This window comes from Ekhidna lutea (assembly GCF_900188325.1).
GTDB classification, from domain to species: domain Bacteria; phylum Bacteroidota; class Bacteroidia; order Cytophagales; family Cyclobacteriaceae; genus Ekhidna; species Ekhidna lutea.
In genome coordinates this window covers 1-57,671 of sequence record NZ_FZPD01000005.1, presented here as the reverse complement: position 1 = coordinate 57,671, position 57,671 = coordinate 1, and the positions used below count along the sequence as shown (strand labels likewise).

Below are 57,671 nucleotides of genomic sequence, written 5' to 3'. Positions count from 1 at the left end.
GATCTATGCCATTAAACCTTCCATCATCAAGGTAGCTAAACCCTTCTCCAGTTACATCCACTGAATCGATAAGCTGTAATCCAAAAATTTCACGGGCATCTACATTATCCCTGTAGATGTAGTGATATGGGAACTGTTGAACATTGTTCGACCAGGGCACATTCGCCTCCCAGTTTAGTCGAATGCCACCAACCAATGGAGCCGGACTCAACCAAACCGAAGATGCCTGCTGTGAGGTATCGACCGCCTGATTTGTATTGTCATACAACACAATCCGATAGGAATAGGATTTATCCATTGTATTGAGGCCTGTATCGCTAAAAGTGGTATCTGTAGAAGGTCCGCGAACTGAAGTAAAGCTTCCACCAAATCCCTGACCTTCTTTCCTCAAAACCTCATAAGTATATGTCGGCGGAAAAGCAGCCTGGTTTATTTCATACGGAGGTGTCCACCTTACCTCTATTTCTCCGTTGGTCTCACTTGTTTCTTTCACATCTACCGTGGTGATGATAGGCACATCTATCACAAGGCTATCACAAGCCTCTGCAGAGGCAATACTCAACCCTCCGGCAGGATCAGGAAAGGAGGCTACCAATCTGTAACAATACTTGGAGCCCGGAGCTAACCCTAGCGGACTATTTGTATCCAGGTATGAGGTTTCTGAGATATCCAGCGTCTCAATCAGTTCATATCCGGAATTTTCAGGTATGCCCGGATTACACGTTGGGTCAATATCAAACGCCCCTACCCTTCGCCACACCTGCATTGAGTCTGCATTACTACATGAATAGGGATCCCAATTAAGCTCAATCCTTCTTCCTGGCTTGGTATCAGCAACCAAGCCCGTAGGTGGTGGCCCTACCACTGTAATACGCCAGGTTTCAAAGTTTACCTGCCCGGGAGCATTTGGCACGTCAGGAATATTGGGATCATCCGTAGCTTTGAACTGTACCTCGTAGGGTGCCAATCGCACCTGGCCGCATGATGTCTGCCATTCGAAGTTTAAGACAGACGGTGGGCCCTGAAATTGTCCGGGATCCGGATCAACTGTTGGTGAAGGACTTAGCTCGAACGGTCCTCCAAAAGCCTCGATCTTTACAGGATCACCATCGGGATCTGTACCTGTAATTACTCCGGTAACTATTTCTCCGGCAATCACACAGGTATCTTCCGGAACCTCTAGCTCAGGTGGGTCATTTTCGTAGTTCCAAATAATGATCTGCATATCACGCGTTACAAAACCCAGTCGTATCAACTCGCCGTTTACTCTTCGCCATTCTTCAACCACAAAAGCAACATTAAACTCACGGTTCTCCATATCGGGAATGGTAGCTCCTCCTGGTGCATCCCATATAAGTGTGCCTGTTACTGGGTTTATTCTTAATTCAGGAGGGCCATCTCTCATACTATTTCCTTCATTAAAAACATCGTAAAAGGATGGATCAATCAACGACTGATAACCATTGACCTCCAACCCTTCATCTTGCTTTGGAGTAGTAAAAAAATAGGACAGGCTATCACCATCAGGGTCAAAAGCACCGGGATTGTGTTCAAAGATTGCCCCAACAACTCCCTGATCAATCGGTGGTACGGTAAAAAATGGAGTACTATTGACAATAAGTGGGTCGATAACCACTAAAGTTTCTACATAAAATGAGGTGCTAATAGACCCTGCAATGTTTTGAATTTCAGCGTTTCTAAAATCTTCCTTATAACTCACCAGATAGTTAGCTCCTCCCGCGTACGTATGTGTTAAGGTAAACTGCCATTTCTCCACCCCATTTCCTAAATCTTCTATTTGCCCCCAGGGTATCGTTTCACCCGGATCGTCTCCATAGAGTTCTCCATCTCCAAAATCAAATACGCCTTGACCAAAAGGAACACCTTCTACATCCCTGTATCCGATAAAAGTGAACTGGTAGGTTAGCCCCGAAACCCGTTTTGCAATAACCTCACCAGCACGAATGTGTGTTGCCTTTGAAATAAGCGCTAATAAAGTGAAGATCGAAAGAAATAAATACCTTAGATACCGCATAGAGATGTTTGAACTAGTGTAAATCTATAACGCTTTTAAAACACAATAAGTAAATATCGAACAAGAATTGTGCTTTAAAAGTTATTTACTGAACAATGTCAAGAGTTTTAATACCTACATTGAGTAAGAATATTATTTAGAACCATTCAAAATGAAATTTGGAATTGTCTGACAAGCATTCTGAAATTACCTTTGGCGCAAATCCAATAACCTTAAACTAAATGAGCAAGCAACTTTTTTCAGGCAGCATCGGCAGAAAATTTGCCATGGCGCTATCGGCGCTCTTCCTGATCATATTTTTATTGCAGCATTTCACAATAAACTTCACGTCAGTTTTTAGTGAAAAAACATTCAATGAGCTATCCCATTTCATGGGCACAAATCCACTCATTCAGTTTGTCATGCAACCAATTCTTATGTTTGGTGTGGCCTTCCACTTCATCATGGGGTTTGTTTTAGAAATTAAGAATCGCAATGCGCGAGCTGTGAAATATGCCAAGAACAATGGAGCAGCTAATTCATCGTGGATGTCGAGAAATATGATCTGGAGTGGTTTATTCATTCTGTTTTTTTTAGGATTCCACTTTAATGACTTCTGGATTCCGGAAATGAACTACAAGTACATCGAAGTAAAGGCTGAAGACCCGGATCGATACTATGATGAAGTGGTTCACATGTTCGAGAATCCAGTCAGAGTAATCATTTATTGCCTGTCATTCGTATTTCTTGCGCTGCACCTGCTTCACGGATTTCAGTCCGCTTTTCAATCGATGGGTGCACGTCACGATAAATACACGCCGGCAATTGAGAAAATTGGTCGTGCTTACGCGATTTTGATTCCTGTTGGATTCATTTTCATCGCCGTTTTTCATTATGTCAATTCCCTTTAAGAAATAAATAGGTATGTCAACATTAGATTCAAAAGTACCTGAAGGTCCAATAGCTGAGAAGTGGACCAATTATAAGAACAACATTCGGTTGGTTAATCCAGCTAACAAGCGATCCATTGATGTGATTGTGGTTGGGACAGGACTAGCAGGAGGATCTGCTGCCGCATCACTTGCGGAGCTGGGCTACAATGTAAAAGCATTCTGCTATCAGGATTCTCCCCGACGAGCGCACTCCATTGCTGCTCAGGGTGGTATCAATGCCGCAAAAAATTATCAAGGCGATGGTGATTCCACCTATCGACTCTTTTATGATACGGTGAAAGGTGGTGATTACCGATCCAGGGAAGCAAACGTGTATCGTTTGGCAGAAGTATCGGCAAATATCATTGACCAGTGTGTAGCTCAGGGCGTTCCGTTTGCGAGAGATTATGGTGGGTTGCTTGACAACCGATCATTTGGTGGTGTGCAGGTTTCCCGAACTTTTTACGCTAAAGGACAAACCGGTCAGCAATTGCTTCTAGGTGCATATTCTGCTATGTCCCGCCAAATTGGAAAAGGAAAAATCCAAATGTACAACCGTCACGAAATGATGGATGTAGTAGTTGTGGATGGGAAAGCAAGAGGAATTATTGCAAGAAATCTAGTAACAGGAGAACTGGAAAGACATTCAGCACACGCTGTGGTTATAGGTTCAGGTGGATACGGTAATGTATTCTTCCTTTCAACCAATGCGATGGGGTCGAATGTCTCAGCAGCATGGAAAATCCACAAGAAGGGTGCATTCTTCGCTAATCCTTGTTACACTCAGATACACCCTACTTGTATTCCTCAGCATGGCGATCAGCAGTCGAAATTGACATTAATGTCAGAGTCGCTAAGAAATGACGGAAGAATTTGGGTGCCTGCTAAGAAAGAAGATGCGGAAGCCATCAGAGCTGGAAAATTGAAACCAACAGACCTGAAAGAAGAAGATCGGGATTACTACCTGGAAAGAAGGTATCCTTCTTTTGGTAACCTGGTACCTAGAGATGTAGCTTCACGAGCTGCAAAAGAACGATGCGATGCTGGATTCGGCGTGGGCACTAATGAGAGCGGAGAAGCTGTATACCTGGATTTCAGTTCTGCTATCATGCGTTATGGGAAGGAAGAAGCTAATATAAAAGGCATTCACAATGCATCCGAAACTGAGATCAAAGAACTCGGAACGAAAGTGGTTGAAGCCAAGTACGGCAACCTTTTCCAGATGTACGAGAAAATCACAGCGGATAATCCGTATGAAACACCAATGAAAATTTATCCTGCGGTACACTATACCATGGGTGGTGTTTGGGTTGATTATAACTTAATGACGACAATCCCCGGATGTTATGCGATTGGTGAAGCAAACTTCTCTGATCATGGGGCAAACAGACTTGGAGCATCTGCTTTGATGCAAGGTCTGGCCGATGGGTACTTCGTACTTCCTTACACCATTGGTGATTACCTGGCGGATGATATCCGAACCGGAGCAATTCCAACGGATTCAAAGGAATTTGAAGAAGCTGAGAAAAGCGTGCAGGAGCAAATGGATTTCTTCATCAACAATAAGGGAAAACATTCAGTTGACTACTTCCACAAGCGACTCGGAAAAGTGATGTGGAACAAAGTAGGGATGGCCAGGAATGAGAAAGGCCTCAAAGAAGCAATCGAAGAAATCAAAGAAATTCGTGAACAATTCTGGAAAGAAGTGAGTGTTCCGGGTAATGCTAACGGAATTAATCAGGAGCTTGAGAAAGCCGCTCGAGTGGCTGATTTCCTTGAATTAGGAGAGCTTTTCGCCAGGGATGCGCTGGAAAGAAAGGAATCTTGTGGTGGTCACTTCCGAGAAGAGTATAAAACGGAAGAAGGTGAAGCCATGCGTGATGACAAAAACTTTACCTACGTAGCAGCCTGGGAGTATACCGGTGAGCCATCGAAGGCTAAACTGCACAAGGAAGATTTGAAATACGAAAACATAGAACTGAAAACACGTTCTTATAAATAAGATATTATGTCAGCAACAGAAGGATTGAATTTAACACTGAAAGTCTGGAGACAGAAAAGTGACAAAGAAAAAGGTAAGATGGAAACCTATCAGGTTTCAGGCATCTCACCTGACAGCTCTTTTCTGGAGATGATGGACATATTGAATGAACAGCTTATTGCAGAGGACAAAGAGCCGGTGGCTTTTGACCATGATTGTAGAGAAGGTATCTGCGGCAGCTGCTCCATGTTTATAAATGGCGAAGCACATGGTCCCGGTGAGATGATCACCACCTGTCAGCTTCACATGCGTGAGTTTAAAGATGGCGAAACAATCTACATTGAGCCATGGAGAGCTAAGGCTTTCCCAGTGATCAAAGATTTGGTTGTGGACAGAAGTTCTTTTGATAGAATCATGGCCTCTGGTGGTTTTGTGAGTGTAAACACTTCAGGAAACACCCAGGATGCCAACGCCATTCCAATTGACAAACATGATGCGGACAAAGCATTTGATGCTGCAACGTGTATTGGATGTGGCGCGTGCGTTGCTACGTGTAAGAATGCGTCAGCAATGCTATTTGTATCCGCTAAAGTTTCTCAGCTCGCTTTGCTCCCACAGGGAAAAGTGGAAGCGAAAGAGCGTGTACAAAACATGGTGAAGCAAATGGACGAAGAAGGATTTGGAAACTGTACCAACACGGGAGCTTGTGAAGTAGAATGTCCAAAAGGAATCTCTCTCGAGAACATTGCCCGCATGAATCGGGAGTATTTAAAGAGCAGCATTAGCTAAACTCAAATCAACTCATTACAAAGCCGGTTTCAGACCGGCTTTTTTTATGCTTTCTAAATTTTAACGTTTTTTTAACACCCTTCATCCCAACCCGAATCCTTTCGTGTAACCATTTTTGATACAATCGAGTATTGTCGCTAGCTTAATCTGACTCAAAAACTCAAAAGACTATGCTAAAGACATTTATGCTCGTAGCTCTCCGGAGCTTTAAGAAAAACAAACTATCCACCTCAATCAATGCCATTGGGTTGATATTGGGCTTCTCCACTTTCGTAGTGTTAGCCTCATTTGTATACAATGAAATTTCATACGATCGATGGCATGAGAAATCAGCAAGAATCTATCGTTTCACAACCATTGATGAAGCCATTGGGGTTTCCAGCAATGAGGTAGCCATTACCAATCCCCGAATGCCGCAAGCCGCAGAAGAGGAAATTCCAGAAGTTGAGATCGCTTCACGGATGATCTACGCAGGTGAACAACGGATGGAAAAAGGAGATGTCGGGTATTACTCCGAACATGCACTTTACGTTGAAAATGATTTCTTCGAGATTTTTGACTTGCCGGTCCGCGAAAGAGAGGAAACATTGGGAAAATTCAACCAGCCCCATAAGCTTATCTTGACGGAAGCCTACGCTGAAAAGGTATTTGGTGATGAAGGGTCAGTTGGACAGATTTTAACCATCAATGATCAATCATGGGAAGTGGTAGGACTTATGGACAATATCACCCAGAATTCGCATCTGGGATTTGACGCATTAATGTCCCTCTACCCTGCTCAATCCGATTCTTCCCTGGCCCAATACATTAATGGCTGGGGTGGTCTTGGGATGCTGGGGTATGCCGTACTATCGGAAGGAGCAGATGAACTGGAAGTGGAAAAGAAGATGGCAGATATTGCGCTTGCCAATGATGTCAATGATTTCTGGGTTCCGCAATTGCAACCACTTGAGGAAATACATCTTGGCTCTGCAGGCCTTCTGTTTGATTATTACCATCAAAACAAAGGCGATCAGGTGTATGTATATGCACTATCAGGAGTAGCAATCTTCATTTTACTCATTGCAGCTTTCAACTTTGTAAACCTGACCACTGCTCAATCAACTACCCGCGCCAAGGAAGTTGGGATACGGAAAGTAGTAGGTAGCTCAAAAGCATTGCTGATCGGTCAGCATATGATTGAATCTATTCTGCTTGCAACCATGGCAATGGTTATTTCTCTATTTCTGGTTTCCATGCTCACCAACAGCAACAGCCTGAACTTAAACTTCGATTTACTTACCCTGATGGGGAACTCACCAATCCTACTTCCGGCATTCCTCCTTCTTGGTATTCTCATTGGCACGCTGGCAGGTATTTACCCATCATTCATACTTTCCAGCATCAAATCGGTTAATATCCTGAGAGGTAAATTCCAGACCAGCTCAAAAGGAATATGGCTCAGAAAAACGCTGGTAGTTCTGCAGTTTGTTGCTGCGATAGGCATGATATGCACCACATTGATTGTCTCTAAACAAATTGATTACATCAAGAACAAACACCTCGGATTTGAAAAGGATCAGGTGATCAACATAAATGTTGGAAATCCCGGGCTTGCCAGTGGGATGGAAAACTTTAAAGAAAGTCTGGACAACTATTCCAATGTTATCAGTACCGGCTATTCCAACAACATGCCGGGAAACACCTTTGGACGAGGGGGTGTGAATGTAGAGGGTGGCAATGAGGATGAGCCATGGATTGTAAGTGTCATGTCGATGGATGAAAACTACCTGGATGCGATGGGTATGGAGCTGGCTGCCGGTCGGAATTATGACCCAAGCTTCGGCGCGGATCAGCAAGAGTCGATTATTATCAATGAAGCCATGATGGAATCACTGGGCTGGGATGAAGCTGTAGGTAAAAATCTGGTTTTCGGAAATAACACCACGCGAAAAGTGGTTGGCGTGATTAAGGATTTTCATTTTTCCAGCATGCGGCATAAGATTGAGCCGTTGATGATCTATTACAACCCCGGTCCTAACAATAATCTCGTTCTTAAGGTCAGCCCTACGAACGTACGTGAGACCTTGGATTTCCTGGAAGCGGAATGGAATGCAACCTTTCCCAATTATCCATTTGATTACCAATTCTTTGATCAGGAGTTCAATCAGATCTTCGCTTCTGATGAATTGTTTGCCCGACTGGTGAATACATTCACTTTGCTTTCCATTGTGCTCTCAGCTCTTGGCTTATTTGGGCTTTCCTTTTTTATGGTGGAGCAACGCAAAAAAGAAATAGGCGTACGGAAGGTATTGGGATCTACCGTACGGCAGATTGTGCAGCTACTAATGAAAGAATTTGTTATCCTGATAATTCTGGCTAATGTCATCGCTTGGCCAATAGCTTTCTACTTCCTGAAAGGATGGATCAGTGATTTCCAGTACCGCATCGATTTATGGGGTATTGATAACCTGGCAATCTACCTTTTTGCCGGTATAGGGGCCCTTCTTGTGGCGATGATAGCAGTAAGTTACAAATCTATCCGCGCTGCGCTATCCAACCCGGTAAATTCGCTGAGGGATGAATAATTACAATTAAAAAGAGTTTCATCAAAGTCCTCCTCTGGAGGGCTTTGATGTTTATTGGTTTTGATTAACCGTATTATTATACATTTAAAAACGTTTATATACGTTTATTAATACGCTTAATTGCCCTAAGAACGAATCGAATTGACACGTAATAATGCTCAGTTATGTCTTATAGCGGGCACATCCGCTATATTTGAAAGGTAAATAAACGCCACATGGCGTTTATGTTATTGTTAGGGATCATTTGTAGATTTCCAGAAATTATTTCTCAATTTTAACTGGAACATGGGTGTTAAACTTGAGAACGCATACCAACTTATTGACGGACAACAGAAACTTGTTAACATTCTGGATGTTCCGAATGGCTTAGCTTGTAACTGTACTTGTCCAGCCTGCAATGCCCAATTAATCGCCAAGAACAATCCAAAAAACAAAGTAAGAGCCCACTTCCAGCACTATAAATCTCTAGAATGTGAACATGCGGTTGAAACCTCTGTACACTTGTTAGCTAAGGAGGTATTTTCCGAACTAGATCATTATGTCCTCCCTCCTATTTATCATAGATTCTATGAAAAAGACGAGAAGTATAGAGGCTGGGGGCCAATTATCGACCGATTTGACGAGATTGTAAAACCTCAGAAGATTAGAATTAAAAAATGTCTTATTGAACAGCAAGTTGGTCGCTTTAGACCTGATTTGATTTTGATTTGTGATGACAGACAAGTTCATATTGAAATCTATGTAACACATGAAGTTGAGCAAGCAAAAATTGATTTTCTAAAACAAAATGAAATCGACGCAATCGAGATCTACCTAAAAAATACTGATCGCTCAATAACTAAAGAATCACTCAAAGAATTGTTGCTTAATGATCCTATCACGGAATGGATAAATAACGAACAGGCAAATCTAAGAATCACCGACATTGAAAAGGTGGTTAACAAAGAGATTGAGCAAGAAAAAGAAAGACGAGATAAAGAATTCAAAATCATTGATCACAAAAGGAAAAAAAAGAAACACTTTGAGAGGTATATGAACAAAGGACGTGATTGGATTAGAAATAAAACGGATTTTCAAATTCGAGATTTAGAAAACAAACACAACTACTCAATTTTCAAGAAACTTCAAGATGGGAAGGTTATCGATTGTCCAATATCTTCTAACAATAGCAGTCATTTCTGTACTAACAGATGTCGGTTTAACGCTCAACTCTGGAAGAAAACTGCATTTAAAGGTTCCCCAGACTGGTATTATGGATATACAAAGTGTCTATATGATCTTATGAATGAACGCTTCTACGGCCAAGGATTGGATGAAGAATGGGAAAATAATCTTGATAACTAAGAACAATCCCATTGCTGGCGAGCTTGTAGCTCGTGTCCATTATATATTTTTGCTTTGTGAGCAGGAAATATAAATTCTACAATAAAGAAGGACTCTATTTCATCAGTTTTGCTACAGTTAATTGGATAGATGTATTTGTTAGAGATGAGTATTTCAATACTGTCATAGAGAGCCTGAATTATTGTAGAAAAGAGAAAGGAATGGAAATTTATGCTTACTGCATTATGACTAGTCATATTCATTTAATTTTTCGAGCTAAAGATGAAAATCCAGGGGACATACTAAGAGATTTTAAAACATACACTTCTAAAAAGTTACAGAAACAAGTACAAGAAAATAATAAGGAAAGCAGAAAGGAATGGGTATTATGGATGATGGAGCGGGCGGGCAAATCAAATAGTAATGTTTCAAATAGACAATTTTGGCAGCAGCATAATAAACCGATTGAACTTTGGAGTCCAGAAGTAATTGATCAGAAAGTAGACTACATTCATAAAAATCCCGTGGAAGCAGGTTTTGTATCAGAACCAGAGCATTGGAAGTATAGCAGTGCTATTGACTATGCAGGAGGCAAAGGAATGCTTGAGATTGATTTTGTTTGATGTAAGAGGTACGAGCTACAAGCTCGCACCAGCAGAAGGATAACCTGGCGATCTATCTTTTTGCCGGTATAGGGGCCCTTCTTGTGGCGATGATAGCAGTAAGTTACAAGTCTATCCGCGCTGCGCTATCCAACCCAGTAAATTCGCTGAGGGATGAATAGCTAAAACTCCGAAAAGTTAATTTAGAGTCCACATTTTGTGGACTCTTTTCATTCTCACTGTTTCAAATCAGCATCTAATTAATATGAGAGTGACAATTATTCAAACTTTCCAATAGCCATAAGAGTTATTATCGTATATAAAATACGTTTCTTAAAGGAAGGTATTATGAAAACGATTCAACTTATTGCATTAGTTACCGTGATTTCATTTTCATGCGAGGATAATCTTGATTTGAATGGTGCACAATCACTTCCTGAACCAGAAAGTGTTTTCAGTCCTCCCTCCTGGCTGATTGGGAATTGGATAGATGATTCTAATACAACCAATTTTAGATTCGAGATAGACAACATTAGGCTTGCAATGGAAGATACAGTTATAAACTTCTCAAAAGCCTACCCGGATGCACACGAAGACTTTAAAACAGCAGATTTGTACCAGTTTTCGACAATAATTGAGGATCAGATACGAATCAGGTTCTATTTTGAAAGGAAAATGTCTAATAAACTGGATTATACTTTAAGGATAATGGGGTCCGGACCGACGATTGAATTGACAAAGCGATAATCATTTCATTTTCCTTCAAACTTTCTCAATTGATACTCAAAGTGAGAAGTGTCATCATATAGTTCACGTGCAAGCTCCAAAGCTCTTTTTTCCAGATCTATAGCCTTCTTTTTATTTCCAAGCTTAAACTGCAGCGAAGCATACGTATCTATGATCGAAGGTTCAGGCATTTTCGTAACTGCCTCTTGCGCCCAGGAGGAAGCTATTTCCAGTTGGTTTTTATTGTCAACAAAAAGATAAAACTTCCAGGCAAGCTCATTCAACTCTTCCGGGTCTTCCACTCCGGTCATTCCTACCAGTTCAACGGCGTATTCCGCATATTCAGGCCAATTTTCAGTAAACTCTGCATAATGCAAGTTCATCATTACTTTGAGCGTATCTGAACCTGTAAACGTTACTTCTTTAATCGAGTGAAGAAGTGCCCGCATCCCATAATCGTGTAGTTCTTCTGCTTCATATACTTCCTGGTATTGGGACAAATACGTATCGTAAAGTTTTGCGTTCACCATTCGCGCTCCTACTTCCTCATCAAATAGAGCTTTGTTTTTCAGCACATATTGAAACTCTCTGCTATATATATCCCACTGGTACGCAGCAAATACCTCCCAGGGTGTTTCTTTAGTCAAATCACTCAACACCACACCTTTTAAATATCCTGCAGCAAATCGCTCAGCATCCAGACAGGCATCTTCCAGCATTTCCAAATAATCCAGCATAAAATCAGCGGTTCGATCGCCATCGTCATATCGCTTTTCCATCGCCAGGAGTGTGACACTATCCGTCAGGGCTTCTTCTCCTAACATTAGAAACTGGCCGGCATCCATTGCTCCACATCCTCTGTGTACAACTTCTCCATTTCCGTTAATGAAAAGAAATGATGGGAACACTCCGACAGCATATTCCTCTGCAAGCTCAACACCGGGATAGTCTTCCATATCGAGGTGAAGATTGATGAAATTCATATTGTAGTAATTAGCTACTTCAAGATCTGTGAAGGTATATTCCTCCATTTCCTTACATGGCTCACACCACTCCGCATAGGCATCCATGAATATGAGCTTTCCTGTCATTCTCGACTTAGAGACGGCCTCATCCCATGAATTTTCAAACTTTATTTGGGCACTCAAACCGAGTGGGATGATCAGAAATATCAGCATCAGTTTCTTCATGCTGGAAATTTCCCTAAAAACGCTCATTTGCACAACAGTATGTTCGTATTCTATCAATTTATGTTCGTAACCGAACATTATGACAAAACTAATTTTATCATAATTCACTGATTTACTGACACTTAATATTCATGGCATGAGAATAGTATCTACTTTGTCGAGAGGTCAAAAACTCAAAATGTAATTGGACCATAGCGCCCAATCGCTAACTTACTCTACTATGTGAGCCCCGACGATTTGTTGGGGTTCTTTTTTATTCCTGAAATCTTCCACCCATGTTCTTTAATTTCGAGTGAATAAAAAAGAATTTCATGGCTAAGAAGAATGTTTTCGGTCAGTCGATTTGGTTCAAAAAGAAAATTTTTCAGACAGTAGGAAGGCTAGTCCGATGGTATCTACTCAGACCCAATAAAGTTGTGGTTTCCGGGAGTAAGATTTTGACTGAGATTCCTGACATGAATGTACTATTTGTTGCTAATCATCAGACCATTTTTACTGATGTAATTGCAATGTTCCATGCCATGTTTGCCGCTCTCAATGGCCAAGTTGATTCCATCGAGGACTGGAGCTACCTGAAAAACCCAAAGGTTAACGTTTACTATGTAGCTGCACGAGAAACAATGGAAAAAGGCTTTTTAGCTAAAATACTTGCATTAGCTGGTGCAGTCACTGTAGATAGAACATGGCGAAAGGGAGATGAGATGATCAAAAGAGAAGTAAATCCTGATGATACCAAATCAATCGGGATGGCAATTAAAGATGGTTGGGTAGTAACGTTTCCACAAGGAACCACGCGGAAAGGTGCGCCTGTGCGTAAAGGAACAGCTCATATTATCAAGCAACATAAACCGGTTGTAATTCCTGTGCGTGTGGATGGCTTTAGAGAAGCGTTTGACAAAACCGGAATCAAGCGGATTAAGAAAGGAGTAACCCTTTCCATAAAATTCGGTGACCCATTAGATATTGATTACGAAAATGATTCGGTAGAAGAGTTGGTGAAAAAGATTGGTGTTGCTATTGGAGAAGATCATTCAACCACAGCTTCGTAATAACGAGATAAATTATTTTTCTGATTTACTGGCTTTAAAAGAGCTGAAATGTAAGAAAACTTCACTTAGGCATAGTTAGTGATCAGGAAGTAGAGTATTTGAAAAGTGAAAAGAATCAGGATAATTGCGACTGTACGGTTCATTCGTCTAACAAACTTGACCGTAACCAAATGCTTTAGTCGATGAGCAATGAAAGCTTTTGTGATGTCCATTGTAAGAATGGTTATAAGCATTCCTCCAAAAAATTGAAGCTGTTCATTGAAACTATACTCAAAGTTGATTGCGATTGCACTGACCCATGTTGCCCATGATACGATTATAAAAGGATTTAGGCCGTTGAGAAATAATCCTTTTGCGAATTGGCGTGCAAGACTGGACTCTTTCATCATCGTGTCATCGTTGTGCACTTTAGGCACTTTAAACCAGGAATAGACGGCATATGCCCCCAACATCACAACCCCGAAAATTCCCATCCAAATCTTAAAGTCATCCGTTTCCAGCGCTTTAGCCATACCCAACAAAACCAAAACAACATAGAAAACATCACTGGTTGAAATACCAATAGCCATGAATATGGCTTTTTTGAACCCTTGCTGTATGCTGGTTTGAATGAGTGCAAAAAATGCCGGCCCCAGAGCAAATAGAAAAATGAGGCCAAAAATGAGTCCGTTTATAATTGGAGGCATTCTAGCTGGTTTGGATGTTTTGTTCAGTTAGGAAATTAGTCCAAAGTTGTGCCTTTTCTTTTTTAAGCACACGAGGAAATTTATTTTGGCTTCCCACTTTTCCCTGTGCTTCCATCCATTGATAAAAAACACTTGAAGGTAATACGCTAACCCTCAATTCTTTCAGCGCTGAGCCTCGCTCTACTTTATAGTCGTCGTTTAGATTCATTAAATGGAAATCAATTCGATCTCTTAGTTCATTTTCGTTCACTGTATCATCCGTTCCGATGTACCAATGATGTGCAAACATACTTCCAGATCGCTCGCCCAGCAGGGTAAACTCACGAATGTCTATCTTCAACTCATCTTCTACCAGCTCTATGGCTTTATTCATGTTATCAAGGCTGAGGTGCTCACCACATAAACTCATGAATAATTTAGTTCGGCCTGTTATCACTATTTCATTTTCCTCAATGGATGTGAATTTGACCACATCGCCTATCATGTAACGCCAGGCACCTGCATTGGTTGAAATCAGCAGAGCATATTCTTTATCTTCTTTAACCTGATCTATCTTTAGTGTTTCAACCCCTTTTTTCAACTTCCCATCCTCGTCAAAGTTGGTCTCAGTAAAAGGCACAAACTCGTAAAAGATCCCATTATTGAGTACCAGCCTCATAGACTTACGGTTAGGGTAAGCCTGGAAAGCAATAAATCCTTCAGAGGCCAGATAGGTCTCCATGTAGTATAAGGGACGACTCAATAATTTTTCAAAACCACGTTTATAAGGCTCAAAAGAAACACCTCCGTGAACGAAAATCTGAAGGTTAGGCCAAATGTCATGAATGGTTTCCACCTTATACTTTTCAATCACCTTCTCAATCAACATCTGCAACCAGGCCGGCACTCCTACAATAATACCAATATCCCATTCTGGTGCCTTCTTTACAATCTCGTCCAGCTTCTCATTCCAATTTTTTGTTTTGGCAATTTTCTTTCCGGGCTTGTAAAAGTGTTGAAACCAAAACGGAATTTGCGCGGCAGTGATTCCCGAGAGGTCACCTTCAAAATAATGCCCGCTCTTTTTCAGGTCTGTACTTCCTCCCAACATCAAAATTCCCTTGGAAAAAAGTGATGCAGGTAGGTCGTATTTACTCATGGTCAGAATCTGTCGCATTGATGTTTTGCGAATAGATTTCACCATTTCACGTGTGATAGGAATGTATTTGGATGAGGCACCTGATGTGCCGGAACTCAATGCAAAGTATTTGATTTTACCTGGCCAGCAAACATCTCTTTGCCCATCTTTAGCCTTATGCCACCATTCTTCAAAGATTTTATCATAATCATAGATAGGTATGCTTGACTTGAAAGAATCGTAGTATTCGTCTTTCGGTCCCTTAAAAGATGTAAGTATTTGGTTGAAAGAATGTGCATGCCCAAACTTGGTTTCCTGGCAATGGATCAGCAAGTTTCTAAGCTCTTGTTTCTGCAAATCAGCCGGAGAAGTGTAAAGTTGCTCCAAACTTTCTCTCAACATGATACCCTTCTTGAGTAATGTCCCTAAAATTGCCATTCAATCCGATTGAAACTTATTATTGAGTTTTCAAATTTAAGGGATGTAAAAGAGACAATAATGAGCGAAATATCAAGCCAACTTAAAGATTTAAAAGAAAGCCTTCCTGAATTGTGCACTTTAGTTGCGGTAAGTAAGACTAAGCCGGTCGAAGATATTTTATCAGCATATAATACAGGACATAGAGATTTTGGAGAAAATAAGGTGCAGGAGCTCACACGAAAAGCTGAAGAACTCCCTAAAGACATCAAATGGCACATGATAGGCCACTTACAGCGAAATAAAGTAAAATACATTGCCCCATTTGTTCACCTTATTCACGGAGTGGATTCTTTCAAACTTCTGAAAGAAATTAATAAACAAGGAAGAAAATCGGACAGGGTTATTGATTGTCTCTTACAAGTTCATATTGCCGAAGAGGATACGAAGTTTGGTTTTGACAAAATTGAGCTTGAAGAAATATTATCCGGAAAGGACTTGAAAGACCTAGCTCATGTTTGCATCAAAGGCTTAATGGGTATGGCAACCTTTACTGAAGACACAAATCAAATTCGAAGAGAATTCAGGTTGCTAAAGTCAATTTATGAAGAAACAAAAAATTCTGACCATACCAATGTTCAGATGAACACCCTCTCCATGGGTATGAGCGGCGATTATAAAATTGCCCTCGAAGAAGGAAGTAATATGGTCAGAATCGGTAGCGCCATTTTTGGCGCCAGAAATTATTAATCTACTTATTATCCGGAGGCATCACATTCGTTACGATTTTTACTCGCTCAGGGTTATTCACCGCATTTGACATTACAGTGATCACTTTATTCTGCATGCCCATTTTTCCTGCGCTGTTAAAAACCACTTTCAGTTTTGCTTTTGAACCAGGAGCGATTGGCTCTCTTGGCCATTCTGGTGCCGTGCACCCACATGTGGTACGTACATCTGAAAGAACAAGTGGTTCCGTACCGATGTTTTCAAATTCAAAAACATGCTCTACTTTCTCTCCTTGAGTGATTTCTCCAAAATCAAAAGATTTTTCTGTGAATGAAATCTTAGGGCCTGTCATAGGCTCTTCTTCCTGTGCTGTTGCAGCAAATGCAAATCCTATCAACAGTAGTGTCGCTAGATACTTCATGTGTATAAGTGTTTATTTAATATTAAAGTCTGCTTCAAAGTTAACGAACATCTTTTTGATATGTTAGACCAAAATCATACCAACAACCCATTTGAAAACAAGGTGCGTGTTAGAGTCTGCGGCCTTTTGAAAGAAAATGAGGAAATCCTCCTTCTAAAACATGACCAAATCGGTCCAGCAGGTTATTTATGGTCTCCACCTGGTGGCGGAGTATCATTTGGCGCTAGTGTTGAAGAAACGCTAAAACAAGAGTTTTTAGAAGAAACCAACTTAGAAGTAGCTGTGGGTGATTATCTATTTACCAATGAATTTATCAGCGAAAAGCATCATGCAATAGAGTTATTTTTTACGGTAGAGCGTATTTCGGGGAATTTGCAGCTAGGGAAAGACCCTGAATTGGCTGACGATGAGCAGATTCTTTCTGAAATTAGGTTTTTCTCACCGGAAGAATTGAATAACTTACCTGAACTCACCATTCATAATGCATTTCTTGCCGCTGGTGCAAGAGATAAAATTACCGATCTTAGGGGTTTGATTACTTTTAAGCATTAATAGTATTCGGTGCTTCAAGAATCACCATTAAATATTTATAATTGCAAAAACCTAGCGAAAAAGAAATTTAGCAATGAGTAAAACGAAAATTGTTTCTGTGGTCATGCTCGTGGTATGGGTGTCATTGGCCGTATTTTTAGTATACAGTATCAAATCATCCATAGATGAAGCTAAGCGAATTGAGCGAGCAGAAGCTCGAATCATTGAGCAACTGAAGATGATCCGTGAAGCTGAGATCGCTTATATGTCTGTAAATGGGCAATATACAAGCGATTGGGACAAACTATTAGCGTTTGTTGATACAGGTAAATTTTATCTGACCGAAAAAAGCGAAACCATTATCACACTACCTTATGGAAAAGACAGTGTAGTTGTAGATATTGACACGTTGGGGACTGTTCCTGTAATGGATTCACTATTTAAAGCAAGTAAATGGCCAAGATTTAATCTGGCAACCCTTCCTTACGTTCCTGGCACTGAGCCGCCGGTTAAGTTTGATGTGTGGGCTGACAAGATTTCTAAAGCTGGTCTTTTTGTTAACGCTATAGAAGTGAAGAACCCAAGACCTGTTGACCCAAGCAGAGACGAGGATAGTGAATACAACACCAAAAAACCTCTTAGATTTGGCTCACGAACCAGTGTAACAACTGCGGGTAACTGGGAATAATATATTTTGATTGCACAAGACACATCGACATATAAGCTGATTAAGCGAGTAAAGGATACCAAGTTTACAATTGATGAACTTGACCATTACTCGCTTATCATGCAGGTTGGCATCTACGACCTGCAATTTGCCGTTGTAGACTCACAGGATAATGTGGTCATGGGTCTTGAAGACTATCGGTTAGAGGGTATAAAGACCGTAAACGGTCGCCTTAGGCTGATTAAAGAAATACTTGATAACCATGAGTACCTGACCGCAGGCTTTTGGAAAGATGTCAAGCTGTGTCTCAAATCTCACAAATTTTCACTCGTGCCTGCAAGTATGTTCGTGCAGGAATCTGCTGCCGATTACCTGGCAATCAACAGTGAGATCAAAACAGCTTTTGAGGAAGTAAACTATTACAAGCAAATAGCTGTAGACTCAGTTAATGTCTTTGCCGCTGAAACTAAACTTTGCAGATGGATTGAATCGATCTACAAAAAGAAAAAAGTACATGTTATTCATCAGGGAAGTGCACTAATTGAAGGGTTTCTCAAACATGCAGACCACATAGAAGAAAAAAGCATGTACTGCTATGTAGACAGGGGAATTCTCCATATTGTGGCAACAGAGGGCAAAAAGCTACTTTACTACAACCAGTTTGCAGCTCGTAAGAAAGAAGACTACCTAAAATACATCATGCTCGTGTTTAATGAGCTTGGTATGAGTGGCAAGGAAAGTCATGTATTCTTGTGGGGATTCATTAAACCAAGCTCGGAAGAGATGTCGCTACTTAAGCGTTACATCCGAAACATCTCTTTTGGCTCCAAGCCGTCTTTCCTTAGATTTAGCTATCTGTACGATGAAGTTGAGGATCACCAGTACTTTGATGTGCTGAGTGGGTATCTTTGTGTATAAGCCTGGAGGCTCTATCAATAATTAAAGCGCTATCAAACTGACCATTTTACAGACTTTGAAAGTATGAAAACTGCCATTTTTCCCGGATCTTTTGATCCCTTTACTAAAGGACATTTTGATATTGTAATGAGAAGTCTGGATCTTTTTGATCGAGTCATTATTGCCATCGGACACAACACCAAAAAGAATAAACGCTACTTTGAACTGGAATGGATGGTGGATAAAATCAATGAAGCTTTTGCAAATGAAAGTCGAGTAGATATTGAAGTCTATGATGAACTAACTGCTTCACTGGCTAAAAAATACGATGCTCAATTCATGGTACGTGGTTTAAGAAATACCACTGACTTTGAGTATGAGAATAGTATATCCCAGATCAATCGCTATTTAAATGAAGACCTGGAGACGATCTTTTTAATTACTTCACCCGAACTAGCCCCAATAAGCTCAAGCATCATCAGAGAAGTTCACAGATATGGCGGTGATGTAAATCCATTTTTACCTTATGAAGTATAGATCTTTGTAGGCAAATTAAAGAAAGGAGTTCTGTATTTGACTAAGCTTCCGGGATCATCTTAGTGTACTCCTGCATCACATATCGGATAGATCTGTAAGAGTCATGTAGTGCCTTTCTGACCTGATCCAAATCCATCCATTCAACTTTTTTGATACCTTCATCTTTTTGTGGTGCCATTTGCGAATCATCAACACATTGCATTGCAAACCAGTGTGTTTTTTTAAGAACATACTTCTTCTTGGTCACATAAGTATGCCACACCGCATCAATTTTATGATCAATTTTTGCTTTTACCCCTGTCTCTTCCTCCACTTCTCGTATGGCGCATTCTTCAATAGATTCCCCATTATCAAGCTTCCCTTTAGGTATATCCCATACCTTACGGCGGTAGATCATCAATAGCTTTCCTTCCTTCTCTACTATTCCTCCTCCCGCTTCAATCACCTTGAATTTGCTTTTGATATAGTCAATCAAATCACGCTTCTTCCTGGAAGAGATGAATATCGAGTGAACTTTTTTCACTTTTTTATCCGTCATCAATTTTAGTAAGCCATCAATCTGATCAAAAGAAGCATTCATGATGAGCACATCATCAACCAGCACTTCCGGGACGATATCTTCAAACTCGCGCACCACTAGTCCGTAAGCTCGCTTCATGTTTATTTTTTTCTCTGAGAGAATGTAAACGGGAATGTCGTTGATGAAAATTTTCATTCTGCAAAATCAACCGGCAATTAAATGATAAAATAAAAACCAAACAAACATTACAGATTATGGATCGGTAATTATGGAGTTTTATTTTTGCACCCGCATGAGCATTAAAATTTACAACCCTAAGCTTGCAGCAGAAATCGCTGCAGATCTATTGAAAATTGGAGCTATTAAACTCAGTCCAGATAAACCCTTTACTTGGGCTTCCGGTTGGAAATCTCCAATTTATTGTGACAATCGTTTGAGCTTATCCTACCCGGATGTACGATCAAAGATCAAAACAGCATTGGCATTAGCCATATCAAATACCTTCGATGGTATAGATGTGATAGCCGGAGTGGCTACAGCCGGTATTCCTCAAGGTGCTCTTGTAGCTGAGGAGCTTGGGCTCCCATTTATTTACGTTCGCTCCAAGTCTAAAGGACATGGATTGCAAAATATGATTGAAGGGAAAATAGAAAATGGTCAACGAGTTCTTTTGGTGGAAGACCTTGTCTCTACTGGAGGTAGTTCTCTGGCCGCTGCTGATGCGCTTAAAGAAGCAGGCGCTGAAGTTGTGGGTATGATTGCCATTTTTACCTATGGATTTAAGATATCGGAAGACAACTTCAAAGAAAAAGGTGTAGATCTGATAGTGCTTAGTGACTATCATCACCTGTTAGATCATGCACAAGATGAGCGCATGTTTGAAAATGAGGTGCTTAAAACACTAAAAGAATGGAGGGAAAACCCGGGGAATTGGAAATGATTATGACTGATGAATCAATCTTTTAACTCGAATATTGATTTGCGCAGCAAATCAAGAAAAATGTTGTAATAGTTAATTATTCTTAGCTTATAACTGAATGAATGAAAATATTCTAACTAGAAGTTTAAATAAAATTGAAGGCATTTTAAGGTTTCCTAATTTGAAGTCCGGGGAAATTGGCATTCAGGTTGGATTTGATCTTTCGCAGAAAAACCTTACTTCAGATCTATTTAGAATGAGCAGTAGAGTATCCCCTACTGGAATGGTCATAGCGATTGACCCTGACCCTGCAAATCATGAGCGGCTTAAGGAGGTCATGGAGCGTAAAAAATTAAATTTTACATTGATTCAGAAAGCGACCTATTCTAAAAAAACAAGTAACAAGCTCATTTTAGGTACACGATCATCATACAACAAGTTGGATATTGTTCAAAGTGATAGCTCACCAAGCTATACAAATGATTCTATTGAAGTTGAGATGGATACCTTGGATAATATGGTTGAAGCCTTGAATATAGATTACTCACTAATTAAACATATCTGCATAACAAATAATGGAGCTGAGTATGAAACACTTTTGGGAATGGAAACCATTTTTGAAAAATGTGAGAATCTCAACCTAACTATAGCTTCAGGTAGAACAAGTAAAATGGGTGAAATAAATGGTAGAAGGGATCACATTGTTATATCTGAATTTTTGGCTAATAAAGGTTTTACTTCGAAACTTATCAGATTGAATAAATCATTCTGGAGTGGATTTGTCATTCACTTAATCGCTAAAAGAAAATGGGTATTCAATAAGAAAAGATTCGGATTTATAATTGCTGCAAGAGGTGATAGAAAATTAAAATTTTATCAATCACTTTACTAACTGCTTTACAAATGATAAAAATCATTTATCATGGCAGAAAACAATCAAGCCCCGACCTTGGCCGGGGCTCATTCTTGGCAGAATATGACTAACACCTACTGTTAACCATGTCTTTAAAGTCAGTCTGAGTCGTTCAACTGTCTATCCTTCGACAAGCTCAGGATGACACTCGGGTTAAAGCTCAGACATTGTTATATTCCACTAGGCGATAGCCTAGTCCACGTTATCGTGCAAGAATTTATTGTTCCCTAAAATTTGATTTTCCTCGTTCAGGTTGAACTTAGAGATGTTTCGCTCTGCTGAGTGAGGTACGTTCTGAAGCTTGATCTTCTTACGCTCGTAGGCAGGAACATCCAGTCGCTCTTTGAACTCCTCCGTTGGCATGTCAAACTTCTTGTCGTTGAACATCGCCTCACGCTCCGCTCGCTCCTGAGCTAATCGCACTTGCTTTGAACTTGGAGAAGCTTCAAAAGCATCGGAGATATTCACCTCATCTTCATTCACTTCTTCGTCCTCATCATTGTCAAAACCATTGGTGAAGTCAAACTCGAAAGAAGATTGCTTAGCAGGTCGCTTGCTGCGCTGATCTTCCTCTTCAACTTCTCGCTTGATCTCATCCTTCAGCGAACTGAATTCATAGTCCCAATCCTCAACACCATCTTTGTCCGTATCATCTTCCAATTCAAACATGAAATCAGAAGTATTTCCTTTTTTCTTTGACTCATCAATCTCTTTTTGAGATAACAGATCAAATCGCTTCGCTTCCTCTTCTTTGGAGATGTACTCTCCATCTTCATCTACTTTGCCAAAACCTGTTGCAATAACAGTTACACTGATATTCTCGCCTAAAGAACTATCCACACCGTGACCGAAGATCACCTCTGCATTATCTCCTGCATATTCCTGGATGTAATCCGTGATATCGGTCAACTCATCCATTTGAAGTTCTGCTTCGTCACCAGAGATAATGGAAAGTAAGATCTTCTCAGCGCCATAGATATCCTGCTGATTCAATAGCGGCGAGTTAAGCGCCTCTTCTGCGGCTCTTCTTGCTCTATTGTCTCCTATGGTTTTCGCTGAACCCATTACTGCAGGTCCGGCTCCTTTCATTACGGTCTTCACATCTTCAAAATCGACGTTCACATAACCAGGAACGGTAATGATCTCGGCGATTCCTTTTGCTGCGGTTGTCAATACATTGTCAGCCTGACCAAATGCTTCGCTGATGGAAAGGTTTCCATAAATCTCCCGAAGCTTATCATTCATGATGACCAAAACGGTATCACAATACTTCTTCAGTTCTTTGATACCGTCTTCAGCGGCTTTCATTTTTTTCTTTCCTTCAAAAGCAAACGGAGCGGTCACAATCCCAACAGTGAGAATGTCCAACTCACTCGCTACCTGAGCGATGACCGGAGCAGCACCTGTACCGGTACCACCACCCATTCCTGCCGTAATAAAGACCATTTTCGTGTCTTGCGAGAGTAGGTCACGAATCTCTTCTTTACTTTCGATAGCGGCATTTTTGCCTCGTTCAGGATTTGCTCCTGCACCCAAACCGCTTGTCAGATTGGTTCCAATCTGAAGCCTGTTTGGTACTGCGCTACTTTCGAGCGCCTGGTGATCTGTGTTACAAACCACGAACTCTACATCCCGGATCCCCAGGCTGTACATGTGATTAACAGCGTTGCTGCCTCCGCCACCAACACCCACCACCTTAATGATGGATTTATGATGTGACGGTAAGTCGAATTGATACATATTTTCTGCCATAATTGTATTATTTAAAGTCCACAGTTACTTAGTCGACAGTCGACTGAATGGCTGTTGACTGTTAATTAATCTTATCATCAAAATCATCGATCAGAAGGCCCTTCGTTTTCTCCAAAATGTTGGAAAAGAACTTATTGCCCTGCTTTAATTTTTTCTTTCCATCTCCCTTGTATGAAGGAGCTTCCGAATACCTTGCCTGACGGATGTCCAGCGCTTTAAAGCCTGAAAGTACCAGTCCGACAGTGGTCGCAAACATTGGGCTCTTTGCTGCATCTACCTTGCTTCTACCCAGATGCTCGTTCGGATAGCCAATGCGTGTATCCAGTCCGGTCATGTATTCAAACAGTTGACTCAAATTAGTAAGCATTGATCCACCACCGGTCACCACAATACCTGCCGCAAGCTTCTTATTGAAACCTGAGCTGATGATCTCAGTGTGCACCAACTCAATGATTTCTTCCATTCTTGCTTCGATAATGTGCGCAAGGTTTTTGATCGAAATCTCCTTAGGAGGACGGTTTCTTAAACCAGGAATGGAAACGATCTCGTTCGGACTTGCTTCTTCAGAGATAGCCTTGCCAAACTTTGTTTTCAGCAACTCAGCCTGATGTTCCATCACCATACAACCCTGCTTAATATCAGAGGTGATGATGTTGCCACCAAATGGAATGACTGCCGTGTGTCGGATGATGTTCTCATAGAATACCGCCACATCTGTGGTGCCGCCTCCAATATCCACCAGGCAAACACCTGCTTCTTTCTCTTCGTCAGAAAGAACAGATAAGCTGGACGCGAGTGGTTCCAAAATGAGATTCTCAATCTGGAGCCCAGCTTTTTTCACACACTTGTTTATGTTGTTGATCGCGTTGGTCTGTGCAGTGATGATGTGGAAGTCAGCCTCCAGCTTCACTCCTGTCATCCCTACCGGATCCATGATGCCGTCTTCATAATCTACGATATAGTCTTGCGGCATCACGTGAATGATTTCGCTACCCGGAGGAGTGACAATGCGATGCATGTCGCTGTTGAGTCGAGCTAAATCCTCAATGGTGATCTCACCATCTTTATTTTCACGGGTAATGCCACCATGATGAACAGCACTTTTGATGTGTTGCCCGGCAATGCCGACATTCACCACCCCGATATCGATTCCTGACTGTTCACTTGCTTCCGCAATGGCCTTTTCAATGGCACGAACAGTCTTGTCGATATTGGTGACGATTCCACGGATCACACCATCAGATACTGCCTTGCCCATGCCGAGTATCTCGAGCTTTCCGTATTCATTTTTCTTACCTACAATGGCACAAATCTTTGTAGTGCCAATGTCTAGTCCAACGATGATTTTATCCTCCATAATTTCTTTATTTCTCGGTGATTATTCGCAAATAATTTGATTCTCAAATTTCAGATTTACCCGGTCATAGGTATTCCAACCTTTCTTAGGTAAAATCTCTTTGTAGAAAGTCATCAGTTTTGAAAACTTTCCTTCCAAATCCTCAGGTCTCCCAAACTCAATAACCTGCTTCGTTACCTGTGGATACATGTCTATCTCTCCATCCTTCCGAATGAAGATATGTGCAATCTGAGCTCTCCAGAATTCGTCTTTCTCAATAAAGGTCAGCAGGTCAAAAACCTGCTTTCCATACTTGCTTTCCTTTAAATTCTTCTCCCACATAAACTCAAACTCAGTCTCCATCAATGGGACTCTGGCCGTATGCTTCGCATTGACTGGCAATACCCTTCCATCTGAATCTATGTAGCGGTCTTTTTGACCGTCAATAAATAACCGTGCAATGGGTTTGCTCTGCTCTACTTTCACTTTCAAGTTGCCTTTCAGATCGCGGTATACCTGCGCATCTTTTACAAATGGATTTGCTTCCACTCGCTCTTCCAGCACCTTCGGATCCAGGTCTCCCATTTCCACACCGATGACATAATCGGTGCTTTTATCGGTCATAAGGTCTACCACTTCCAGGTGATCGGTGAAGAAATTTCCCTCCTGATCAAGGATTTCTACTTTCACTTCTTCGACCTCCCTCCCATTGTTTTTAATACCCGCAAAAGTGATCAGCGTAATCAACAATAATCCGCTGAAAGAGTAGATCAGGATATTTTTCTTTTCTTCCTTACTCATCTTCAGTTGATTTAGGGTTGAACTTATTTTTCATGTACTCAGCAATCTTTGGAACCTCCCGATCAATATCGCCTGCGCCAATGGTCACTACAATATCCAGGTTGTGATTTTCTAATTCATCCAGCAAGTATTCTTTAGCAACCATCACTTTCTTCTCATTCTCCATCAAATCAAAAATAGATTTTGATGATACCCCCTCAATTGGCTCCTCTCTTGCAGGATAGATATCCAACAAAATAATCTCATCAGCTTTATCTAATGCTTCTGCAAAACCTTTCTTGAAGTCATTTGTACGCGAATAGAGATGCGGCTGGAAAATAACCGTGATCTTACGCTTACCGGCCAGTGATCTTACTGACTTCAGGAACGCATTAATTTCTTCCGGATGATGTGCATAATCATCAATTAGTGTGGCGTGTGGACTTCTGAAGACATATTCGAAGCGGCGCTTCACACCTTTGTATGACCTCATTAGCTTCCTGATCTCGCGTCCATCCATTCCCATATCTACAGCGACTGTGATTGCAGCCAGGGCATTTTCGACATTATGATACCCAGGAAATTCCAGATGAACATCAGAGATTTTCTCCATACCATACCGATAGGTAAAGACAAACGCACCATTTACAATTCTCAAGGCATCTGCCACGGCATCTCCATTTCGGATCGCATAAGAGATGTATTTGTTGCCCGGGTTGATTTTAAAACCAGCGTCTGAATGCATGAGTACTTTACCTTCCTTTGGGGTTTTCTTCACGAATTCCTCATAGGTATCCAGCATGGCAGTCTCATCACCGTAGATATCCAAATGATCCGGGTCGAGCGAGGTAATAATCGTATAGTTTGGGTTGAGTCGCATGAAGGAACGATCGTATTCATCGGCTTCCACGACAACCGGAGCATTCTCATCACCAATAATCAGATTGGTGCCTGTGTTGGCCATGATGCCTCCTACAAATGCTGAACATCCTTTTCTGGAATGGCTCAACAAATGTGCGATCATTGAAGTTGTTGTGGTTTTTCCGTGCGTTCCGGCCACAGCGATGGTGAAGTGATTTTCAGTGATCATACCAAGAACCTCTGATCGCTTCATTACGGTAAAGCCATTGTCACGGAAATAGTTTAGTTCTATATGCTCAGCGGGAATAGCTGGCGTATAGACAACCAGTGTACCCTCTTTTGCTAAAAACTTGTCATCGATCAAATCGAGCTGATCTTCATAATGCACGTCGATCCCTTCTTCGACCAACTTCTTCGTCAGATCGGATTCAGTTTTGTCGTACCCGGCAACCGGAATCTGCTTCGCATGAAACCATCGAGCCAATGCACTCATGCCGATACCTCCGATACCGATGAAATAGACGCTATTTACTTCGGCTAGTTTCATGATTGATGATTGGTTTTAAACATCCCCCTACCTAGACGCATAGCCTCCTCACCCCCCTTCAAAGGGGGAATAGCTACCGAATGAAATTTGGCAATATGAGGAACGATATTTCTTTCCATTTTTATCATTCTACCAGTTTCATTACTTCGTTTGCGATATCAATGGCGGCATTTTCATGTGCCATGGCTCCAATATTCTCAGACAGTTTTTCCTGTCGCTCTTTATTTTTCAGCAAAGTCATCGCTTCATCGATCAGCTTATCCATTGCCTCACTATCCTTTACCATCTCAGCAGCGTCATTGTCGACTAAGGCCAAGGCATTAATCGTCTGGTGATCTTCAGCCACATTAGGAGAAGGAACTAAGATGGATGGTTTTGCTGTGAGCATTAATTCAGCAATGGAAAGCGCTCCTGCTCTTGAAATCACAACATCCGCACATGCATATGCAAAGTCCATTTGAAGGATGAAGTCCTTCAAAACCACTTTACCTCCTTTGCCTTCTGCTCGTTTCTCCATCTCATCCTTATAAAATCCACCACATTGCCAGATTAATTGAACGCCTTCTTTTTCCAGCTTCTCTAAGCCGGATAGTACGCTTTCATTCAATGTACGTGCGCCTAAACTTCCACCAATAACTAAAAGGGTGGCTTGCTTCTCATCGAGTTCAAAATGTTTGAATGCTTCAGCTTTACGGTTAGGATTTAGCTTGATCGTTTTTCTTACAGGATTCCCCGTAACTACTATTTTGTTAGCTGGGAAGTATTTCTCCATGCCTTCATGCGCTACACAGATCGTGTTAGCTGATTTTGAAAGCCATTTATTGGTCAATCCGGCATAGGAGTTTTGTTCCTGAATAAGTGTGGGGATTCCTTTTCTACCAGCCACATAAAGCAAAGGGCCACTAGCGTATCCCCCAACACCAACAACCGCATCCGGCTTAAATTTCTTAATAAGCTTTGAAGCCTGTCGAATACTTGATAACAGTTTGAATGGGAACATCAGGTTATCGGTCGATAGCTTACGCTGGATCCCACTAATCCACAAGCCTTCAATCTCAAAACCAGCCTCCGGGACTTTCTTCATTTCCATTTTTCCTTTTGCTCCTACAAAAAGAATTTCAACGGATTGAAGCATATCTTTCAAGGCCTGCGCAATGGAAATAGCCGGATAGATGTGACCGCCCGTGCCGCCACCGCTAATCATGATGCGATATGTTCGTTCCTTTTCGATTACGCTGCTTCTTTATATTGATTCCCTATTGCTCCACCAAAATTATCAATCTCACCTCTGCTCACACTCAGAATAATTCCCAATGCCACCCCGGCAAAAAGCTGTGATGTACCTCCCATACTGATGAAAGGAAGTGTCAGTCCGGTCACCGGCCCGAGCCCTACAGCTACTCCCATATTCACCAATGCCTGTACCACAAGAGCAAAACTCAATCCAGCTGAAAGTAAACCTCCATATGCCCGATCATTTTGCTCAGCGGCTTTCATTCCTCGATAAAGAAGTGCGAGATACAAAAACAGGATAAGCACACCCCCAATCATTCCGTATTCTTCCAAAATGATTGCGTAGATGAAATCTGAATATGGATGAGGTAAAAAATTTCTTTGATCACTTTGTCCCGGACCCTTGCCAATCACTCCACCAGAGGCAATTGCGATGTATGCTTGCTTGGCCTGGTACGGGGTATCATTGTTGATATAGTCCTCCACTCTGGAAATGGCCGTTCCGCCTCTTTGCCCCACCATGAAGGCCACAGAACCAAAGGAGGCACAAATCACGACAAGCATGCCGAGGTATTTCATTGGAACCCGGCCAATGAAAAGTACCAGCATGCAAGTCAGAAATAAAAGGATTGCTGACGAAAAATTGGTCAATGCGATTAGGCCACATATCAGACCGATCCAAAACAACATCGGAACAATTGCTTTTTGAAAATCATCAATGGATTGCTGACGTTTGGAAAGCATACTGGCTAATGTTACCAGCAAGGCCAGTTTAGCCAAATCCGAAGGCTGAAATGCCTGATTGATCACAGGAATTGTTAACCAACGTGATGCCTCATTGATATTGGTACCAAACATCCAGGTAAACAATAGCAACGGCACACATAGCCAAAGTACAAGGCGTGAAATTTTTGAGTAGTATCGGTAATCGATTCGGTGTGCAAGCCAGATTGCTCCTAAACTCACTATCACGAGAACCGAGTGCTTAATGAGATAATACTCGGTGTTACCATCCATCATTTTGTAGGCCAGACTGCCTGTGGCGCTGTACACCACCAAAATGCTGAATAGTGAAAGGATCAGCACGATGAACCAGATCACCGGGTCTCCTTTCAGATTTCGATATGCCCAATTTTTCACTTCGTTCATAGTACAAATTGTTTTGGATAAAACATCCCCCTGCTATCGCACACACCTTCGCACCCCCCTTCGAAGGGGGACTTCTCCTCTAAACCGAGTTTAGAGTGAATAGCCGATGACAATATTTCAAATACTGAGAATATCATGCTTCTTTGGCTTTTAATGTCTTGGCAAGCTTGTTCACTGCACGCTTGAATTTATCTCCACGATCTTCGTAGTTGCTGAACAAGTCAAAGCTTGCACAAGCTGGGGATAGCAATACCACATCACCCTCTTCGGCCCATTCATGTGCCTGATCTATGGCCTTTTTAACAGAATCTACTTCAGCGATCTTATTCAGTTTTGAACCGAAATAACTTGTCAAAGCCCGATTATCCTTACCCATGCAGATCAGCCCCTTCACCTTCTTCTTCACCAACTTTTCGATCTGTGTGTAGTCGTTTCCTTTGTCAATGCCACCCGCAATCCAAATGATATCGCCCTTCACTCCGTCTAAAGCATAGTAGACAGAATCTACATTCGTCGCTTTAGAGTCATTGATGTATGCCGCACCATCGATCTCCTTCACAAATTCCAATCGATGTGGCGCGTTTTTGAAATTCTTAAGTCCTTTCAGGACCATTTCCATTGGCACTTCCATGCAAAGTGCACTCAATACGGCCGCCATGCTATTGACCATGTTGTGCTTTCCAATCAATGAAATCTCAGAGACCGGAATCTGGAATTCAGCAGCATCGTGCTTGTACTGAAAGTTGAAAATCAGGTGCTCATCCTTCAGGTAAGCGCTTAGCTTATTGTTGTTCGAAGCTGACATGGCAAACATGCTGGCTTCTATTTTTCTTCTACTTATTTCCTCCGTCACCGGGGCAGAATCCGCACAGTAAATAAAAACCTGCTCGTTGGTCAGGTTTTCTATGATCCTGAATTTGGAGGTGACATATTTGTCGAAGTTGTACTCATACCGATCCAGATGATCCGGAGTGATATTCAGCAAGACCGCCACATCCGGTCGGAAATTATCAATCCCATCCAGTTGGAAGCTGCTGACCTCTACAACATAATAATGATAGCCACCTTCAGCCACGAGCCTCGCAAGGCTCCTACCGACATTACCACCTAATGCCACTTTATACCCTGCTGTTTTAAGCAGATGATGCGCAAGTAAGGAGGTAGTGGTTTTTCCATTGGTACCTGTGATAGCAATAACTTTTGCTTTATCGATAAATCGGTATGCAAACTCTATTTCAGAAATGACAGGAATGTTATTGCCAACCAGTTTTTGAACCAGCGGAGCTGAATCCGGGATGCCCGGGCTTTTCACCACCAAAGACGCATTCAGAAGTAGTTCTTCAGAATGTCCACCCTCTTCAAAATCAATTTTCTGACTTTTCAACGTTCTTCTGCGATCAGAAGCCAGGTTTCCTCCGTCAGAAAGGAATACCTCATAGCCCTTTTGACGAGCAAGCATGGCGGCACCAACGCCGCTCTCACCTCCACCCAATATGACTATGCGTTCGTTCATTATTCTTCTTCTTTTACTTTTTTACCAATAATCAAGTCGAAGCATCTTGAGTAGATGGCCATCAAATCATATCCCTCCTTCACGAAATCATCAATCAGGCTGATCTTCTGCTTTTTGTTCGCCAACTCCAACTGATCAAGGATGAAAAGAATCTCATCCGTCTCATCTTCCAATTGACCCATTATCTGATTGAAGACCGAATGGGATGGTGCTTTCAAAAGCTTTAAAAACTGGTTGTCAATCTTTCTTGCACTTCTTATCAGCATAGAAGTGGCTTGCACCAAAGTGCCTGTTGGGATCAATTCTGAAAGCTGCACCGCACCCTTTTGGAACTTCTCGTTTAATTCATGGATTTCTGTTACTGTCATTATCTGATTTTTAGAGTTGCTAATGTGAAAATGGCTAAGAGTATCCCTACCGTCCAGAAGCGGGCTACAATCTTGGCCTCATGAAGCCCTTTCTTTTGGTAGTGATGGTGAAGCGGCGACATTAAAAAGATGCGTCTTCCTTCTCCGTATTTCTTTTTGGTGTATTTGAAATAAGACACCTGAATAATCACCGATAAATTTTCGATGACCAGAATTCCGCATAGTATCGGAATCAATAATTCTTTTCGAATGACAAAAGCCAACACAGCTATAATACCTCCTAGTGAAAGGCTGCCAGTATCCCCCATAAAAACCTGAGCCGGGTATGCATTGTACCACAAGAAGCCAATACAAGCTCCAACAAAGGCTGTACAAAAAATCACCAGTTCTCCTGAGTTTGGAATGAACATGATGTTGAGGTAATCTGCGAAAATGGCGTTACCGGATAGGTAGGCGAGCACAGCAAGTGTCAAACCAATTATCGCACACGTTCCTGCGGCCAAACCATCCAACCCATCGGTGATATTGGTACCGTTGGAAACAGCAGTAACAATAAAGATGACGACCAATACATAGAGTGCCCATGAATAATCCACTAAGAATTCCGGCAATAGCCAATCGTATTGGAACTCATTGTTTGCCACAAATGGGATGGTTGTTAACAGTGAGTTTTCATCTTTAAACGCCTCTCCGGAGAAATCTCTTACAACAATATCATCATGGAACACCATGACAAGTCCAACCAACAAACCAAGCCCGATCTGCCCGATCACTTTGAATTTGCCACGTAGACCTTCTTTGTTTTTCTTTTTTACTTTCAGATAATCGTCCAGGAAGCCGATACTGCCCATCCAAAGAGCGGAGATGATCAACAGAATGATGTAGATGTTGCTGAGATCAGCAAAGAGTAGCGTTGGGATTACTATGCCAGAAATGATGATGATGCCGCCCATGGTAGGCGTTCCTTTCTTTTCCATCTGACCTTCCAATCCCAGGTCACGAATTGATTCCCCTAATTGGTATCTTCTCAGCATCTCGATTAGATACTTACCAAAAGTGATCGTGATCAAAAGCGATAGCAATGCTGCCATTCCCGCTCGGAATGAGATATACTGGAACAGTCCCGCTCCGGGGAAGTCTATTTGATTGAGATATTCAAATAAGTAGTTCAGCATCTTTCGATTTTAGATTTATAAGATTTTAGATTGAGAATTAACCCACCCCTAACCCCTCCAAGGAGGGGAATTAACTGTGCATTATATTTTCTCTTAATCCTCATCAATTCAATTGCTCTTTCAATATTTCTCTGTCGTCGAAGTGATTCCTCACTCCATTAATTTCCTGATAGGTCTCATGCCCTTTTCCGGCGACCAAAATGATGTCCTGATCGCTAACCAGATTACAGGCCGTTCTGATCGCTTCTTTTCTGTCCGAAATGATCATCACGTTCCGCTCCTTTGATTTTGGAATTCCCACTTTCATGTCTTCCAAAATCTGCTGCGGATCTTCTGTCCGTGGATTGTCAGACGTGAGAATGATCTTATCGCTAAAGCGTGCAGCGATCTCAGCCATCTTTGGACGCTTCGTTTTGTCTCGATCCCCACCACAGCCTACCACAGTGACCAACATCTCATTCTTGGTGCGTAGATCGTCTATTGTTTTCAGCACGTTCTCCAATGCATCCGGCGTATGGGCATAATCCACGATGGCCATGACATTGGAGGTGTTTTCTACTATCTCGAAGCGACCACTTGCACCCGATGTAGTGCTCAGCCCGCTTAGCACATCTTCCTTCTCCTCTTCCAATAGGATTGCCACTGCATAAGCTGTTAACAGATTGTAGGCATTGAATTCGCCTATGAGTTTGAACCACACATCCACCCCATCGAAATTCAATTCCAAGCCCTGAAGTGTATTGTGAATGATTCGTACTTTAAAATCTGCCATGGAGCGAATGCCCAATCTGTGCTTATCTGCTTTGGTATTCTGCAGCATCACCATGCCCCGCTTGTCATCCACATTTACCAATGCAAAAGATTCAGATGAAAGGCCATCAAACAATAGCTTCTTCGCAGCGATGTACTCATCGAATGTCTTGTGGTAATCCAGGTGATCGTGGGAGATATTCGTAAATACTCCTCCGGTAAAATGAATCCCGGCAACACGATTTTGTACCAAGGCGTGGGAGCTTACCTCCATAAAACAATGCGTACAACCACCTTCGACCATATCGGCCAAAAGCTGGTTAAGTTGCATCGCATCGGGTGTGGTAAAGCTGGTGTCTAAGACCTTATGGTTAATCTTATTCTCTACTGTTGAAAGTAAGCCCACCGAGTAGCCCAGGTTTTGGAAAAGCTCGAACAGTAACGTAGCACAAGTGGTCTTGCCATTCGTGCCCGTGATACCTACAAGCTTAATGTTTTCTGATGGTCGTCCGTAAAAATTCGAAGCGATGATGCCCAAGGCTTTCGCTGAATTGTCTGTCTGAACAATCGTAATTCCTTTTGGTAAATTTTTAGGTGCTTTTTCGCAAACGATGATCTTCGCTCCTTTATCTATCGTGGATTCAATGAAGTCATGACCATCTACAGTCAATCCTTTCACCGCCACAAACAGGAACCCAGATTCCACCTTTCGTGAATCAAAAGCTACACCATGAACTTCCTCTTCCCTATTTCCGGTGATCGACTGGAGCGAAACGCCAAACAATATGTCTTTCAACGTCTGCATCAGCTCATCTGAAGTTTAATGGTTGAACCTTTGGCTATTCGTCCACCCGGAGCGAGCGACTGAGTGGCTACACGCCCTCTTCCGTTCACTTTTACTTTCAGGCCTAAATTTTCCAATACATAAATTGCATCGCGAAGTGTCATGCCACGTACATCAGGAATTACTTCGTATTTCACCGTATTCCCTTTCCAGTACACTGCATCATTGATGACATCAGTTTTCACCCATTCAGCTTCTGTTTTTGCATGGTTGGAGATACCAAGCTCATTGCAGATCATCGTCAGCTCATCTCTTTTGCCAGCTTTGATATGTGGGAACACACCAGTTACATAAGTCCGCTCCTGTGTACCAACTTCATGCATATCCAGCTCCAGCGAGTAGATTTTATCTGCTATTTCTTTGAATACCGGGGCAGATACATCGCTACCATAGATCTGATATCCTTTCGGATTGTCGATCACTACGATGCAGCTATACCGAGGTGCTTCAGCCGGAAAATATCCGGCGAATGAAGTATAATATTCGCGCACATATCGTCCGTTCTTCACCTTCTTAGCTGTACCTGTTTTACCAGCGATTTTGTAGTGCGAATGATTGATGTTTTGGGCAGTACCTCGCTCCACAACTCCCTCCATCATCATCTTTACTTTTCTTAACGTCTCTTTGGATGCGATGCGATCGTTGATCACTTCCGTTTCAAATTCTTCTACCATTCGATCGGCTTTCATCACGCCTTTCACAATCATCGGCTTCACCATTTTTCCATTGTTGGCTACCGCATTGTAAAGCGTGAGCATTTGAAGAGGTGTCATTTTCAACTCATATCCGTGAGACATCCATGGAAGTGAAACCCCACTCCAGGTGCTATCTGATGGATCTTTGATGTATGGCTTACCCTCTCCTACCATTTGAAAATCAAGTGGTTGGTGCAGGTTCATTCTTTTTAGATAGTTGATGAATTTCTCTGGCTCATTTCCGAAATGTTGAGAAATCAACTTCGCCACACCAATGTTGGATGACTTTTCAAAAACTTCCTGTACCGTGAGTGTGCCAAAGCCCCCCGGCTTATGATCCCGCATGGTCTTGTCAAAAAACTCGAGGCTTCCGTCACCAGTGTTGATCGTATCCGTCAACTTAATATCGACCTCCTCCAGCAAGGCGATCATGCTGGCCAGTTTGAACGTAGAACCCGGTTCCCTCGAACCCTGGTTTCCTACCGCATAGTTGTATCTTTCATAGTAATCTCCGTCGGTATTCCTGCTCAGATTAGAAATCGCTTTGATTTCCCCGGTTTTCACTTCCATCACGATTGCCACGCCATAGTCTGCATTGTGCTTTTGAAGCTCATCCAACAAAGCTGATTCTGTCACATCCTGGAGATCTACATTAATAGTTGTTTGGATATCATACCCATCGACCGGACGTTTCTCGGTACCGTCATAGATGGGCTTCCAGCCTCCACCGGCCATTTTTTGATAGAGCCCTTTACCGTTTACACCGGCCAGCTGTTTGTTGAAGCTGTATTCCAGCCCAACCGTACCCCGATCGTTTGCATTTACACTTCCAATGGTTCGGATGCCTAAATGCGAAAAGGGTAGAAATCGTTTTTCCACCTTTTCGAACAGCACCCCTCCTTTTAACCTACCTTCCCTGAAGAGCGGCCAGTTTTCCATGTGTTTCTTATCCTGATAGCCAATTTCCTGACGATTGAGGGTCAGGTAACGGCGACCATCCTTTCGTGCGCGATCTATTTTTCGCTTGTATTGGGTTGGTGTCAAATCGCCGTAGTAGCGAGAAAGCAGATAACACAATGAGTCAATATTGTTTTTGTAAAGTCCGTTGGTAGGTAGATATGGATCAATCGCTAACCGGTAAAATGGTAATGATGTCGCCAGTAAGCTTCCATCATCTGCATAGATGTTACCACGTGTTGCTTTTACATTCATTACCTGCATGCCCAGGGTTTCGCCCAGACTTCTCCACTCCTCTCCTTCAATGAACTGGATCTTGGCAATACGAAACACGACTGCTCCCGCCACCAAAAAGGTGAGGATGAATGCGATACGCACGCGTAGTACTATGTCTCGTTTTATGCTCATTTTTTTAGGTCAACAGCCATCCGTCGACAGTCGACTGATAGACTGTGGACTGACCGTTGGTCAATTTCAAAAAATGTTATTTTGTTACCTGTAATCACTTTGTTTCAACTTGCTTGATTAATACGGGTAACTCTTTACTCTCTTTTAATCCGAGCTCTGCCGCTCGTTTTGCCACCTCCGATTGCTTGCTTTCATACATGAAATCTGCTTTCAGGGTAGTATAATCTGCTCGTAAATCCTCCACCTCGTTTTCGAGATGGTTGATATCACGAACCTTCTTTTCCGCGTAATGGCGGTTGCCGATGTACAGCAGACATAAGAATGCCAGAAATAGAATTTGGGGAAGAAAACGCACGTGTATCACCTCGCTCATGGAGCTGTCCATGCGTAGAAAGCGATTGATGAGACGGAATAAGCCTCCTCGCTCTTCTCTTTGGGGTAATTTGTAGGTGTTCTTCATTTCTTAAAAGTTTGAAGTTTGAAGCTGGGAGTTTGAAGCTGGAATCACTTCCATCTTCTAGCTTCCTACTTCACACTTCTTTTCTTGCCAATACGCAGCTTAGCGCTTCTCGCTCTGCTGTTTTCTTTAATTTCTGCCGCTGTGGGGATGATGGGCTTTCGGTTCACCGGGTCTAACACCCTGATTGGATTCCCATAAAAGTCTTTTTCATCGACCCCTTTAATGTTTCCTTTATTGATGAAGTTTTTGACCGGTCTGTCTTCCAGTGAATGATAACTCATCACCACCAGCCTGCCTTCTGCCTTTAGCACTTCGCCAGCCTGCACCAAAAACTCCCTGAGTGCGTCCATTTCATCATTTACCTCTATACGTATGGCCTGAAAGACCTGTGCGAGGTATTTGAGATCCCGACCTTTTGGAGCGTTCTTCATCGCAATTGCTTTCAGCTGCTCGTTGGTCTCAATGGGTTGGTTCATCCGGAAACTCACAATCTCTCTCGCGAGGGTTCGCGCATTTCTGATTTCGCCGTATGCACTCAAAATATGTATCAGATCCTTTTCTTCGTACTCGTTTACTACCTCCCTGGCGCTTTTAGCAGCGGCCTGATCCATGCGCATATCCAGCTCACCTTCTGCCCTAATGGTGAATCCGCGCTCTGGCTCATCAAACTGATGGGAGCTAACTCCCAAATCGGCCAGGATGCCATCAACTTCTGTGATGCCGTGTAGTCTGAGATACTTTTTCAGGTATCTGAAATTCGACTCAATAAATGTAAAAGAACGTTTCGCTTGCCCCTCATCCCCGACCCTTCTCCCCGAGGAGAAGGGAGGTTCACCCTTTTCGAGTAATTCAGCAAGCTTTGTTGCATTTTGCTCAGCGTCTTTGTCCTGATCAAAAGCAATGAGGTGTCCGGTTGTCAACTTGTCGAGTATCGCTTTGCTGTGTCCGCCACCTCCGAAGGTCACATCCACGTATACTCCATCTGGTTTTATGTCCAGCCCGTCCAGGCATTCCTGCAACATGACCGGGTTGTGGTATTCGCTCATCTCTCTCCTCCTTCCCTGCACCCTTCGATGAACTCAGGATGACAACCCGCTGTGTCAGTCTGAGCCTGTCGAAGACTAACTTCAACTACACTCATTCGTCAAGGAACTTCTGTGCCAGCTCTGAGTATTCGCTATCGTCACTGATCATGTGCTTATCAAATACTTCAGGATTCCACATTTCTATATAGTTGCCCGTGCCGATGAGGAGTGCCTCCTTGTCTATCTGTGCATGAGCGAGCATCTGTTTCGGGATCAGGATGCGGTTTGCATTATCCAGCTCCACCTGCGCGATGCTCCTGAAAAATGTCCGTTTCAACTTCCGTTGCTCCGGATCGAATTCACTCAATGATGAGATCTTGTGGTGTATCTTTTTATACTCCACCATTGGGTAGAGGATTAGGTTCGGCTCGAATCCCTTCCGAATTATCAGTTCTGCAGTGGAGACCTCCGGAAGGTTGACCTTGATCTTTGCAGGCAAGACCAACCTTCCTTTAGTATCCAACTTACACTCATATTCGCTTGTAAAAAACGTCATACTGAGCCTTGAAAAATATAAACCACCGAGACAAATGTAATCAACTTTTCCTATTTTCCCCCACTCTCCCCCACTTTCATACACAAAATATTAAAAAATGCTTATTTGTGCATTAAATCGATGATTTTAAGCTTTAAATGAATGTTCTGTGAATGAGTGAGTTATGAAAATGAGGCGGTTAGACTACTTTTTTGAATAAATTTTGTGATTTGGAACTTGAAAATTGGAATTTGAGGTATTTGGTGGGAGATGGTGGGGAGGATTGAAGAATGTGGGAGTTGGTGGGGAAGATTTGTCAGGGGTAATTAAATTAGGTTTAGGAATCCTCGTTACAAACGAGGACTAGATAGAGTATTTGGTGGGAGGTGGTGGGGGAAAGTTGAATTCTGAATTAGTGAATTAATAATTTTGGGATTGGACAAAGAAAATGATGAGGAATACGTGCCAGTTAATTAGCGATGATATGATAACATAGGTCCGAAGGAAACGAATTGAGGCGATAGATTTTTGTACATTTAAAGTGGTATACGCTACTATCCATGCTTGATTTTTATCATTTTGTAAAAGACAATCCTCAATTCAGGCAATTCAAAGTAGATGAATTTTTGTTTACTGCTTACGACTGTCCTCTGGAGGAATCACCATTAGCCTACTGGGTTGATAAAAATTACTTCTGTTTTATTATTAAAGGAGGAGCCAAGTGGAAAACATGAAAAGAAGAGTTTCTTTTTAAGGTTGGTGACGCTGTTTTTCTAAAAAAAGGTGCGCACCGGGTGTTAAAAATTCAAGAAGGTGAATTCTGTGCATTGCTCATCTTTATGCCTGATGAGTTCATAAGCACAGTTATAAAAACGGATGTTGATGTGAAGGACAAATCACTCCAAAATCAGGCCATCGAATCAATTATCCCCATTTCTCTTGACCAAAGTCTGCTCGATTATTTTCATTCCGTATTGAATTACTTTTCACAATCCACTACGCCTTCCAAGAGTCTGCTTAAAGTCAAATTGAGAGAATTAGTGGTAAATATTGCTACAGGTAAAACCAATCCTGCATTGGCAGAGTGTTTCTCAAAAATCGCATACTGCACCAAAATTGACCTGAAAGCTGTCATGGAGGAGAACTTCACCTTTAACCTCAACTTGACTGACTTTGCCCGGTTAAGCGGTAGAAGTCTTGCAACCTTTCATCGTGATTTTGCCAAAACATTTCAAACTTCTCCTGGTCAATGGCTAAAACAAAAGAGACTTGAATACGCGAAACATTTGTTGGAAACCACAGATTTGAGTGTCAACGAAATCACCATGGAGATTGGCCTGGAGAACACCTCACACTTTATTAAAATTTTCAAGGAATGTTATAATGATTCGCCATTAAAATACAGAAAATCAGCTTTCGCCTGACATCCTTGTTTGATATTCATAGCATATTTTTTGAGTCAGATTCCAAATTCATTTTACTTCGGTCAAGGTACCTTAGATCGCTAAAATTCTTGTAATGAAAGCGAACCTACTACCAACAACATGGCTAATTGTCCTTTTGGCACCTCTACTATGTAGCTGCAAATCCGAATCCGGTTCACCAAATGATTATGACTCAACACCTCTTATTGCCTGGAATCAAAAAGTAATGGAAATGGCCATGTCAGAGGATGGCCTTCTCACACTCAAGGGAGTAAGAACTGAGGCCATGATGCATATCGCCATAAATGATGCACTCAACAGCATAGAATCTGTTTACACACCTTATGTGTTCGCTGAATCTTCTCCTGAAGCTAACCCACTAGCTGCTGTAGCTCAGTCGGCTTATGAAGTAGCTGCTAATCAATTCCCTGACAACACGGAGGAACTGAAAAACGAACTGAATCGATGGCTTGCAATAATAGATGACGGCAAATCGAAAGCGGAGGGCATAAGAATTGGAAAAGCATCCGCAATGGAAATACTCCGCATGCGATCCGAAGATGATTTCGCAGGTGAAGCAAGCTATGAGTGGCATCCCATGGCACCCGGCGTGTATGCAGAGTTTAACGAACATAGCGGTACGCCCGAGGGATTTATCTTCGGAGCTGGATGGGCTAAGGCCAAACCTTTTATGCTGAAATCACAGGATCAATTCAGATCACCACCTCCGCCTGACATCACAAGCGATGAATACACAAATGCTTTCAATGAAGTAAAAGCGTACGGGAAATTTGAAAGTGACATACGGTCTGAAGATCAAACGCATTTAGCGATGTGGTGGAAAGATTTTGTGGAAAATTCTCACAACAGACTGGCACGAAAACTAGTCATTAAAGAAAACCTTAATCTATGGGAATCCGCAAGGCTTTTTGCCTTGCTTAATATGACTATATACGATGCTTATGTGAATGTATTTGATAACAAGTTCCATTATAATCATTGGAGACCCTATACAGCCATTCGCTGGGCGGCTCATGATCAGAATAGTGACACAGAACCTGATACTGCCTGGAACAATTTGCATAAACATACCTATGCATTTCCCTCTTATCCTTCCGCACATGGCACTGCCAGTACTGCTGCCATGACTGTGCTTGCTAACACCTTAGGAACAGGAGACAAATATGCATTCACAATGACAACAGAGGAAGTGGATAAAGCAGGGCCCTTTTCAGGAAAAATCAAAATGGATCCGCCTACTCGTTCATTCGATAGCTTTTCTACTGCAGGACTGGAAGCATCTATGTCCAGGGTCTACCTTGGCATTCACTTCAGGTACGACTCTGAAGAAGGACACCAACTGGGAGCTAAAATTGGTGAATATGCGAGTAGGGAGTTTATCAGACCTGTGCAATAGTGTATATGAATTGAAATCATGCACTATCAAACCATTAATTAATCTTTCGATTTGTGGGGACACGAACCGAGGCGAGTGGCTGCTTATCGCTTTTTCGGATTTGGAGATATTCGGCCCCCACTCCTTCAGCTTCGTTTGTTTTCTTCACATTAACGATGTTGTAATTCCATTTGGGGTTATTTCGCTGGTCGCTAACGAATGCAAAAACTTCCGATAGAGGTTTTTTGATCGATATGGAATTGGTGATACTCAGCATGTATTGGTGTTAAGCTGGGGAAGATTTGGCAAGTACCTTTCTAATTAAGAACGTTCCCATAGGAAAATGCTTGACACAGTAGATGTAGGCATCTCGTTCTGAACCAAAGGACTCAGCCACTTTTTCATCATGAATAACTATGAATTGACCCTTGTATTTCTCAACAAGCTTCTGCTCATGCTGAAGATAAAACCTGTGCTGTTTATCAAGGAGTTCTCCCATTTAACCAAGGTACCCAATAAAACTTACAGTCATTACATTTTTTGAATTTGTGAGTTGTTTGCTTGAATGCTATTCCTTTTGTTGGATAAAAATGAAATCGCCTCCTTCATCCCCCGTCCCCATGATCACGCCATCCTGAGGAACAGTTAAGCTATTACTCAAAACTGCCCTGCGAACCTTTGTAAATAGATCGCTGGAAGAAAGGAACTGGTCTGTATTTTCATCCAGATACTTAATCAGGTATTTAAAAAAAACAGAATTATCTGAAACTGAAGACATATTCCCTGAACTCATTGCGCGCCTGCTGGGAAGTCTGTAAAGCAATTGAATATCTCTTGATGCGCTTCTGATTTCATTGCCTCGTGCCCTAAAAATACCACCGCTAAAACACGCATCAGAAATGAGTAATGTATGTGCACTTCTTATGGCTCTTATTTGCTCCTTGAGATCACTATTCGATAACCAGTTGGAAGGATTGGCAGGATCAGTGTCTACAGGCCACCAATATCCTTGCTCCACTTTGTCATCCCAGTAACCATGACCGGCATAAAATATTAATAGGTTATCAGTTACACTGATCTCCTTTCTAAGCCTATATAAAACCTCCAGAACTTCGTCTCTGGTAGCGTTTTTTAATGTGATAATGTTTTCCGTATTAAATGAGTATTTATTAGTCAGAATTTGTTTCAGCTCATCCACATCATCTGTTGGATTCACCAAATCCAGCTTATCCATTTGATAATCAGAGTTACCTATCAAAACAGCATGGTATTTACCTCCTGGCTTAACCATTTGATTGATGTTTTGAGCTTTTTCATTCTGGGAAATCGCAATTTCATTGTTTCTTTTTGGAGTTTTTAGTTCAGCCTTTAACAGAGGTGGAGTTGGGTGTAGATAAAGTGTAGAATTTTCAAAATTGGAATAGATCATCCACTCCGGAAACGCGGTAGTTGCTAGTCCAAAAAAGTACATTTTGAGGCTGCTAATTTGGACCGGAGCTGTCCATGAATTGTCCGCGGTTTCCTTAATCAAATACCAAACATATTCTTTCTGCTTTTTTTTAGCAGCAAAAAGCAATAATGACTTTTCACCAATTGAAATTACCTGAATAATCTCTTTCAACTTAGGCACTTTGATCTTTTCAATTATTTCTGAATAGTTCTTTCCTCCCCATACTTCGATTACGGACCAATCATTCCTTCCTTCGATCGTTGTAAATAGTTTTGAGTTGTCAAATGAATAAGAAGGTACTGAATTGGTTTTTCTGTTATTGTCAATCAAAACTTCTTGGGGAAGTCCCCATATTCCCTCCTCATTTTTGCTAAGCTCATAAAAATGTTGACCTGAGTCTTCATGGACTAATACAAAGAGTCTAGTAAAATCATGCGAGAAGCGAAAGTGAATGTGACCATCGGTGAGTGTAGCATTAATAATATCTACTAGCTTGTTCGATTCTTCAATCCACTGATTATCCTTAAAAACATACCTGGTGGTCTTATTAACACCAACCATATTGTATTGAGTGATAATCATTGAAGAATCCGGCATAAGAGCCGCTGAGCCATCACACCTCATATGCATGGGTAGGGGGATCGATTTTGGATCTTGCCCAAAGGAGCAATAAAAAGAAAAAATGATCCAAATTACAATCAGAGATCTCATGACGCTTTCAACAACTGGCCTTATCAAATTTAATGAATAACTGAGTAAGACCTCAAAATGGCCTATAAATTGAAAGTATCTTAATTATCAGATTACCGAATTAAACTCAAACTACCCGCATCAACTATCCAATGTCTTCCAGCGAGCACCCATAATGAGCACCCATAACATCCAGATCACTTCACCAAAAGTGAGATAATCCAGCACGTCCATCAATGATCCTTTGATACCCAGGAAGTAGGCGAATGCCGATATGGTATATCCTGCACCGGCCAGAATCATAAACCAGCCAATAATGCGCGGAAATAAGGGTGAGCGAATGATCATATAACCTTGAGGCAGTAACCATAAGCCCCAGAAAATTGTAGCGATGATGGTGCCTCTTGAGCTTTGCTTAAGTAAAGAAACCACTTGATCAGGCTGATCCAGAACCTCTAGCACCATTAGCTGATCAGCGGTACTGAGCATAGCTATCGGAATTCCCAGAAAAGCGAAAATGGCCATGAGAATGGTAGCATCCCTATATGTGGAATAAAACAGCTTGTATAGAAACCAAACCGCTGCAACACTAAATAATTGGGTTATTAAACTGCCAGCTATACCAAGCCTAAAAAGCATTTCATTCGCCATGATGTTCGAAGCTGTGAGCTCCGGATCGCTCAAAACGATTAATTGGGACGGGACATACAAGAGACTGAACATTCCCAGAACTGCCCAAAGTGGGTAAATGATTCTCAGCCAGGTTACGGCATTTTTTTGTTCTTGAAGTGTGTGCATGGGTTAGGTAGTTTTTGTTTCGAACATGATGCAGCCCACCGTCACTTGGTTGCTTTAGTATTAGAAAACTTACTATAAATAATATAGAATAGTGTGGGTCGAATGAATTGCATTAATAGTGTTTTCTGCACTGTGCGATGTAAAGCCTGTCTTTCTCTACCCTATAGACAAGTCGATGTTCCTGATCAATCCGTCTGGACCACCATCCAGATAAATCATTCTTTAACGCTTCCGGTTTTCCTATTCCTACGAATGGGGTTCTCACACATTGTTTAATCAATTCATTCACCCTCTTAAGCATTTTCTTATTGTGCTTCTGCCAAAAGAGGTAGTCTTCCCAGGCATGGGTGAGAAATACAATTTGCATTAATCAATAAGCTCTTTCGTTTCTCCCCCACCTCTTTCAAACTCTTCGATGCTTTCTTTTAATCGTTGGGCATTTTTGGGACTGCTTAATAAGTGTAAGGTGTCCTGTATTCCATCATATTCCTCTTTAGACAAAACAACAGCATCTTCCCCATTGGCTCTCGTTACAAACAAAGGAGCTCTCGATTTTACCACCTTATCCATAAAGGATTTTAAGTTTTGCCTGAAATTTGAATACGTCGTAATATCCATAGGACAAACATACGAAAAATTGTACAATTAGTTGTACAATGTCAGGCAAGCCATTCATCAAACCTTTTTGGTTTGTGGAGACATGAGGTGAGGCGTATGAAGATGCCGGATCAAGTCCGGCATGACAAAAGCAGCGGAATTAATTTAAGACTTCAGCAAAGGCTTCAAATCCGGATGCATTTGCGAGGTGAGGAATTCAGTGATTGTAAATTCCGCCAGCTTATGGATAAAAAATGGGTCTTCTGAAATAATCTGCTCAACCTCCTCCTGTGAGTCAGCGAGCGCCAGAATAATCCCACCTGTTCGCGGTACTTTCCGACCGGATGCTACGAACTTGTTCTGTTTGTAGTATTTATGAAGATACTTCACATGTTCGGTCATGTGGGCATCCAATTCTTCCAGTGGAACGATGTAGTTTAAGTCTATGATGTACATGATTATTATGGGTGGTTTTGAAATTGTATTCGTAGATCAACTAATTTCAATATAAAACCAAAAAACTGGTATAGATTCGGTGTTTCGTCATAGGCATGTATTAGGCTATTTCGGAAAAGACTTCATGATGGATGACTTTTTCTTCAAATTCTAAAAGAAATTCCTCATCCTCAAGATAGTACTTTGCTTTTTCAAAATCCTCCCCCGCAAAATTCTTTATGACATCCAGGTTTTTCCAATATGTGATTAACGTAAAGTGAGCTTCCTTTCCTTCCAATCTTCTTAGAAAACTCAGCTTGATAAAGCCTGGTGTGTTTTGATAATCAGGAACAGCTCTTTCCTTCATGAACTTTGTGTAGTCCTCAAAATCATTAGCACTTGTCCTTCCATGCCATATTCGCGCGATCATAATGTTGTGTTTTGCTTTGCAAGGATTGCATAGTTAAAAATAGCATATTGCAATGAGACCATGCAGCCATTAACTCTTCATTATCCATCTAAGGTGCATCAGCCAAACCTCCACTGTCTTCATGGTTGGGCTTCTTTAGATAAATGTAGATGGTCGTGCCTTCTCCCTCCTTACTGGCGATTTCAACTTTACCTCCCATTCCCTCTATTTGGTTTTTGGAAATAAACATACCCAACCCATCTCCTTCTGATATTTCCGGGTGAAATCGAGACCCGAGGCTAAATAATTTTTTTCCAAAACGATTTAAATCAATTCCAACCCCATGATCCTGGATCTTTACCATTACCTCATCATCAAGACTTTCTGCTGATAAGGTTATCTCTTTGGAGTCTTCGGTTATGCCGAACTTTAGCGCATTCGAAATCAGGTTATTCAGTGCGCTTTCGAAGTAGGTCGGCACTCCATTTACTGAAATGTCTGCTGGGATCTCTGTTATAACTTTTGCGCCATGTTTCCGGATTTCTTCTTCATTCGATTTCAATACACGATCGATCGATTCTTTTACATTACATGAAACTTTATTGAGGCTTTCCCTATCATTCTCAAAGTTCAGAAGTTCGTTGATATGCCTGATTGTTCCATTTAACCGATCAGATGAATTTTTAAGCATTTTTATGAAGTCCTGATTTCCGGGATCTGATTCGAGCGCTGTGATTAATCCTCGAATATTGGAAACAGATGATCTGGTATTATGCGAAGTAATGAATGAAAACTCTTTTAACCGTTTGTTTTGACTTTCCGTTATCGAGATCAATCGTTGTTTCTCTTTCAGTCTTATGTTTAGTCGATCCGTTCGCCATTTTATGAATCCGTAAACCAGCCCAAAACCACACAGTAAAAAAAGCAAAATAGCCCACCAGGTTTCCCACCATGCTCGCTTGATTCTAATATTGACGCTGCTAATATTTTCACCCCAGTGGTTCGGATTGTCTGATTGTCTTACATGAAATGTGTATGTTCCCGCACCTAGATTATTGTACGTAACCTGGCCATTTTTTGTGATTGGAGACCAATTTTCTTCAAGACCTTCAAGCTTATATTGATAAAGGTTAGCAGCAGGGTTTCTGAGATTTATGGCAATATATTCGAATGTTAAATTATTAAGATCATGTGTGAATTCAATATTTTTAGGAACCCTGCTTCCACTGACTGAATCTGAAGAATACTGCCAGAGATCAAGGACATCATATCCAACTTTCACGTCAGAAATTATTGGTTCGATAATTTTAGATTCAAATAACTCATCCGGAGTGCTTAAAAAGGTTACCCCATTTCTGTTTCCAATCCATATGTTGTGATCCTGATCCGTAAAAATTGAATTGTGAATGAATTCGGCAACTACCAATCCATCCTTCTTTTGAATCGTTGATACCGCATCAGTAAATTCATCTACTCTGCTCAAACCAGTCCTATGTGTAGCCCAAACATGGTTACTTTTATCACTGATTACGGCTGAGCAAAAGTCATTTAGGAGTCCTTCTTTAGTAGAAAATCGAATAAACTCCTCATCCTTGTATTCATAGATTCCATCTCCATGTGTGCCAATCCATAAATTTCCATACTCATCTTCTGATATATCGTTTACATCATGAGAGGGGAACAATCCATCTTTTGTCAAATACAAAATTGTTCCATTTGATCGCATCACGGCTAACCCGGCACCATGAGAGGCAAACCAGGTATTTCCTTTTCTATCAAAGTGAATGTGATAGATTTCATTGTGATAAAAGCCTGTGCTCGTTGAATAATTGTTTAGCAGTTTGCCTTTTGGATCTAATTCAAAGACACCTTTTTGGGTTAAAGAGAGCCACAAATTTCCATCCGGGCTTTTAATGATTTGACGGATCATTAACTTCCCTCCGCCATAATCAAAATTGATTTGCTCAATATTGGATAAATCTGAATCCGCGGTGAATAGACCAACATCTTCAACGCAGTAGTATATCCGATCATCCTTGTCAACGTATATGGCAGTGATATTGCCCCTGCTTTTCTTATCTTTAATTAATTCAAAATTGATGCTATCTACTGTACCTGTGTAATACCCTTTTATAAGTCCCACATCTGTTCCAAAAAAGAATTCGTGATGTGAGTTTCCACTGATACTATTGACAGACCTGGTTCTAAAGTCTTCAAAACTGTAATATATAAGTCCTTTTTTTGCAACCTGGACCAAACCATCTCCGATAGTACCTACCCATATACTTTCATCTTCATCCATGTTGATGGTGCTGATAAAATCGCCTGGGAAATTATGTTTTTTGTTTAAAAAGGTGAATTGGATAGACTTGGTATTATCCCGATTAAAATTAATTTTAACAAGTCCATTGTACTTTGTACCTACCCACAGATCCAAATTTCCAGTTTCTCTTAATGCACTTATAGATTCCTTTTCAAGAAATCCAGCCTTCTCTACTGTGCCTGAAATACCAGCGCCTTCGATATCCATATCCAAATGATACAACCCATAATCTGTACCAACCCAAAAGGAATTCTCTTTTGCCTTATTTCTTTCAAGCGACTGAATAGACATAAAGTTTAAGCCCGAAATACTTCCGGCATATACCAATCTGTTAGAATCATTAAACTTATAAGCGAGGAGACCTTCATTCGTCCCAACCAGGATCAGTTCTTTGAAAGGTTTGGCAAAATTTACTTTCTTATACTTCAATTCTGCTGGTTCATAAACCTCAAGTGTATCATCAAGAATCCGAAAAAGGCCATTATTTTGACTTACGGCTATTAAATGATTCTGACTTTTAAAAATTGAAGTTATTGGACTCTGTTCGTACAACTCCTCACGTATGACATTGAATCCTTTTCCATCAAAGACCTTTATTGTTCCATTGAAATAGCCAAAATATATTTTCCCATTATGCGTAAATGCAGAAGAAGCAAAATTCTTTTTGGTTGAATCGTTGGCATCCATCAATTCAAACTTCAATCCATCAAATCGCGTGAGGCCATAGTCTGTCCCAACCCACTTATACCCATTAGGTCCCTGTATTGTAGTATAAATGTAGGTTCCATTTAGGCCTGCCTCCGGATTGAAGTGTCTGATGTCATACTGCTGGACAGTGGCTCCAGCCAGGCAGTAGGAAAATAGTGCTAGAATTACAACCTTAATTCTTATCATCCTGATAATATTTCAGATTCACGACGTACTTGTATCTTGGTGGGCCACCAATAGGAATACTGAAGAATCTAACAGCCTCTTCATATTGATTTCGAATATAGAATACCATGTTGTTGTTTGGTTTTCCTTGCTTTATGATCTGAATTTCTATGGTCGAGTTCTGTTCTTCAGGGGTTATTTCATGCATAGAGCTCGCCCACTTCAGGTCGGCAGATTTTTTTACTTTATGCCTGTTTTTAGCGGCACTATAAATTACAATCTCTCCGTCATAATCAAAATCAAAATTATGTTGGGTAATAGAAACCACATTCTTATCAAGAAACGGATAAATATGGCTGATTTCTCCGCTTGCCACCGGCAATCGAAATGAATATTCATAGGTAAAGGCATTGGATCCCTCTACCTCTTCATTCACATCCGGGTTTGCACTGAGAAAATATTGATAAAGATTACCATCATCCCCTTGCAACCCTTCCATTATCACTTTGAATATTCTACCATTTGGTATTTCCGGATCGACTTCTCCTTCAACTGGATTGAATGGACCAAATGTGAACCACTTTCCATCAAATTCCGGATTGTTTCGAAATACCTTTGAAGCGAGAAGATTTCCACTCTTGAACTCCCCCACCGGATCGACTTTCCTTGAGTCTTTGTGCGAATGAGCACCCTTTCCTCCAAAAATGGAAATACGATGTACTGAATTCCATTCGCCTTTGATCTCATCAATATCACCACCAACATCCGGATCAAAAACACGCAAATACACGGGCTCTGTAAACTCATCAGGAACTAAAAAGAAGAAAATTTGAATGTGATCATCATCTCCCCAAGATGCAGGTGCATTTCCACCAAATGTCACCAGATAATCGATGTTCTCAATTTCATTGGGAATGCGTTGACAATAACTTGAAATGGTTATCGATAAGCAAAATAATGTTAGTATTTTTCTTGCTGTCTTCATAGGCTTACCTTCCCATTTTAAATTTAAAATCTGCACGTCTGTTGAGCAATTCGTCTACGTAATCACAATTGGATCCGGTAAGACAACTATTTATTAAGGACCTGGCTGTCTGGGGACTGCTTACTTTTATTCTGTCAGCCTTCACGCCTTCATCTACCATGTATTGCTTAATTAACTGCGCACGCTTGATTGAAAGTGCAACCCCCTTATTGTATGAGCCTCCTGATGTGGTATAAACGCCTACTTCAACATCCATCATTGGAAGGTTTTGCAGTAATTCAACGTTATCATCCAAGATCTTTTTAATTTTTCGGGATAGCTCATTTTGATCTAATTCAAAGAACATCGCTTGCAAACTAGAAGGACTTCCCTCTGCCAGTTGCATTGTCTTTTCACTTATTACCGTCTGTACTGCTTTAAGGTCTGCGCCATCAGGTACAATGACGTCTTCTGAATCATAAATAAGATTACCTCGGTAGGTAATGATCCTGTAAGTTGCATTTCCGGTTAGCTCATCTTGTCCTTCCACCTCTTTGTATGTATCACCCGTTTTCTTCATGAGAAAGTAGGTAGGCTTGTCCTCTAAAAATCGTGAATCGATCTCTATTTGAGCAATCGCATCTGTAAGCAATCCGGCTGTAGGGTCAGCCAATTTAACAGTAACACTGTCGCTGGCGCATAACAACACCTGATCAATGGATGATTCCAGTCTGACCAATAATGATCGATAATAAGTGCCCGTTTTCGAATAGCTATAGTTTGGACTTCCTTCGCATGAGAAGTTTCCATCTCCAAAATCCCAATACGTGTATTTGATTTGATACGCTGAATCCGGATAGTCCAAAGTAAACGATGCGTTTTCCTCAATATCCGTTCGCACATCTTCTAATGGATTCATTGTCAACCCAAAAGAGCCTTTTATGACTACATCTATTTCAGCTTCCTCCTGAATTACAGCTTTTGTTATTGGGTCTTCAAGGCTTAGTTTGGCCACATACAAGCCAGGATTATTGTAGCAGTGGTTGATGTTTAATCCCTCAAGGATCGTCCCATCGCCCATATCCCACTTGAAAACGAATTCCTTTCCTTCAAAATCATATGAATCCGTAATGTCGAGGTTTACACAATTATTGGAAGCGATCCTACTGATACACTTGGCATCAAAGCTCAGGAATCTTGCTTTAGCAGCTTCGCACCCAACCTCCTGCCCATAACTATGGGAGGCTAATATTGGCCACAATAAGACTATACTAATCCACTTGTTCTTCATTGGTGTAAAGTTTCCTCATTACTAACTCTAATTCTGCCCTTCTGTTTACTGCATGAAATCTTTCTTCACATTCAGTGTTATCATCGCAGTGATTCAAGATCCCCTGCTCGCCATAGCTATCCAAAATCAATCTACTTCCGGGAACATCATTTTCAATAAGATATCTAGCAATCTTTTGAGATCGCTTAAACGCCAACTCGTCATTATATTTCATACTTCCCCTACTGTCCGCATAGGAGTTGATTGAAAACGCGATCTTCTGATCTACCGTCATAATCTTTACCACCTTATTTAATTCCTCCTTGCCTTGCTCGGTCAATTCGTTGCTGTCAAGATCAAAATATATATTCTTAAGCGAGTACATTTCCTGCATATTCAAACCTTTTTCCTCCACTGCTTGTTTGGCGCGCTCTTCAACTGTCTGGCCATCGTCAGCAGGTGTGTTTGAAAGTAGGATTTTTTCGTCCGCATTGACGATGAATCGGCTGTTTCCTACCTCCCTGTATTCAAATACCCGTCCATTTACTTGGACCATGGCTTTTCTTCTATTATATAACTCCTGTAACTCTACATCCGGGTCAACTCTTTCCGGTCTGGCAACAGGTTCTTTTTCTAATGTGATGGTTGAGGTCATTGCCATTCCCGCAAATAATTCATTCGAAGCAATCACATCACTTTGTGAAACATAACCTTCCTTGCTGACCTCCAGTTTAATCTCTTCCCCGGGTAGCGCCAAAAAATCTGTCGTTCCGTTTGCATCCGTAAAACGAGAATCTCTGACCACCCCTCCCACAATAAAGTTAACTTTTGCATTGCTTAAAGTTTCTCCTGAAACAGTACTAACCACACACTGAACGCGAGACCATTTGGCGGTAAAGCGATAAATATCATCATCAAATCCTCCATTTTCTCGATTGGAAGTAAAGAATCCGGTTCTTCCGAGGGAATCGGAGATAAATCCGAAATCAGCATATGAAGAATTAAATGGATAGCCTAGATTTTCCACCTCATCATGGCCGGATGCATTTAGTGGGGCTCTAAAAAGATCCAGGTCTCCCAATCCGCCATGCCCATCAGAAGAGAAAATCAACTCATTCTCATTGATTAAAAATGGAAACATGTCATCTCCTGCAGAATTGATAAACTCCCCTAGATTTTCAGGTTCGCTCCATTCACCATCCTGAAGTTTTGATACATACAGATCCGTACCACCATAGCCAACAGGTATATTGGATGAAAAAACGATTGTTTTACCATCTTTTGATATAGCTGGCTGACCAACAGAATAATTTGGATCATTGAAGGGTAAAGGCTTCATATTTACCCATTGATCTTTTCTGGAATCATATTCTGCATAATAAAGCTCCAGGTGACTCTCGGCATTATTTTTATTGGGAATACCCGCACGGGTGAAAATGATCTTATTTCCATCGTAAAATACCAGTGGACCTTCATGGTACTCAGAATTTAATCCCCGATGAAACACCTCAGGGTCTCTCATTCGACCACTTTCTAATTCCTCGGTATAAAAAACTGTGGTGTACTCTTCGGCACTCCATCCCATTACATTGGTCACATCATTACTGTGGTGGTCTGATAAGTACACAATTCCAAATCCATAATAAAATGGGCTAAACTCTGCATATTTTGTATTGATGCTTAATGGCTCAATTTCGATGGAGGCTGAATCCCGAAAATGTTTATGAATATTTTCTATTGATGAGAGTTTTTTCGATGCGATAAGATGTGATCCCTCAACGGATTTATATTTTTTTAACCAAACCTCGGCTTCCTCATATTTTTGATTGGCCATTAGCACCTGGGCAAAGTCCAACATGTTTTGGGCCGTTGGCAGTTCATTATTTTGAATTCCTATTCGAAACCAGTTTTCTGCAGTTTTGAACTGATCGATGTGATGATAGCTTTCGGCTATTTTTAAAGCAAGTGCTGAGTTAGTTGTATCCTTTTTAAAGGCCCGTTCATAAAAAATTGCTGCTTCTTGATACGCTCCATTTTTATACGATCTATTACCACGTTCCTCAAGTGGATCCATGCTATGCAATATCTTGATCGATTGGCCGTATCCAAACATGCAAAAAATTGAAACATACAATATGTAATGAACTAGCCTCATCTAAATCTTCTCGGGTGATTGACTCTTGGATGTTGTTTCCTAAAGCGGTAGTTAAGTACTATTTCGTGAGAGCCAGAAGTGGATTGACCCAACTCGGACGTTACTAATCCATAAGAATATCCAAAGCGCAGGTTATCTGTAAACTGAACTTCAAGAATGAAATCGATTGAATTTTCAACCCGATAGGTAACGCCAAACCAAATGACATCTCTGAAAAGAAAGCTGGTAGTAATATCAATGTCTGAAATACCATTTGCATACCTGATCAAAAAACTTGGCTTATACTTCAAATCATGATTTATTGGTAAAATAGCTCCACCTGTCAGGTAATAATGCCTCACCTGTTTGCTTAAATCTTGTTCACTTTGATTTAGTCTGTTATTTAACAGAAAAGGGACTGAAAGGCCTGCATATATCTTAGGCCCATTGTAGAATATGCCAGTGCCAAAGTTGGCCATAACCGAATTATAATCATTGTTTAAAACAGGATCATCCGCATCAATCAAATCATCTTGAGTGAGATCTACATTGAATATAGATAAACCCCCTTGCAGTCCCATTGAAAGGTGATGCCTTCCTCTATCAAAATTCATTCGGTAAGCGTAAACGCCATATAAATTATTTAATGAAATGGCTCCAAATTGATCATTGGATAAAATCATTCCGGCAGAAGATTCGTTATTACGAGTAATTGATCCATGGGCTGTGAATGTTTGAGTGGAAGGTGCCCCCGGAATCCCGCTCCACTGGTGCCTCGACATGGCTGTGAAGCTCCACGATTCATGCGTACCAGCGTATGCAGGGTTTAATACCAAGCCATTAAACATGTATTGCGTCATCACAAATTGTTGCTGACCATTTAAATGTCCGGCAACAGAAAGTATCAATATTGTAAATAGAAACTTGCGAGACATTATATCACTAACAGCAATTGAATGCTTTTCTTGAACATTGAATAACTAAAAAAGTAAAGTGATAGACTAATGTCCTTCAACCAATCGGTAATTCTTCTCCTCACTCATTTTACACAAATTAACACACAAAAAAGCACCCTGATTGGATGTTTTCTATCAATAGTCAAGCACATTGGATGAACAGACCGAAACAGAAGATACTTAACTTTTAATACTACCGAGGCTAGTTTCTTGTAGTATTCATTTTAAAAAAACTCTCTAATAAGGTATATACTCGAGCAGTACATTGACAGAGGGTATATTTCGTCTTTTCACTTAAAACCTTATTGATCTGAAGGCTTATTTACTAATCAATATATTCCCGGCGATTGGCTTGGAGCCATCCTTTAAATCAATGATAAAGTAGTAGGTTGAGTAAGGTGCATTTTTATCCGATCCAATATTTGTGTTAATCTCTCCTCGCCACACCCTACTGTTATTATCATAGCCGTCAATCTCAAATATTTTATTCCCCCATCGATTAAAGATTGTTACTTTATTTTCCGGATAGCTTTCAATTCCCTGAATGATCCACTCGTCATTCTTGCCATCTCCATTCGGCGAGAACGCATCAGCTATCTTCATTTTACATGGATCGTCATTATCGATATAGTTAAGTATGCCATCTCTATCACAGTCTTCGACTCCTTCTTCACTGTCTAATTTTCCATCTCCGTCACTATCCGTATCCAGGAAATCTGGTGTCCCATCCTGATCGGTATCCACAGGGTTTTCAGGATCAGCTCCCGCCTCTTGTGAATCACTTATTCCATCATTGTCAGAATCCAAATCTCTATATTCCGGCTCACCATCATCATCCACATCATCAAATTGTATTTCATACGAATCCGGGATTCCATCACCATCAAAATCTCCACCTTCAATAATCAATGTAAAAGTAGACTGTGCACACTCTGACGGATCTCCATCATCACAGACTACATAATCCATTTCAATTGTGCCAATTTCAGTATCGCCATTATAAATAAAACTGCCATCAGTATTGAAGCTAAGGCCAGCTGGTAATGGACTAATATCTGTTAAAAGCAACCCATCATTTTCAATATCACTATCATTGGTTAACAGATTTCCTTCCAATGTATTTCCGAATTGAACAGTGAGCACATCCGCTACCAAAATCGGTTTATCATTGACCGGCCTAATATCCACTTCATATTCGTATACATTGGATTCATTGACACCATCGCTTACCTTGAGATTTACTTTTAATGCTCCGTTGTAATCTGCCTTTGGAACAATAGTAGAACCACTGATATCGTAATCACTGCCTGTCAATAGGATCAAAGTATGGTCAGAAGGATAGTTATTATCAGGATCTGAAACGGTCAGATCTGTAAACGAGATGGTAAAGTCCGTATCTTCATCAATGGTAGGAATACCCACCTGGCCTGTTATTACCGGAGTACCATCAATGCTGTCGTCATCCTCATTAATTACATCAATATCTGCCGGATCAATGCCATTGTAATTAGCGTCAGAAGATGAAGCTGCAGATATGATAATCGTATATGTTACATCTCCATCAACATCATTGTCATCCACACCTGTGACTGTCACTGTCTGTACCACATTCCAGTTGGTGGAAGTAAACGTCACGCTAGCAGGACTTACAGTTCCTTCCGCTGTATTGTCTGAACTTAAACCAATGGTGACATCTGCTGTTGGTTCTGAATCCAGGACGATCGTGAAGGTAGCTGTGGTGCCATCTTCCCTGGTGTTGCCACTGATAGCGCTGACACTAATACCCACTCCGTCATTGTCTTCATTCGTTACTGTCACATCTGCCGGATCAAGCCCATTATAGTTCGTATCCGATGAAGTAGCTGCAGCAGTCACAATGGTATAAACCACATCCCCGTCATCAATGGCATCATCCACGCCGGTTACTGTTACCGTTTGTGCGATATTCCAGTTGGCAGTTGTAAATGTTACGCTTGAAGGACTCACGGTTCCTTCCGCTGTGTTATCTGAACTTAAACCGATGGTGACATCTGCAGTTGGTTCTGAATCCAGGACGATCGTGAAGGTAGCTGTGGTGCCATCTTCCCTGGTGTTGCCACTGATAGCGCTGACACTAATACCCACTCCGTCATTGTCTTCATTCGTTACTGTCACATCTGCCGGATCAAGCCCATTATAGTTCGTATCCGATGAAGTAGCTGCAGCAGTCACAATGGTATAAACCACATCCCCGTCATCAATGGCATCATCCACGCCGGTTACTGTTACCGTTTGTGCGATATTCCAGTTGGCAGTCGTAAATGTTACGCTTGAAGGACTTACGGTTCCTTCCGCTGTATTGTCTGAACTTAAACCAATGGTGACATCTGCAGTTGGTTCTGAATCCAGGACGATCGTGAAGGTTGCAGTGGTACCATCTTCCCTTGTGTTGCCACTGATAGCGCTGACACTAATACCCACTCCGTCATTGTCTTCATTCGTTACTGTCACATCTGCCGGGTCAAGTCCATTGTAGTTAGCGTCCGATGAAGTAGCTACTGCTGTCACAATCGTATACACCACATCCCCGTCATCAATGGCATCATCCACGCCGGTTACTGTCACCGTCTGTACCACATTCCAGTTGGTGGAAGTAAACGTCACGCTAGCAGGACTTACAGTTCCTTCCGCTGTGTTGTCTGAACTTAAACCGATGGTGACATCTGCAATTGGTTCTGAATCCAGGACGATTGTGAAGGTTGCAGTGGTACCATCTTCTCTGGTGTTTCCACTGATAGCGCTGATAGAAATGCTTGCAATATCATCATCGGTAACCGTAATAGTTACGTTCTTATTAGCAAGACCGGTGAAGTCTCCGTCACTCGACGCATTCACACTCGCAGTGATCGTAGGGGTCTCATCCTGTAAATCATCGTCCTGCACCGAAGTGATCGTGACTAGCTGTGTGCTGTTCCAGTTGCCACTTGTAAACGTCAAGCTCGAAGGACTCACCGTTGCTGCGCCTGTGTCATCACTACTCAAGTCAATCACCACATTGCTTGATGGCTCTGCATCCAACACGATCGTGAACGTATCATTGTTCCCTTCCGTAATCGTGGAAGTGGTTTTGCTTAACGTGTAGCCTGCTACATCGTCATCGGTATTCGTCACCGAGACCGTCTGGTCAGCCAGCTGATCAAAGTCATCGTCACTGTTTGCATCGTCTACACTCAATGTCATATTGTAAGTGATGTCTCCATCAATGATATCGTCATCTACACCAGTCACTGTGACGGTCTGCGGCGTGTCCCAGTTAGTAGGTGTAAATGTCAGGTTCGCCTGATCTACCGTTCCTTCCCCGTTATCGTCTGAGGTTACATTTAAGACAACATCAGAGTCTGGTTTAGAATTAAGAACTACATCAAAAGTGGCAGTTGATCCTGATTCGTCTGTATTTCCTGAGATGGCTGAAACAGTATATTCCGCTACTTGATTAACTGTTAAATCAAACGTCTCAACCGCACTCGGTGTGTCCGTGCCATTATCCTGTACCGTCACCGTAATGGTCGTCGTGCCGGATAAGTTTGCTGCAGGTGTGATATCAAGGGTTGGACTCAGCACATTCGCCGAGGCGCCTCCATTGTCCGTATAGTTCACCGTAATGTTTGCATTCGGTACCAACGTCGTGTTGCTCGAAGTGGCCGTCACCGTCAACACCTGTGCATCTTCATCCGTGCCCCCTCCTTCATCTACCGTAAAGGATATGCCGGTCTTATCTGTGTCTTCATTCGTGCTTTGGTCAGCTATCGCACTGATCGTAGGGTCATCGTTTACCGCATTGACGGTTAGGTCAAACGTCTCCACCGCACTCGGTGTGCCCGTGCCATTATCCTGTACCGTCACCGTAATGGTGGTCGTGCCGGATAAGTTTGCTGCAGGTGTGATATCAAGGGTTGGACTCAGCACATTCGCCGAGGCGCCTCCATTGTCCGTATAGTTCACCGTAATGTTTCCATTCGGTACCAACGTCGTGTTGCTCGAAGTGGCCGTCACCGTCA

General features: G+C 41.6%; 51 protein-coding genes and 1 pseudogene (1 of these 52 running past the window's edge). 18 read left to right on the top strand and 34 right to left on the bottom strand.

The genetic code is table 11. The features are described 5' to 3' along the window. Window positions 1-2,035 carry the 5' portion of a T9SS type B sorting domain-containing protein gene (locus tag CHB71_RS14265; RefSeq protein ID WP_089357619.1) on the bottom strand. Its footprint begins 779 nt before the window's first position, so the window shows 2,035 of its 2,814 coding nt (coding positions 1-2,035); its start codon is at window positions 2,033-2,035; its stop codon lies beyond the left edge, outside the window. A 221-nt stretch (window positions 2,036-2,256) separates the two neighbouring features. Between CHB71_RS14265 and CHB71_RS14260 the strand changes: the two genes are divergently transcribed. From CHB71_RS14260 to CHB71_RS14230, 7 genes are all read left to right on the top strand, one after another. Then, window positions 2,257-2,925, top strand: coding sequence for a succinate dehydrogenase cytochrome b subunit (locus tag CHB71_RS14260; RefSeq protein ID WP_089357618.1), 669 nt, complete (start codon window positions 2,257-2,259; stop codon window positions 2,923-2,925). A gap of 13 nt (window positions 2,926-2,938) precedes the next feature. Next, the gene (locus CHB71_RS14255) at window positions 2,939-4,948 is read left to right on the top strand and encodes a fumarate reductase/succinate dehydrogenase flavoprotein subunit (protein WP_089357617.1); all 2,010 of its coding nucleotides are present in this window, start codon (window positions 2,939-2,941) and stop codon (window positions 4,946-4,948) included. Window positions 4,949-4,972: 24 nt separating this feature from the next. After that, the gene (locus CHB71_RS14250) at window positions 4,973-5,716 is read left to right on the top strand and encodes a succinate dehydrogenase/fumarate reductase iron-sulfur subunit (RefSeq protein ID WP_221406750.1); all 744 of its coding nucleotides are present in this window, start codon (window positions 4,973-4,975) and stop codon (window positions 5,714-5,716) included. 170 nt (window positions 5,717-5,886) lie between these two features. After that, complete coding sequence (locus CHB71_RS14245) at window positions 5,887-8,283, top strand: ABC transporter permease (protein WP_089357615.1); 2,397 nt, start codon at window positions 5,887-5,889, stop codon at window positions 8,281-8,283. Between the two features lie 285 nt (window positions 8,284-8,568). Then, window positions 8,569-9,627 (top strand): competence protein CoiA family protein, encoded by a 1,059-nt coding sequence (locus CHB71_RS14240; protein WP_089357614.1) that lies wholly within the window; start codon window positions 8,569-8,571, stop codon window positions 9,625-9,627. 56 nt (window positions 9,628-9,683) lie between these two features. Then, window positions 9,684-10,229, top strand: coding sequence for an REP-associated tyrosine transposase (locus CHB71_RS14235; RefSeq protein ID WP_089357613.1), 546 nt, complete (start codon window positions 9,684-9,686; stop codon window positions 10,227-10,229). Between the two features lie 327 nt (window positions 10,230-10,556). After that, window positions 10,557-10,955, top strand: a complete 399-nt coding sequence (locus tag CHB71_RS14230; protein ID WP_089357612.1) for a hypothetical protein — start codon at window positions 10,557-10,559, stop codon at window positions 10,953-10,955. A 5-nt stretch (window positions 10,956-10,960) separates the two neighbouring features. On the opposite strand, the gene CHB71_RS14225 is transcribed toward CHB71_RS14230, so the two are convergent. After that, complete coding sequence (locus tag CHB71_RS14225) at window positions 10,961-12,124, bottom strand: thioredoxin family protein (RefSeq protein ID WP_179213430.1); 1,164 nt, start codon at window positions 12,122-12,124, stop codon at window positions 10,961-10,963. Window positions 12,125-12,435: 311 nt separating this feature from the next. On the opposite strand from CHB71_RS14225, the gene CHB71_RS14220 reads away from it, so the two are divergent. Further along, window positions 12,436-13,173 carry a lysophospholipid acyltransferase family protein gene (locus tag CHB71_RS14220; RefSeq protein ID WP_089357610.1) on the top strand — a complete coding sequence of 246 codons (738 nt, stop codon included), beginning with the start codon at window positions 12,436-12,438 and terminating at the stop codon, window positions 13,171-13,173. 65 nt (window positions 13,174-13,238) lie between these two features. Here CHB71_RS14220 and CHB71_RS14215 read toward each other — a convergent pair whose 3' ends face one another. Both CHB71_RS14215 and CHB71_RS14210 read right to left on the bottom strand, forming a co-directional pair. Beyond that, entirely contained in the window at window positions 13,239-13,859 is a 621-nt protein-coding gene (locus CHB71_RS14215; protein ID WP_089357609.1) for a LysE family translocator, read from the bottom strand. 1 nt (window position 13,860) lies between these two features. Further along, window positions 13,861-15,414, bottom strand: coding sequence for a GH3 family domain-containing protein (locus tag CHB71_RS14210; protein WP_089357608.1), 1,554 nt, complete (start codon window positions 15,412-15,414; stop codon window positions 13,861-13,863). 21 nt (window positions 15,415-15,435) lie between these two features. On the opposite strand from CHB71_RS14210, the gene CHB71_RS14205 reads away from it, so the two are divergent. Further along, window positions 15,436-16,143, top strand: a complete 708-nt coding sequence (locus tag CHB71_RS14205) for a YggS family pyridoxal phosphate-dependent enzyme (protein WP_262485930.1) — start codon at window positions 15,436-15,438, stop codon at window positions 16,141-16,143. A 1-nt stretch (window position 16,144) separates the two neighbouring features. Here CHB71_RS14205 and CHB71_RS14200 read toward each other — a convergent pair whose 3' ends face one another. Next, window positions 16,145-16,543, bottom strand: a complete 399-nt coding sequence (locus CHB71_RS14200) for a DUF1573 domain-containing protein (RefSeq protein WP_089357607.1) — start codon at window positions 16,541-16,543, stop codon at window positions 16,145-16,147. A 60-nt stretch (window positions 16,544-16,603) separates the two neighbouring features. On the opposite strand from CHB71_RS14200, the gene CHB71_RS14195 reads away from it, so the two are divergent. The 4 genes from CHB71_RS14195 (at window position 16,604) to coaD (ending at window position 19,175) form a co-directional block, all read left to right on the top strand. Then, a complete protein-coding gene (locus tag CHB71_RS14195; RefSeq protein ID WP_089357606.1) occupies window positions 16,604-17,095 on the top strand; it encodes an NUDIX domain-containing protein in 492 nt (163 codons plus the stop codon). A gap of 73 nt (window positions 17,096-17,168) precedes the next feature. Continuing rightward, window positions 17,169-17,762 carry a hypothetical protein gene (locus CHB71_RS14190; protein WP_089357605.1) on the top strand — a complete coding sequence of 198 codons (594 nt, stop codon included), beginning with the start codon at window positions 17,169-17,171 and terminating at the stop codon, window positions 17,760-17,762. A gap of 6 nt (window positions 17,763-17,768) precedes the next feature. Next, on the top strand, window positions 17,769-18,659 hold the full coding sequence (locus CHB71_RS14185; protein ID WP_144017436.1) for a DUF3822 family protein: 891 nt from the start codon (window positions 17,769-17,771) through the stop codon (window positions 18,657-18,659). Between the two features lie 63 nt (window positions 18,660-18,722). Further along, window positions 18,723-19,175: a pantetheine-phosphate adenylyltransferase gene (coaD, locus tag CHB71_RS14180; RefSeq protein WP_089357603.1), complete on the top strand. Its 453-nt coding sequence runs from the start codon at window positions 18,723-18,725 to the stop codon at window positions 19,173-19,175. Between the two features lie 40 nt (window positions 19,176-19,215). Here coaD and CHB71_RS14175 read toward each other — a convergent pair whose 3' ends face one another. After that, the gene (locus CHB71_RS14175; protein ID WP_089357602.1) at window positions 19,216-19,890 is read right to left on the bottom strand and encodes an NUDIX hydrolase; all 675 of its coding nucleotides are present in this window, start codon (window positions 19,888-19,890) and stop codon (window positions 19,216-19,218) included. 97 nt (window positions 19,891-19,987) lie between these two features. Between CHB71_RS14175 and pyrE the strand changes: the two genes are divergently transcribed. Continuing rightward, complete coding sequence (pyrE, locus tag CHB71_RS14170) at window positions 19,988-20,635, top strand: orotate phosphoribosyltransferase (protein WP_317043985.1); 648 nt, start codon at window positions 19,988-19,990, stop codon at window positions 20,633-20,635. 97 nt (window positions 20,636-20,732) lie between these two features. Next, on the top strand, window positions 20,733-21,506 hold the full coding sequence (locus CHB71_RS14165; RefSeq protein ID WP_089357601.1) for an FkbM family methyltransferase: 774 nt from the start codon (window positions 20,733-20,735) through the stop codon (window positions 21,504-21,506). Window positions 21,507-21,719: 213 nt separating this feature from the next. Here the strand turns inward: CHB71_RS14165 and ftsZ are convergent, their stop codons facing one another. From ftsZ to mraZ, 14 genes are all read right to left on the bottom strand, one after another. Next, the gene (gene ftsZ, locus CHB71_RS14160; protein ID WP_089357600.1) at window positions 21,720-23,279 is read right to left on the bottom strand and encodes a cell division protein FtsZ; all 1,560 of its coding nucleotides are present in this window, start codon (window positions 23,277-23,279) and stop codon (window positions 21,720-21,722) included. Between the two features lie 61 nt (window positions 23,280-23,340). Beyond that, window positions 23,341-24,636, bottom strand: coding sequence for a cell division protein FtsA (gene ftsA, locus CHB71_RS14155; protein WP_089357599.1), 1,296 nt, complete (start codon window positions 24,634-24,636; stop codon window positions 23,341-23,343). 21 nt (window positions 24,637-24,657) lie between these two features. Further along, window positions 24,658-25,416 carry a cell division protein FtsQ/DivIB gene (locus tag CHB71_RS14150; protein ID WP_089357598.1) on the bottom strand — a complete coding sequence of 253 codons (759 nt, stop codon included), beginning with the start codon at window positions 25,414-25,416 and terminating at the stop codon, window positions 24,658-24,660. Then, window positions 25,409-26,803 carry a UDP-N-acetylmuramate--L-alanine ligase gene (gene murC / locus CHB71_RS14145; protein ID WP_089357597.1) on the bottom strand — a complete coding sequence of 465 codons (1,395 nt, stop codon included), beginning with the start codon at window positions 26,801-26,803 and terminating at the stop codon, window positions 25,409-25,411. The genes CHB71_RS14150 and murC overlap by 8 nt, the downstream gene beginning before the upstream one ends. 124 nt (window positions 26,804-26,927) lie before the next feature. Beyond that, the gene (murG, locus tag CHB71_RS14140) at window positions 26,928-28,007 is read right to left on the bottom strand and encodes an undecaprenyldiphospho-muramoylpentapeptide beta-N-acetylglucosaminyltransferase (RefSeq protein ID WP_089357596.1); all 1,080 of its coding nucleotides are present in this window, start codon (window positions 28,005-28,007) and stop codon (window positions 26,928-26,930) included. A gap of 26 nt (window positions 28,008-28,033) precedes the next feature. Then, window positions 28,034-29,185 (bottom strand): FtsW/RodA/SpoVE family cell cycle protein, encoded by a 1,152-nt coding sequence (locus CHB71_RS14135; RefSeq protein WP_089357595.1) that lies wholly within the window; start codon window positions 29,183-29,185, stop codon window positions 28,034-28,036. Between the two features lie 133 nt (window positions 29,186-29,318). Then, window positions 29,319-30,698 carry a UDP-N-acetylmuramoyl-L-alanine--D-glutamate ligase gene (gene murD, locus CHB71_RS14130; protein WP_089357594.1) on the bottom strand — a complete coding sequence of 460 codons (1,380 nt, stop codon included), beginning with the start codon at window positions 30,696-30,698 and terminating at the stop codon, window positions 29,319-29,321. Then, the gene (locus CHB71_RS14125; protein ID WP_089357593.1) at window positions 30,698-31,066 is read right to left on the bottom strand and encodes a hypothetical protein; all 369 of its coding nucleotides are present in this window, start codon (window positions 31,064-31,066) and stop codon (window positions 30,698-30,700) included. The genes murD and CHB71_RS14125 overlap by 1 nt, the downstream gene beginning before the upstream one ends. Further along, on the bottom strand, window positions 31,066-32,241 hold the full coding sequence (gene mraY, locus CHB71_RS14120; RefSeq protein WP_089357592.1) for a phospho-N-acetylmuramoyl-pentapeptide-transferase: 1,176 nt from the start codon (window positions 32,239-32,241) through the stop codon (window positions 31,066-31,068). Before mraY ends, CHB71_RS14125 begins: the two co-directional genes overlap by 1 nt. A 103-nt stretch (window positions 32,242-32,344) precedes the next feature. Beyond that, window positions 32,345-33,796, bottom strand: a complete 1,452-nt coding sequence (locus CHB71_RS14115) for a UDP-N-acetylmuramoyl-L-alanyl-D-glutamate--2,6-diaminopimelate ligase (protein WP_089357591.1) — start codon at window positions 33,794-33,796, stop codon at window positions 32,345-32,347. After that, window positions 33,796-35,895 (bottom strand): penicillin-binding protein, encoded by a 2,100-nt coding sequence (locus CHB71_RS14110; protein ID WP_089357590.1) that lies wholly within the window; start codon window positions 35,893-35,895, stop codon window positions 33,796-33,798. Before CHB71_RS14110 ends, CHB71_RS14115 begins: the two co-directional genes overlap by 1 nt. A 94-nt stretch (window positions 35,896-35,989) precedes the next feature. Further along, complete coding sequence (locus CHB71_RS14105) at window positions 35,990-36,355, bottom strand: FtsL-like putative cell division protein (protein ID WP_089357589.1); 366 nt, start codon at window positions 36,353-36,355, stop codon at window positions 35,990-35,992. Window positions 36,356-36,420: 65 nt separating this feature from the next. Next, window positions 36,421-37,401: a 16S rRNA (cytosine(1402)-N(4))-methyltransferase RsmH gene (gene rsmH / locus CHB71_RS14100; RefSeq protein ID WP_089357588.1), complete on the bottom strand. Its 981-nt coding sequence runs from the start codon at window positions 37,399-37,401 to the stop codon at window positions 36,421-36,423. Between the two features lie 91 nt (window positions 37,402-37,492). After that, window positions 37,493-37,936 carry a division/cell wall cluster transcriptional repressor MraZ gene (mraZ, locus tag CHB71_RS14095; RefSeq protein ID WP_089358058.1) on the bottom strand — a complete coding sequence of 148 codons (444 nt, stop codon included), beginning with the start codon at window positions 37,934-37,936 and terminating at the stop codon, window positions 37,493-37,495. A 743-nt stretch (window positions 37,937-38,679) separates the two neighbouring features. Between mraZ and CHB71_RS19270 the strand changes: the two are divergent. The 3 genes and pseudogenes from CHB71_RS19270 to CHB71_RS14085 form a co-directional block, all read left to right on the top strand. After that, window positions 38,680-38,985 (top strand): annotated as a pseudogene (locus CHB71_RS19270) (hypothetical protein); the annotation flags it as partial. A 63-nt stretch (window positions 38,986-39,048) separates the two neighbouring features. Further along, window positions 39,049-39,339 carry a helix-turn-helix domain-containing protein gene (locus CHB71_RS19265; protein ID WP_407918764.1) on the top strand — a complete coding sequence of 97 codons (291 nt, stop codon included), beginning with the start codon at window positions 39,049-39,051 and terminating at the stop codon, window positions 39,337-39,339. A 94-nt stretch (window positions 39,340-39,433) separates the two neighbouring features. Next, window positions 39,434-40,756: a vanadium-dependent haloperoxidase gene (locus tag CHB71_RS14085; protein WP_089357586.1), complete on the top strand. Its 1,323-nt coding sequence runs from the start codon at window positions 39,434-39,436 to the stop codon at window positions 40,754-40,756. Between the two features lie 34 nt (window positions 40,757-40,790). On the opposite strand, the gene CHB71_RS14080 is transcribed toward CHB71_RS14085, so the two are convergent. From CHB71_RS14080 to CHB71_RS14015, 14 genes are all read right to left on the bottom strand, one after another. Continuing rightward, entirely contained in the window at window positions 40,791-41,012 is a 222-nt protein-coding gene (locus CHB71_RS14080) for an SRPBCC family protein (protein WP_089357585.1), read from the bottom strand. A 9-nt stretch (window positions 41,013-41,021) separates the two neighbouring features. Next, complete coding sequence (locus CHB71_RS14075) at window positions 41,022-41,234, bottom strand: hypothetical protein (protein WP_089357584.1); 213 nt, start codon at window positions 41,232-41,234, stop codon at window positions 41,022-41,024. Between the two features lie 69 nt (window positions 41,235-41,303). Further along, on the bottom strand, window positions 41,304-42,815 hold the full coding sequence (locus CHB71_RS14070) for a caspase family protein (protein ID WP_179213428.1): 1,512 nt from the start codon (window positions 42,813-42,815) through the stop codon (window positions 41,304-41,306). A 201-nt stretch (window positions 42,816-43,016) separates the two neighbouring features. Then, on the bottom strand, window positions 43,017-43,673 hold the full coding sequence (locus CHB71_RS14065) for a DUF4386 domain-containing protein (RefSeq protein WP_089357582.1): 657 nt from the start codon (window positions 43,671-43,673) through the stop codon (window positions 43,017-43,019). 112 nt (window positions 43,674-43,785) lie between these two features. Further along, the gene (locus CHB71_RS14060; protein ID WP_089357581.1) at window positions 43,786-44,040 is read right to left on the bottom strand and encodes a Txe/YoeB family addiction module toxin; all 255 of its coding nucleotides are present in this window, start codon (window positions 44,038-44,040) and stop codon (window positions 43,786-43,788) included. Beyond that, the gene (locus CHB71_RS14055; protein WP_089357580.1) at window positions 44,040-44,291 is read right to left on the bottom strand and encodes a type II toxin-antitoxin system Phd/YefM family antitoxin; all 252 of its coding nucleotides are present in this window, start codon (window positions 44,289-44,291) and stop codon (window positions 44,040-44,042) included. The genes CHB71_RS14060 and CHB71_RS14055 overlap by 1 nt, the downstream gene beginning before the upstream one ends. A gap of 144 nt (window positions 44,292-44,435) precedes the next feature. Further along, the gene (locus CHB71_RS14050; RefSeq protein ID WP_089357579.1) at window positions 44,436-44,726 is read right to left on the bottom strand and encodes a YciI family protein; all 291 of its coding nucleotides are present in this window, start codon (window positions 44,724-44,726) and stop codon (window positions 44,436-44,438) included. Window positions 44,727-44,826: 100 nt separating this feature from the next. After that, the gene (locus CHB71_RS14045; protein WP_221406738.1) at window positions 44,827-45,135 is read right to left on the bottom strand and encodes an antibiotic biosynthesis monooxygenase; all 309 of its coding nucleotides are present in this window, start codon (window positions 45,133-45,135) and stop codon (window positions 44,827-44,829) included. An 88-nt stretch (window positions 45,136-45,223) separates the two neighbouring features. Then, window positions 45,224-48,331 (bottom strand): ligand-binding sensor domain-containing protein, encoded by a 3,108-nt coding sequence (locus tag CHB71_RS14040; protein WP_089357577.1) that lies wholly within the window; start codon window positions 48,329-48,331, stop codon window positions 45,224-45,226. Next, window positions 48,318-49,295: a hypothetical protein gene (locus tag CHB71_RS14035; RefSeq protein WP_089358057.1), complete on the bottom strand. Its 978-nt coding sequence runs from the start codon at window positions 49,293-49,295 to the stop codon at window positions 48,318-48,320. Before CHB71_RS14035 ends, CHB71_RS14040 begins: the two co-directional genes overlap by 14 nt. Before the next feature lie 4 nt (window positions 49,296-49,299). Further along, window positions 49,300-50,565 (bottom strand): PKD domain-containing protein, encoded by a 1,266-nt coding sequence (locus CHB71_RS14030; protein ID WP_089357576.1) that lies wholly within the window; start codon window positions 50,563-50,565, stop codon window positions 49,300-49,302. Further along, window positions 50,546-52,618, bottom strand: a complete 2,073-nt coding sequence (locus CHB71_RS14025) for an OmpA family protein (protein WP_179213427.1) — start codon at window positions 52,616-52,618, stop codon at window positions 50,546-50,548. Before CHB71_RS14025 ends, CHB71_RS14030 begins: the two co-directional genes overlap by 20 nt. A 77-nt stretch (window positions 52,619-52,695) precedes the next feature. Then, window positions 52,696-53,613, bottom strand: coding sequence for a PorP/SprF family type IX secretion system membrane protein (locus CHB71_RS14020; RefSeq protein ID WP_089357574.1), 918 nt, complete (start codon window positions 53,611-53,613; stop codon window positions 52,696-52,698). A gap of 339 nt (window positions 53,614-53,952) precedes the next feature. Then, window positions 53,953-57,671, bottom strand: a 3,719-nt coding sequence (locus tag CHB71_RS14015) for a gliding motility-associated C-terminal domain-containing protein (protein WP_144017435.1), incomplete at its 5' end; no start/stop codon positions are given.

Bases quoted from the DNA above. Each gene is read 5' to 3' on its own strand.
- CHB71_RS14260 (WP_089357618.1), top strand. From the start codon at position 2,257: ATGAGCAAGCAACTTTTTTCAGGCAGCATCGGCAGAAAATTTGCCATG.
- CHB71_RS14255 (WP_089357617.1), top strand. From the start codon at position 2,939: ATGTCAACATTAGATTCAAAAGTACCTGAAGGTCCAATAGCTGAGAAG.
- CHB71_RS14245 (WP_089357615.1), top strand. From the start codon at position 5,887: ATGCTAAAGACATTTATGCTCGTAGCTCTCCGGAGCTTTAAGAAAAAC.
- CHB71_RS14240 (WP_089357614.1), top strand. From the start codon at position 8,569: ATGGGTGTTAAACTTGAGAACGCATACCAACTTATTGACGGACAACAG.
- CHB71_RS14230 (WP_089357612.1), top strand. From the start codon at position 10,557: ATGAAAACGATTCAACTTATTGCATTAGTTACCGTGATTTCATTTTCA.
- CHB71_RS14225 (WP_179213430.1), bottom strand. From the start codon at position 12,124: ATGAAGAAACTGATGCTGATATTTCTGATCATCCCACTCGGTTTGAGT.
- CHB71_RS14220 (WP_089357610.1), top strand. From the start codon at position 12,436: ATGGCTAAGAAGAATGTTTTCGGTCAGTCGATTTGGTTCAAAAAGAAA.
- CHB71_RS14215 (WP_089357609.1), bottom strand. From the start codon at position 13,859: ATGCCTCCAATTATAAACGGACTCATTTTTGGCCTCATTTTTCTATTT.
- CHB71_RS14210 (WP_089357608.1), bottom strand. From the start codon at position 15,414: ATGGCAATTTTAGGGACATTACTCAAGAAGGGTATCATGTTGAGAGAA.
- CHB71_RS14200 (WP_089357607.1), bottom strand. From the start codon at position 16,543: ATGAAGTATCTAGCGACACTACTGTTGATAGGATTTGCATTTGCTGCA.
- CHB71_RS14195 (WP_089357606.1), top strand. From the start codon at position 16,604: ATGTTAGACCAAAATCATACCAACAACCCATTTGAAAACAAGGTGCGT.
- CHB71_RS14190 (WP_089357605.1), top strand. From the start codon at position 17,169: ATGAGTAAAACGAAAATTGTTTCTGTGGTCATGCTCGTGGTATGGGTG.
- coaD (WP_089357603.1), top strand. From the start codon at position 18,723: ATGAAAACTGCCATTTTTCCCGGATCTTTTGATCCCTTTACTAAAGGA.
- CHB71_RS14175 (WP_089357602.1), bottom strand. From the start codon at position 19,890: ATGAAAATTTTCATCAACGACATTCCCGTTTACATTCTCTCAGAGAAA.
- pyrE (WP_317043985.1), top strand. From the start codon at position 19,988: ATGAGCATTAAAATTTACAACCCTAAGCTTGCAGCAGAAATCGCTGCA.
- CHB71_RS14165 (WP_089357601.1), top strand. From the start codon at position 20,733: ATGAATGAAAATATTCTAACTAGAAGTTTAAATAAAATTGAAGGCATT.
- ftsZ (WP_089357600.1), bottom strand. From the start codon at position 23,279: ATGGCAGAAAATATGTATCAATTCGACTTACCGTCACATCATAAATCC.
- ftsA (WP_089357599.1), bottom strand. From the start codon at position 24,636: ATGGAGGATAAAATCATCGTTGGACTAGACATTGGCACTACAAAGATT.
- CHB71_RS14150 (WP_089357598.1), bottom strand. From the start codon at position 25,416: ATGAGTAAGGAAGAAAAGAAAAATATCCTGATCTACTCTTTCAGCGGA.
- murC (WP_089357597.1), bottom strand. From the start codon at position 26,803: ATGAAACTAGCCGAAGTAAATAGCGTCTATTTCATCGGTATCGGAGGT.
- murG (WP_089357596.1), bottom strand. From the start codon at position 28,007: ATGATTAGCGGTGGCGGCACGGGCGGTCACATCTATCCGGCTATTTCC.
- CHB71_RS14135 (WP_089357595.1), bottom strand. From the start codon at position 29,185: ATGAACGAAGTGAAAAATTGGGCATATCGAAATCTGAAAGGAGACCCG.
- murD (WP_089357594.1), bottom strand. From the start codon at position 30,698: ATGAACGAACGCATAGTCATATTGGGTGGAGGTGAGAGCGGCGTTGGT.
- CHB71_RS14125 (WP_089357593.1), bottom strand. From the start codon at position 31,066: ATGACAGTAACAGAAATCCATGAATTAAACGAGAAGTTCCAAAAGGGT.
- mraY (WP_089357592.1), bottom strand. From the start codon at position 32,241: ATGCTGAACTACTTATTTGAATATCTCAATCAAATAGACTTCCCCGGA.
- CHB71_RS14115 (WP_089357591.1), bottom strand. From the start codon at position 33,796: ATGCAGACGTTGAAAGACATATTGTTTGGCGTTTCGCTCCAGTCGATC.
- CHB71_RS14110 (WP_089357590.1), bottom strand. From the start codon at position 35,895: ATGAGCATAAAACGAGACATAGTACTACGCGTGCGTATCGCATTCATC.
- CHB71_RS14105 (WP_089357589.1), bottom strand. From the start codon at position 36,355: ATGAAGAACACCTACAAATTACCCCAAAGAGAAGAGCGAGGAGGCTTA.
- rsmH (WP_089357588.1), bottom strand. From the start codon at position 37,401: ATGAGCGAATACCACAACCCGGTCATGTTGCAGGAATGCCTGGACGGG.
- mraZ (WP_089358058.1), bottom strand. From the start codon at position 37,936: ATGACGTTTTTTACAAGCGAATATGAGTGTAAGTTGGATACTAAAGGA.
- CHB71_RS19265 (WP_407918764.1), top strand. From the start codon at position 39,049: ATGGAGGAGAACTTCACCTTTAACCTCAACTTGACTGACTTTGCCCGG.
- CHB71_RS14085 (WP_089357586.1), top strand. From the start codon at position 39,434: ATGAAAGCGAACCTACTACCAACAACATGGCTAATTGTCCTTTTGGCA.
- CHB71_RS14080 (WP_089357585.1), bottom strand. From the start codon at position 41,012: ATGCTGAGTATCACCAATTCCATATCGATCAAAAAACCTCTATCGGAA.
- CHB71_RS14075 (WP_089357584.1), bottom strand. From the start codon at position 41,234: ATGGGAGAACTCCTTGATAAACAGCACAGGTTTTATCTTCAGCATGAG.
- CHB71_RS14070 (WP_179213428.1), bottom strand. From the start codon at position 42,815: ATGCATATGAGGTGTGATGGCTCAGCGGCTCTTATGCCGGATTCTTCA.
- CHB71_RS14065 (WP_089357582.1), bottom strand. From the start codon at position 43,673: ATGCACACACTTCAAGAACAAAAAAATGCCGTAACCTGGCTGAGAATC.
- CHB71_RS14060 (WP_089357581.1), bottom strand. From the start codon at position 44,040: ATGCAAATTGTATTTCTCACCCATGCCTGGGAAGACTACCTCTTTTGG.
- CHB71_RS14055 (WP_089357580.1), bottom strand. From the start codon at position 44,291: ATGGATATTACGACGTATTCAAATTTCAGGCAAAACTTAAAATCCTTT.
- CHB71_RS14050 (WP_089357579.1), bottom strand. From the start codon at position 44,726: ATGTACATCATAGACTTAAACTACATCGTTCCACTGGAAGAATTGGAT.
- CHB71_RS14045 (WP_221406738.1), bottom strand. From the start codon at position 45,135: ATGATCGCGCGAATATGGCATGGAAGGACAAGTGCTAATGATTTTGAG.
- CHB71_RS14040 (WP_089357577.1), bottom strand. From the start codon at position 48,331: ATGATAAGAATTAAGGTTGTAATTCTAGCACTATTTTCCTACTGCCTG.
- CHB71_RS14035 (WP_089358057.1), bottom strand. From the start codon at position 49,295: ATGAAGACAGCAAGAAAAATACTAACATTATTTTGCTTATCGATAACC.
- CHB71_RS14030 (WP_089357576.1), bottom strand. From the start codon at position 50,565: ATGAAGAACAAGTGGATTAGTATAGTCTTATTGTGGCCAATATTAGCC.
- CHB71_RS14025 (WP_179213427.1), bottom strand. From the start codon at position 52,618: ATGGATCCACTTGAGGAACGTGGTAATAGATCGTATAAAAATGGAGCG.
- CHB71_RS14020 (WP_089357574.1), bottom strand. From the start codon at position 53,613: ATGTCTCGCAAGTTTCTATTTACAATATTGATACTTTCTGTTGCCGGA.